We start from the raw sequence: 45,816 nt of genomic DNA on the forward strand, positions 1-45,816 counted from the left end.
GGCGATAGGCGATAGGCGATAGGCGATAGGCGATAGGCGATAGGCGATAGGCGATAGGCGATAGGCGATAGGCGATAGGCGATAGGCGATAGGCGATAGGCGAACCAGATGTTTGCAAGAACCTGACCCTGTCAAGCTCCTGCTCTTGCTGTAGCTATTTTCTTTGACCTTCGCCAATGGCCCTACTGTTATTTTCTTCCTTTAGCCTCTAGCCGCTTTTCCACTAATCCCTAGCCAGTTTTCCTTAACCATGCTTCTTTGCTCTTCCTTTAGCCTATGGCCTATGGCCGTTTTAGCCCTTCGCCTTTAGCTGTTCCTGCCAAACAAAAACGGAGCCTACCGGCTCCGTTTTTAGATACAGTTCTATCGCTTCGCCTTACGGCATAGCATCAAACTCTTCACCTTCTTTGTCCACTTGCGGCGGCATTAGGTGCTCACGGGCAATACCCAGTTTCAGCGCCAGTGCCGAAGCCACGTAGATAGACGAATACGTACCAACGGTGATACCGATCAGCAAGGCTGCGGCAAAACCGTGGATCATACTGCCGCCCTTCAAGAACAGGGCAATAACTACGAACAGTGTCGTTGCCGAGGTGATCAGGGTACGGCTTAGCGTTTGGGTGATAGAATTGTTCATTACCTCTACCGCTTCGCCTTTACGCATCTTACGGAAGTTTTCACGGATACGGTCGAAGACCACGATGGTATCGTTGAGTGAGTAACCGACAACGGTCAGCAGGGCTGCCACGATAGTCAGGTCAATCTCAATCTGGGTAAACGAGAAGATACCGATAGTGATGATAACGTCGTGGGCCAGTGCCAGTACCGCACCGGCAGCCAGGCGCCATTCGAATCGCATTGAAACGTACAGCAAGATACAGATCAGTGAGACCAAGATAGCCAAGCCACCCGCTTCTGCCAGTTCGTCACCTACATTCGGGCCAACGAACTCGATACGGCGCATTTCAACATCCTGGCCAGTACCCGCTCTTAGTGCATCGATGATCTGGTTACCCAGTTTCTCACCCTGCGCATCTTCACGCGGCTGAAGGCGAACCATGACGTCACGTGCCGTGCCAAAGTTCTGTACGATGGCATCACCAAAGCCCGCACCTTCCAACGACTCGCGGATAAGTACCAGATCAGCCGGCTGCTCAAAGCCAACCTCAATCAGGGTACCGCCGGTAAAGTCCAGACCCCAGTTCAGTTTCTGGGTCGTCACGGTACCGATTGCAGCGATAATCATAATAATCGAAAGGACAAATGCGCCTTTCGACCAGCGCATAAAGTCGATCGCCTTATCCGCTTTCATTATCTGAAACATGTCAGCGTCTCCTTAGATCGACAGTTTATCGACGCGCTTACCGCCGTAAACCAAGTTAACCAGTGCACGGGTACCGATGATAGCCGTGAACATGGAAGTCAAAATACCAATTGATAGCGTAACCGCGAAGCCTTTAATCGCACCCGTACCTACTGCAAACAGGATGATTGCGGTGATAAGGGTAGTGATGTTGGCATCGGCAATGGTGCTAAATGCATTGGCGTAGCCTTGCTGAATCGCATGCTGCGGGCTGCGGCCCTCGCGAAGCTCTTCACGGATACGTTCGAAGATAAGTACGTTGGCATCAACTGCCATACCTACCGTTAGAACGATACCGGCAATACCCGGCAGGGTCATAGTCGCCCCCGGGATCATCGACATCACACCGATAATCAAGACTAGGTTCATTAGCAGGGCCATGTTGGCAAACAAGCCAAAGCGGCGGTAGTAAAGCAGCGTAAACAGCATAACTGCGACCATACCCCAAATCATCGCCTGGATACCCATGTCGATGTTCTGCTGACCCATAGATGGACCAATGGTACGCTCTTCCACAATTGAGATAGGTGCAATCAGGGCACCGGCACGCAATAGCAGCGCTAGGTTGTGGGCTTCTGCCTGCGAATCAATACCGGTAATACGGAAGTTACGGCCAAGCGCAGTCTGGATAGTCGCCTGGTTAATCACTTCTTCGTGTTTTTCCAGGATAACTTTTCCGCTCTCATCACGATCGCCGCTGTCTTTGTACTCGGTAAAGACAGTTGCCATCAGCTTGCCCACGTTATTACGTGAGAAGGCTGTCATCTTGCTACCACCTTCGCTATCAAGCGAGATGTTTACCTGAGGGCGGCCATATTCATCAGCACTCGAGCTTGCATCGGTAATGTGAGAGCCTGATAGGATCACACGCTTCTTCAGCACAACAGGGCGATTATCACGGGTGAATTTCACTTCGCTACCCGCTGGTACACGGCCAGATGCCGCTGCCGCTAGGTCAGCTGAGTTATCCACTTCACGGAACTCAAGAGTTGCCGTTGCGCCAAGGATTTCCTTAGCACGCGCAGTATCTTGCACACCTGGTAACTGAACCACGATACGATTGGCACCCTGGCGCTGGACCAAAGGCTCGGCAACACCTAGTTCGTTAACACGGTTACGCAAAATGGTAATGTTTTGGTCAACTGCGTAGTTACGGATTTCCTGAAGGCGGGCATCTGTAAATGTCGCGGTTAGCAGGAAGCCGCTAGTCGTGTCGACAAACTGCATATCCGGGTGAAGGCGCTGTAGCTCACGCTTGGCTTCATCAAGTTGCTCTGCATTACGCAGGCGAACTTCCACCGCTTCATCGGTCTTGCTGATCGCGCGGTAACGGATCTTCGCTTCACGCAATTCAGTACGGAACGTTTCTTCTTGCTGGCCGAGCAATTTATCCATTGCTGCGTCCATGTCTACTTCCATCAAGAAATGCACACCGCCGCGCAGGTCAAGACCCAGTTTCATAGGGTTCGCGCCGATGGATTCAAGCCAAGCTGGAGTAGAAGGTGCAAGGTTAAGGGCTACGATGAAATCATCGCCAAGCTGGTCGTTAAGAATATCGCGAGCACTAATTTGAGTATTAGTGTCGTTAAAGCGGACCAGGACAGTACCGTTTTCGAAAGCGACTGATTTATAAGAGATTTGATTTTGTTTTAAATCTTCGGTGACGGCATCCAGCGTGGACATATCTGCCGAGGCGCCACGCGCCCCGGAGATTTGAATTGCTGGATCTTCGCCGTAAACATTGGGAAGCGCATAAAGCAAACCGATAAGTAGCGCGAACACTACCATCAGGTTCTTCCACAAGGGATAACGGTTTAGCACTGCTATGATCCTTTAAGCAAATTTTATAGAGACTTCATTGTGCCTTTTGGCAGAACGGCAGTAACGAAGTCTTTCTTGATAGTCACTTCAGTTGTGTCGTTCAGCCCGATAACAATGTAGTCATTTTCTTCAGAAACCTTAGAGATTTTACCTACAAGGCCACCGCTGGTAAGCACTTCGTCACCTTTGCCCATAGAAGACATAAGGTTCTTGTGCTCTTTCACACGTTTTGCCTGTGGGCGGTAAATCATGAAGTAGAAGATTACGGCAAAAAGGCCAAGCATGATAAATAGTTGCATACCGCCGCCCTGTGGGGCACCTTCCGCTGCTGCGTGTGCTTGAGAAATCAGACTCATTTACTAACGTCCTCGATTATTTGTTGTCATTTAAAGGTGGAACTTCACGGTTACGACGTGCATAGAATTCCTCTACAAACACATCGAAACGATCTTCTTCAATCGCCTTGCGGATACTTTCCATCAAACGCTGGTAGTAACGCAAGTTGTGGATTGTGTTAAGGCGCGCACCCAGAATCTCATTACATTTATCCAGGTGGTACAGATACGCCTTCGAGTAATTGCGACAAGTGTAACAGTCACAGTGCGGATCGAGAGGGGTTGTATCCGTTTTATGTTTCGCATTACGGATCTTGATCACACCTCCGGTCACAAACAGGTGGCCATTTCGGGCATTTCGAGTAGGCATTACGCAGTCGAACATGTCGATACCACGGCGAACACCCTCAACCAAGTCCTCAGGTTTACCCACACCCATTAGGTAACGCGGCTTGTCTTCAGGCAGTTGAGGACAGGTGTGCTCAAGTACGCGGTGCATATCTTCTTTCGGCTCACCGACAGCAAGACCACCAACCGCATAACCGTCAAAGCCGATTTTAGTCAGGCCTTCAACAGAAACATCGCGCAAGTCTTCATATACACTACCTTGGACGATACCAAACAGCGCATTTTTGTTACCAAGTTTGTCAAAGTGGTTGCGGCTGCGCTGTGCCCAGCGTAGTGACATCTCCATCGACTTCTTCGCTTCATCGTGTGTCGCTGGGTACGGCGTACACTCGTCGAAGATCATCACTACGTCAGAACCCAAGTCTTTCTGGATTTCCATCGACTTCTCAGCGTCCATGAAAATCTTGTCACCGTTCACAGGGTTACGGAAGTGAACACCTTCTTCAGTGATCTTACGGATATCACCCAAGCTAAATACCTGGAAACCGCCTGAATCGGTCAGGATAGGACCCTGCCACTGCATAAAGTCATGCAGATCGCCGTGCATCTTCATGACTTCCTGGCCTGGGCGTAGCCACAGGTGGAAAGTGTTACCCAGTAGGATTTGCGCACCGGTTTCTTTAACTTCTTCCGGTGTCATGCCTTTAACCGTACCGTAAGTACCAACTGGCATGAAAGCAGGGGTTTCTACCGTGCCACGCTCAAACTGCAGACGGCCACGACGGGCACGTCCCTGGGTTTTATCTAATTCAAATTTCACAAAGCCTCCAACAGCCAGAGAAACAATCTGACATCAACACCCCCCACCCTGCTAAGGTCAGGGGCATAACAATGGCACCAGCAGGCAAAATGCCCACCATGCCCAATATCACCTGCCAAAGTATTAGCAGGCTTTCCACTCCGCCCTAAAGCCTAGTGGATGAATTTGCCATCGTCTGAACTTAATTATCCAGAGATGAAAAAATACAAAGGCCGCATTTTAGCAAATGCAGCCTTAAGTGACACTGACTTCGTCAATGAATCGTGTAATTACACAGTTTTACGGGTAATAAACATCGAATCGCCGTAGCTAAAGAAACGGTATTTGTTTTCAACAGCTTGCTTGTAAGCGTTCATCGTATGCTCATAACCGGCAAACGCACTGACCAACATGATCAGGGTTGATTCCGGTAAATGGAAGTTAGTGATCAATACATCAATCAACTGGTATTCATAACCAGGGTAAATAAAGATTTCTGTATCGCCGAAAAACGGCTTTAGCTCCGTGCCTTTCTGTTTGGCATCCTGAGCAGCACTTTCCAGTGAACGTACGGATGTCGTACCCACCGCAACCACACGCTTACCATTGGCTTTGGTCTCGTTAATTGCCTTAACGACGTCCTCTGGTACTTCAACATACTCGGCGTGCATATGGTGGTCGTTGATATTATCCACACGAACCGGCTGGAAGGTACCGGCACCCACATGGAGAGTAACGAAAGCAAAGTTCACACCTTTTGCTTTCAGCGCCGCCATTAGCTCATCATCAAAGTGCAAGCCTGCCGTTGGTGCAGCAACAGCACCCGGCTTGGCGTTATATACCGTCTGGTAACGCTCTTTGTCGGCATCTTCATCTGGGCGGTCAATGTAAGGAGGGAGCGGCATATGGCCCACTTCTTCCAGAATTTCCAGTACTGTCTTGTCACTGTTGAAGCGGATTTCAAACAACGCATCATGACGAGCGACCATTTCAGCCTGGTACTCATCATTATCGCCAAGGAACAGTTCATTACCCGGCTTCGGTGATTTTGACGCACGTACGTGGGCAAGGATACTCTTGTCATCCAGCATACGTTCAACCAGCACTTCTAGCTTACCGCCTGACGCCTTGCGACCAAACAAACGCGCTGGGATAACACGGGTATTGTTGAACACCAACAAATCACCCGGTTCAACCAAATCAAGGACATCCTTAAAGCCTTTGTGCGCCAGCTCACCCGTATTACCGGTAAGCTGCAGCAAACGACTAGCAGTACGCTGAGGTTGTGGGTAACGAGCGATCAGCTCATCAGGAAGGTCAAAGTCAAAATCAGAAACTTGCATCATTAGGGCCCTAAATTACAGCAGGCAGCTAGTATATGCCGCCTCACTGCAATATCAAGCAAAGATCACCTACTGCTATACCATGCCCCAGCGACGGAACCACATCACCATTATTAGCATCAGCACACCGGCTATTCCGATACTACCTCCGCTGCTGCCACTGCTACCACCTCCACCCGCGACAGATTGGCCTCCCTCTACCGCAGCACCCACTCCATCGTAGTTAGCAAGAAAAGGATCGACCGAGAACTCCGGTGTTGCCTGAGACAAGAACGCCGGGCCTATCTGCCCTTCTATCCAGCTAATTTGGCTGGCAACTTCCGAGTAAACACCTGGCAGCCGCCCTGCACATCCTTCACCAAAGCTGACCAAGCCAACCAGACGCAAACCGAAATCACTATCCGATGCCCGTAAAGGATCCTGCCAAACCAATGGGCCACCCGAATCACCAAAGCAGCTGTCTCTGCCTAGTGTCGGCGACACCGAGCCTGCGCACAAATAGATAGCGTAATCGCTGCTGTTGATATTGCTTCCCCACATAGAGTCGCAGATATTGTCTGGCACACCTGATAACAATGTCTGCTGCAACCGGGTCGCCCCAGAACTGGAATCACTGGCATCGGTACTGCCCCAGCCTGATACCAACAAGTTAGGCTGTCGCTCGCCGTCTGATACCCAGCCATTAGCAAAAGCTTCATCGGCGCGTTGCTGCTCTCCTATAGTGGCAAGGCGGATTGGAAGCGCATCATCCGGTAACGTACTGGATAATTTGAGGATGGCTATATCATTGGCAAAGCGGGATGAGTTGTAATTAGGATGAAGCACAATTTCACTGACTGCCACAGAGTTGAGTGAACCCGCACTGAAAATGCTGGTGATGCCTGCCCACACCCGAACATTTTCAGGTCTGACGGTTTCGGAGCCATTACGCATACAATGGGCTGCTGTCAGGACAGCATCTTCACTGATGACCACCCCGCCACAAATGAAAGTCCTTTCCTGGGAGCCCTCAACAAATGTCATATTAAGGTAAGCCTGCCAAGGTATTTCATTGGTCCCTGATTCAATACCACCAATAATTTTGGGTTGGGGAACGGGATCATCACTATATGCATAGAATGGTAACCACATCGCCCAAGACAGCAAAATAAACAGCAGCTTACGCATTGACTCATCCCTCTACGGCATCATTTCAATGAGTATACGACACATTCTTAAAGTTAACTTATGAGAAACATATGAGACACAGTTAAATAACTTGAACGTTCTTTGACTGGCGTCATAGGTCGTGCAGTTAAGATTGGCTACATTCATATAAGGAGTAGAAAAAACACACTGAGAAGCCCGAATTAATGGGCAATAACAACAAATAACTCACCGTTATTGAGGAGGCTTTATGTTTACCGTTGCCGATATGATGACGCCCCACCCCCATACCTTGACCGCATCCCATACGTTGGCTGATGCCAAACGACTCATGGCCAAGCATCATATTCACCATGTCCCTATCACCGACAAAGACAACCATTTAGTTGGCCTCGTCAGCCAACGGGATATCCTGTCAGCCCAAGAATCAAGTCTTGAGCAGATCTCCAAGAGCACTTTTATCTCCGCTTTGGATATTCCCCTCGAGCAAACCATGCACCGCAACTTAATGAGTGTTGATCCGACAGCAGGGCTCAAAGAAGCGGCACTGTATATGCAAAAACATCAGATTGGCTGTTTGCCTATTGTCGACCACAATAGATTAGTGGGTATCATCACAGATACGGATTTCGTTTCTATCGCCATTAATTTATTAGAGCTACAAGAAGAGGTCGAACCGCTTGAAAACGATGCTCAATCAGCTTACTGAAATTTACCTCAAGCCTGCGCCAGAAAGCACAGCCGACTATGTTAGCGCATGAACTTTCTGGCCCACCTCCATCTCGCCCAGCAATGCAACAGCCACCTCGCAGGCAACCTTGTTGCCGATTTCGTCAGAGGCGATCCCTACCGGCAATTTGATAAAGACATCGCTGACGGGATCAAGCTCCACCGCTTCGTCGACAGTTACATTGATGCCATGCCGGAAGTTAGGCAATGCAGGCAATTGTTTGGGACGGATACCCGAAGAGTCAGCGGTATTGCTCTCGATATGGTTTGGGATCACTTCCTCGCCCGCCACTGGCAGCAATTTCACCCCCATTCGCTGAATGAGTTTATCAACACAGCCCGAACCGAGGTTGAGCCATATCAGCACAACATGCCTGAAGCCTACCTGCTGATGATGAACCGGATGTGGCAGCAAAACTGGTTGTTGCAATACCAGTACCCCAAAACATTGGAGACGGCTCTGGTTAGGATGGCCAGTCGTCGGCCAAGACTCCACCAGCTCGCGCTTACCCCCGCTGTCCTGATGGCTAACTACGACCAACTTGAACAACAATTTTTCTTGATTTACCCGCAAGTCGAAACAGCGGCCAAAAGTTATCAACCTAGCCCGTCCCCCCACGTGCGCAGATAAAAAAAGAGCGCCATAAAGGCGCTCAAAAATCAAAATAGGTTATAACAATTAACAATTACTAGGAGGTTTGGGTTTATGGGTTATTTGAACTGATCTTCCTCGGTCGACCCTGTCAGTGCTGTGACCGACGAGTTGCCCCCCTGGATCGTATTGGTCATCTTGTCGAAGTAACCGGTACCGACTTCCTGCTGGTGAGCCACGAAGGTGTAGCCTTTCTCGGCAGCTTCGAACTCTGGACGCTGAACCTTCTCAACATAGTGACGCATACCTTCACCCTGAGCATAAGAGTGAGCCAGTTCGAACATGTTGAACCACATGTTATGGATACCCGCTAGGGTAATGAACTGATACTTGTAGCCCATATCCGACAGTTCTTGCTGGAACTTGGCAATAGTTTCGGCATCCAGGTTCTTCTCCCAGTTGAACGATGGCGAGCAGTTGTAGGCCAACAGCTGATCCGGGTATTGGGCATGGATGGCTTCTGCGAACTTACGCGCCTCTTCCAAACATGGTGTTGCCGTTTCACACCAAATCAAATCAGCGTATGGAGCATAAGCAAGGCCACGGGCAATTGCCTGGTCAATACCGGCACGCACGCGGTAGAAACCTTCCTGGGTACGGTCACCGATAATGAAGTCTTTATCGTATGGATCGCAGTCTGAAGTCAGTAGGTCAGCCGCATTGGCATCGGTACGGGCGATCACCAAGGTCGTCGTGCCTGCCACATCCGCCGCCAGGCGAGCCGCTACCAGCTTCTGCACCGCTTCCTGGGTAGGCACCAACACTTTACCGCCCATGTGACCACACTTCTTGACCGACGCTAGCTGGTCTTCAAAGTGCACACCTGCTGCACCGGCATCAATCATATTGCGCATCAGCTCATAGGCATTTAGCACCCCGCCAAAACCTGCTTCCGCATCGGCAACGATTGGCAGGAAGTAATCAATGCCTTCTTCCGGAGAGCTGCCGGTTGACCACTGGATTTGGTCAGCTCGGCGGAATGAGTTATTGATACGTTTAACCACAGCAGGTACTGAATCTACTGGGTAAAGTGACTGGTCTGGGTACATGCTCGAGGCTGTGTTGTTATCAGCGGCAACCTGCCAACCAGAAAGATAAATGGCTTCAATACCCGCTTTGGCTTGCTGTACCGCCTGACCGCCAGTCAGTGCGCCCAAACAATTGACGTAGCCTTTTTTGGCACTGCCGTTGACCAAATCCCACAGCTTATCGGCTCCTCGCTGGGCGATAGTATTTGCCGGGGCAAACGAGCCGCGTAGGTTAATGACCTCTTCTGCGGTATAGGTACGCTTTACATGCTTCCAACGTGGGTTTTCCGCCCAATCCTTTTCCAATGCTTCGATTTGTTGCTGGCGAGTCAATGTCATAATGATGTCCCTCGTTTCATTTGGCGATAATCCGCATCACATTTTGTTATTGGTAAACTGACTTTTATATCGGCCCGATAGGCTTAAGCATCCGGGCCCTTTCTCGTTATTGGCTTTGTTGGTGTTGCTAATTCTATTGATCTTCCGACTTAGTGCTTAAGGCAGATACTCGTAGCCCGGCAGTGTCAGGAAGTTGACCAGCTCATCACTGGTGGTCAATTGTGACATCAGCACTGCGGCCTCGTTATACCTACCCTGCTGGAAGTGCTCACTGCCAAGCTCTTGCTCTAGCACCTCCATTTCCTCTTTAAGCATCTGCTCGAACAAGGCTTTGGTTACCACATCGCCGTTGCTCAGTGTCTTACCGTGTTTGATCCATTGCCAGATAGATGCACGTGAAATTTCTGCCGTCGCTGCATCTTCCATCAAGCCGTAGATTGGCACGCAGCCGTTACCGGAGATCCATGCTTCGATATACTGCACCGCTACGCGGATATTGTGGCGCATCCCCTCTTCGGTCCTGTCCCCTTCACAAGGCTCAAGCAGCATGTCGGCGGTAATAGGTGCGTCGTCGCTGCGTGAAATATCAAGCTGGTTCTTTCGCTCACCAAGCACTTCGTTAAAGACGGCCTTGGCTGTACTGGCCAGTCCTGGGTGGGCAACCCAAGTGCCGTCATGACCATTGTTGGCCTCTAAGGACTTATCGGTTTGGATTTTGTTGAGCACCCATTCATTCCGCTCAGGATCTTTCGACGGTATGAAGGCTGCCATCCCGCCCATTGCAAAGGCACCTCGGCGGTGACAAGTTTTCACCAACAGGCGTGAATAGGCGTTGAGGAAAGGTTTTTCCATTGTCACTACTTGGCGATCCGGCAGGATACGGTCTGGGTGGTTTCTCAACGTCTTGATATAACTGAAGATGTAATCCCATCGACCACAGTTAAGGCCAACGATATGTTCTTTGAGGCTGTAGAGGATCTCTTCCATCTCAAATACTGCTGGCAAAGTTTCAATCAGTACTGTGGCTTTGATGGTACCTCTCGGTAACTCGAACGTGTCTTCGGTAAAACTGAATACCTCACTCCACCACGCTGCTTCCTGATAAGCCTGTAGTTTAGGGATATAAAAGTAAGGGCCACTGCCTTTTTCCAGCAGTGCCTTATGGTTGTGATAAAAGTAGAGAGCGAAATCAAGCAAACATCCAGGGATTGGCTCACCCTGCCAAAGCAAATGCTTTTCCGGCAAATGCAGGCCGCGCACCCTACAGATCAATACTGCGGGATCCTCATTGAGTTGGTAATGCTTGCCTGATGCGGGGTTGGTATAGGAAATCGTACCGTTGACCGCATCTTTCAGGTTTTGCTGGCCGGCCAGCACTTCTCCCCATGCCGGCGCAAAAGAATCTTCGAAGTCAGCCATAAAGACTTTTACATCGGCATTGAGCGCGTTGATCACCATCTTGCGCTCTACCGGGCCAGTAATTTCCACCCGGCGATCTTGCAAGTCTTGCGGGATATTCTGGATCTTCCATTCACTGTTTCGGATTTCAGCAGTGTCAGGCAGGAAGTCAGGTAGGCTACCCGCATCAATAGCAAGTTGACGGTGCTCCCGGGTAGCAAGAAGCTCAGGGACACGTCCGGCAAAACGCTGCACTAGGCGCTCCAAGAAAGCTAAAGCCTCATCATTTAGGATATCTGCTTGCTCTGCCGTTAGCGGCGTTTGTAGTGAAAGCTTCACTTCATGGTTAGTAGACATGTCGTTTTCCATTTTTAACGCTCCCTTACGAATGTAACTTAATCACCACCCCAGCCAAGTCCACTTTTATCTTCACTCAAAACAAACCTGGCCTTAACGCCCTATTTACGTTGCCGCAACATACGCCCAATTGCAAGGACAGGTAATTTAACCGAGGAGTAAACACCACAACCAAACCCATAAAAAACAATCACTTAAAAAAAGTAGAGCAATAACTCAAAACACTAAATTGAAACAAATTTCAGGTAAAAACTCGGTTTTATTGCCAATAACTTTTTTCCCGCCATTTCGTAACCACTTACGTAATTAAATTACATAAAATTCAAATTCAAACACTTGTCCTGATCTGCGTTTCAAACAGGAAGGTTATTTTTTAGAAGCAGTAATGCGCTTAAAAAACAACCATTAGAGACACCTGTTTGGTCGTTTTTTATACACAAAAAGCATAGACCCTTAATCAACCGGTTTCATTTATTTTTAATGCGAAACATAATAAACCTACAAATTGAAGCCAGTTTCTTTCGGCAGGGTAATTGCGATATACCAGAAAGGGGTTAGCATTCAGAACATTATGCTGAGATGGGCGGTTTTTCCTCAGCACTTAATTTACGGAAGGGAAATAAAGCAAAGTAGCCGCTAAATTAGCGGCTACAAAAGAAAAATTGAGAGAGTGAAGTGCTTACAGCAACTCTTCAACAATATCGGCAAGACGTTCGAAAGTGCGGGTGCGGCTGGAGGTTGGTCGCCAGACCAGGCCAATTTTACGGTATGCCTCCTGACCTGGTGGATCAACCACCACAAGGTTTTGGTTATGTAGCAAACCGTGGTCAATCGCCATTTGCGGAATGAAGGTTGTCCCGAGGCCGTTAGCTACCATCTGTACCAGAGTATGGAGGCTCGTTGCAGTAAACGGGTTTATCTTCTCTTTGGTCGTTAGCTTACAGGCTGACACCGCATGATCGGTAAGGCAGTGCTCTTTTTCCAGTAAGAACACCGATTCATCCGGCAGATCGGCGTAACGTAAAGGCGTAGTGACTTGCTCGGCTTGGTTACGGCTGATCACCATCTTGAATGCATCCCGCCCCACAACCCGGCTGTGCATACCATTAATCTCTACCGGCAATGCCAAGATCAGGACATCCATCTCGCCATTACGCAATGCAGCCAACAGGTTGGTGGTTGTGTCTTCTCTCAGCAACAGATTAAGGTTTGGATGAAGGCGATTCACTTCCTGAACCAGATCACACAACAAGAATGGCGCGATAGTCGGGATACAGCCCACCCGCAACTGCCCTTCCATACCATCGCCGGTACAATTGGACAGCTCCATCAAATCTTGGCTTCTCGCCAGTAACTCGCGGCTACGTGCGACAACATCTTCGCCTGTTGAAGTGAAAACGAGGGATTTGTTATCTCTTTCGATAAGTTGGCAGCCAATCAGTTCTTCAAGGTTCTGTACCCCGGAGCTCAATGTCGACTGACTGACAAAGCAGCGCTTGGCGGCTTCGCCAAAATGGCGGGTTTCAAATAAGGTAACTATATAGTGCAACTGTTTTAGAGAAGGAAACTTATTCATCGTAATTTTCGATTACATCAATCTATTTATTCCGCTTTTTTGAATTTACCAGTTTCGTTATAGTTTGTCTCGTCCAAACAGAGAGCCGACCGGAAAGGTAGGCGACAAACACAATATTTAGGAGCACCAACATGGTACTAGTAGGTCGTCAAGCACCAGATTTTACTGCTGCAGCTGTTCTAGGTAACGGCGAAATCGTTGATAACTTCAACTTTGCAGAATTCACTAAAGGTAAGAAAGCAGTAGTATTCTTCTACCCACTTGACTTCACTTTCGTATGTCCTTCTGAGCTAATCGCTTTCGACAAGCGTTTCGAAGACTTCCAAGCGAAAGGCGTAGAAGTAATCGGTGTTTCTATCGACTCTCAGTTCTCTCACAACGCATGGCGTAACACTGCTGTTGAGAACGGCGGTATCGGTCAGGTTAAGTACCCACTAATTGCTGACGTTAAGCACGAAATCTGTAAAGCTTACGACGTTGAGCACCCAGAAGCAGGCGTTGCTTTCCGTGGTTCTTTCCTAATCGACGAAGAAGGCGTTGTTCGCCACCAGGTAGTAAACGACCTACCACTAGGCCGTAACATCGACGAAATGCTACGTATGGTTGATGCTCTAAACTTCCACCAGAAGAACGGTGAAGTTTGCCCAGCGCAGTGGGAAGAAGGTAAAGCAGGTATGGACGCATCTCCAAAAGGTGTTGCTGACTACCTATCTGAGCACACTGCAGACCTAGCTAAGTAATTTAGCACTCACACCACGCTCAACGGTGTGAAGGTAAAAACGCAAAAGCGTAAAGCCAATTGTCAGCCAAAGACAAAATAATGAGGCCCGGACACACCGGGCCCTTTTTGTATCTGGGGTTTGTCCCAACCACTCATCGCCCATCGCCCATCGCCCATCGCCCATCGCCCATTAGAATATTGATCTATTCAATCGTCTCTCTACCCAATATCGTCTACACTGCTTGTCACCTCAACCCACTCTCTAGCTGTTGCTATGACCATTGATCATATTGAAGTTTGTATCGATAACATCGAATCCCTACACCTTGCTCAGCAAGGCGGAGCAACCCGTATCGAGCTTTGTTCCTCTCTTGCCCTTGGCGGCCTAACTCCCAATGCCGGTTTGATGCAATTAGCCGCCAAACACGCCAAGGTTCCAGTTTATGCCATGATCCGGCCTCGTCAGGGGGACTTCCTATTCTCCAGCCAGGATAAAGAAATCATGCTGGCAGATGCCCACCAGGCAAAACTAGCAGGGCTCGATGGCATAGTGATTGGTGCACTGAACAATGACAGCACAGTTGATAAAGAGTTTTTGACCGACCTCTGCCGGGTTGCAGATGGGATGGGCCTGACATTCCACCGAGCTATCGACCAATGCTTAGAACCGATGGCTGCTCTGGATATCATTATGCAGCACAACTGCGAGCGTGTACTTACTTCTGGCCTCAAGGCCAATGCCTTTGATGGCATCCCAATGCTCAAACAAATGGTGGAATACTGCGGGGATCGCCTTGCAATTATGGCCGGTGCGGGAGTCAATGCAGGCAATGTTGCCCAAATTGTCCAGCAGACGGGTGTCAAAGAAGTACACCTGTCAGGCAAATCGACGCGTACTTCCCTAATGCAAAACTATGCCAACTCGGCCCATATGGGTAATGCCGATATCGATGATTTCGCGATTCCCGTCACTGCCCCCGAAAAAATAGCCGCTGTTCGCAATGCCCTAGCAAAAGCTTAAGCATCAGATATTCCCGCCATGATTAGGGGCAGCTTGCCCCTAAAAAACTGCTAGCCAGCTCAACCATTTATTACTCCCATTCGTCAAAGCTCACTTTCAGGTTTACTCTTTTGTTATCAAACTAAAACAAAGAAGAGACCCCTATGCCTTTCGTCCCCCCGAAGAAAAAACTCAAAAAAAGCGACTATGAAGCTGAACTGGAGCGCCTGCAGATTGAATTGGTTAAGATGCAGGAGTGGATAAAACAAGAGGGACTGAAGGTAGTAGTGGTTTTCGAAGGCCGCGATGCTGCCGGTAAGGGTGGCGTCATTAAGCGGATCACCGAAAAGCTCAACCCACGTGTTTGCCGCATTGTCGCACTGGCAAAGCCCACCGAGCGGGAACGCACCCAGTGGTATTTCCAACGCTATGTGGCCCATTTGCCAGCAGAAGGTGAGATGGTGCTATTTGACCGCAGCTGGTATAACCGGGCTGGTGTTGAACACGTGATGGGATTCTGCAGTGACGATGAGTACGAGGAATTCCTTCGCTCCTGCCCTGAGTTCGAACGGATGTTAAAGCGCTCTGGTATTATTCTTCTTAAGTACTGGTTCTCCGTATCCGACGAAGAGCAGGAAAAGCGCTTCATGGAACGCATCAACACCCCGATCAAACGTTGGAAATTCAGCCCGATGGACTTGGAATCCCGCAGCCGCTGGGCTGCCTATTCCGCAGCAAAAGACCGGATGTTTGCCTATACAGATACCAAGCAGTGCCCATGGTGGGTGGTCGATGCCGATACCAAAAAGAAAGCCCGGATCAACTGTATCTCCCACCTGCTGAGCCAGATCCCTTATCAGGATATTGATTACCCAGATATCGAATTACCCGAGGTCAACAAGGAAGGCTATATCCGAGTACCAGAAGAGAACCAAACCTTTGTGCCTGACTTGTTTAACGGCGATTAAGCTTGGTTAAATAAAATAATGTTTTATTAAATACCAAAGACAAGGAATGGCATGGCCAAAGATCTCTATGCGAGCCTCGACCTCAATCTGCTGCGTACTTTTGTGATCCTTTCGCAAGAGCTCAATATGCGTAAAGCCTCGGAGCGATTGTTCGTCAGCCAACCGGCCATTAGCCAAGCACTGCAGAAGCTACGCAGCCACTTTGACGATGAACTGTTCGTTAAGACCCGCCACGGCTTAAAGCCTACTGCGTTGGGTATCGAGCTCGCCGAAAATATCAGCCCGTTGCTCGATGAATTATCTAGCACCCTCAATGCGGGCAATACTTTCTCACCGTCCCAACTTGAGGGCACACTGAAACTCGCACTGACTCCCAACATTTTAACTTACTTATCTACCCCGCTATATTTAAAAATCCGTCAGGCTGCGCCAAACGTCAACCTACACCTCCATAACTGGTCGCCGACATCACTCGAAGAAATCAACAATGGTGAGATAAGCCTGGGCGTGAACTTTGAAATCCACCATGCGCCGAAAGAGCTGATCCAAAAAAAGATCTGTGACGATAAATTCACAGTGTATGTCCGTAAAGATCACCCTCTTAGCAAAACAACTATCACCCCCAAGGATCTCGATGGCTTAGAGGCCGCCAGCATTATTATTTCTGACTGGAACTCAAATATTCCCGTTGCTGAGAAAGTGATGCGCTCTCATGGTTTTACTATTAGAACGGCTTTTCGTTCAGAGTTGCCCATGGCTATCTTAGATATCATTAAGCACACAGATATGTTCTTTCCGGCCTCCTCTTTTCTTCCGAAAGAAGAAAGGGATCAACTGCGTGGCCTAAAACTAAAAATAAACAACCAAGACTTAAAAATCCCCCTGATGGCGTATTACCACCAGCGTAACCGCCGAAGTCCACTCATAACCTGGCTGTTAGGCTTAATTGAGGAGTCACTGCAAGAATATACAGCAGGAAAGCAATAACTCCCTCAGCCCTCCTATCTTGCCCGCACTTCTCTGGTGGGCTTCCGCTTGGCCCTGCTCATAAGCAATGCTTAATCTCTTTATAAGCAACCATAATTAATAACTTTCACTTAATGGCTAAATAACAACCTCTGATTAGAGCTCATCATGTTGGGTGTTTATTATTCACCCCGTCAACACGGCAGCATGGCAAACATCGCTTCCATGGCATCTCATTTATTAAAAATAACTGCCCTATAGCCAACACCTTTGCTATCTCGTTCTGCTAACGGGCAAATGACAACACGTTCTAATTAAGAGTATCCAATGAAAATTAAACTGATTGCTTCATTAGTGGCTACAACAATTCTAACTGGCTGTTCATCATCGTCTGGTTCGAAAAACGATACGGTTGATCCTGAGTTTGATAACCCGCGTGCTGGCATTGAAAACCCGATTGAAAAAGAAAAGCCGAACGATGGCCTAATTTACGATAATAACGGCAATGTGATTGGTATTGATGGCACTGACAATGGCTGGGGTTTACTCCCTCCTGAAGATCACCCTATTGAAAGGCCTGGTATTGATGCTCCAATACAAGATGCAACTGGCAATATTCAAGGTGGAAGTCAGTTTAACCCTGAAACCGAACGAGGCGTAATCTCTGCTGATTCAGGTGAATCCATTGTCGTACTTGCTTCTGGTCACCTGATCCTGCGCGATGAGTCTGGGGCTCCAATCGGAGTCGTAAAGGTCGATGAACAAGGCAATATCACCAGTGCCCGTACCGACCACCACTTCGGCAATATCACTCAAAACGGTGATAACCAATACATCCTGAGCACTGGAAAGGACGGTGAATACATTGTTATCAACACTGATGGTAATGGCCGCTGGGAGATTGAAGATAGTGGCGGTACAGGTGGTCTATCACCAGATTTTGGCGATACACCGGATTGGGGCACAGGAATTAGTGATGGGAAAGAAACAGGCCACGGTGATATCGAGGTTGAGGCAGGAAATGCCGGAAAAGTCATTACTGTCACGGGTAACAATGGCAACCAAATCGTAGTTAACACTGAGAATGGCTCCGTCGATATTAATGGCCAAAGCAGCCCTGTTTACGTCGATGATAACGGTTTCATCCGCTCCGTAGACAATGGGCTAATTATTGCCAAAGTCGATAACTCAGCTATCGAAAAAGGCTATGTCACCATTACTGGGTGGCAGGGTAACTCACTTATTCTCCAGAATGATAACGGACGACTAATGGTATCGGTCGATAAGTCAGGGCAAAACCGACCAACACTGAAGCAACGCCCGAACCTATCTAGTGAGCAAAAGTCCCAGCTCCGAGCTAAGTCTCGTGACCTGCGCGACGCTATCAAGGCCAAGGTAGAGCGCTCATAAGCAAACTACAGTAAACCAAGCCGCCTTATGGGGCGGCTTTCTTCTCTTATGGTAAACCTTATGACACGCTTCTTTTACACTTTAGTCGTCTGGCTCTCTCTTGCAGCTAGTCACATTGCAATCGCCAATGAAGCTCAATTAGGCGCCCAAGTTTCCAAAACAGGTAATAACTGGATTGGCACTGTCACAGGCAGCTTGCAAGCCACAGAGCAAATCAATGTGAGTGCTGAGATCGATTCTACGGGGTATCTGGAGATCGGAACGGGTTACGGCTTGATGCTGGGGCAATTTTACACCGAGGCTTTTGCCAGTTATGGACGAGCTGACAGTATCGATATTTACGATGCTGGGGTGTTTTCAGGCACGGCTCTAACAGAAACCGTCATGCTTTACGCCAGCACATCACATGAATGGCGAAAAACCAAGACGATGCTCGATCTTGATTGGTTTGACCAAAGGGAATGGAAAACCACATTAGGTGTTAGCTACAGCCCGGTCTCTTGGCTAAACACCAGCTACAGTTTCAACCATGATAGGCTGCTGTCTGGTGATCGCTTCTCGCAAGACATCATCAATGACAACATCAACAGCCACGACGTGACCATCACGTTTAAACCCAAATGGGTTGAGCCATATATCAAATACACCTACGGGGAATATCGGGTTCGTCCAGGTGAACAAGTGACATCAGACAGTACGATAGAGGCTGGCATTAACTTTCGTTTCAAGTAACAAAATAAACATCAATACTTGACCATTTGGTACTCGCCCCTGTTTCTCTTCTTCAGGGGTCTTTTTGCCATTTCAGCCTTAAGCCGATACTTGCCACCTACAAGCTGTGATATCTTGATTGATGGGTAAACAAATCAGGAATGCGCAATGGCCAAAGATCTCTCAGCCAATCTCGATCTCAACCTACTAAAAACCTTGCTGGTTATCTACCAAGAACAAAACCTGCGCAAGGCATCGGAGCGCCTGTTCGTTACCCAACCGGCAGTCAGCCATGCGCTGCAAAAACTTCGCCTGCACTTTGGTGATGACTTGTTTACCAAAACCCGTACCGGTTTGACCCCGACGCCCTATGCCGATCAACTGTGCCTAGAGTTGGCCCCTGCTCTCGATAACCTGTTCACTGCGGTCAATACTAACCAGGAATTCAACCCTGCAGAGATAACGGGCAAATTGCGAATTGCCTTGGCACCACAATATATCTATGCCTTTGGCAGCAAGTTATATTTATTGATCGAGCAGCAAGCACCAAACTGCCAAGTAGAAGTGATTAACTGGAGTGCGACAACCTTTCCAGAGCTATTAAATGGTAATATCCAAATTGCCCTGAACTACGATATCGACAGCACCAGCAAGGAGCTCTATCGCCAGACTATTCCAGGTGATAAGGCAGTAGTGATAGTTCGCAGGGATCACCCCTTTACTAACTCTTCAATAACTATTCCCGAAGCCAAAGAGGCAAAATTCGCCTGCCTCATCGTCCCAGAGCGCAATGAGCAAGTGGCTGATATAGAACAATACTTTGCCCACTACGACTTAATCCCTAATATCGGTTTTCGCTCCACATCACCGGAAGCCGTTCTTCAAGTAGTCAAGCAAAGCGACCATTTATTTCCGTCAATTGATATTATGGTTGCAGATGATGACCCGGATTTTCGAAAAATCGAAGCCATCGTCAATGGGCCAATAGTGGGGTTTTCTTCAGTATGCTTCTACCACCAATCAAAACACAAAGACCCACTGACCCAGTGGCTGTTTGGGCTTATCAAACAATTACACATGGAGCTTCAATAGCCAAAACCATAGCAATAAACAGCATGAATAACACTGTTCAGATTTAGTAATTAGATAAATAACAAAGCAAAATTTAGTATTTACCTCGCTGGCAAGGAAAGCCCGGCATCACAAAGTCAGATTCTTTGCAGCAGGTAAATAATGAAAAAAACACTACTCACTCTATCGCTCGTTGCCCTGTTTTCGTCTCCAGCATTCGCTAGCAAGCAAGGTGCTTATATCGGGGCGGATATTGGTGCTAACTATGTCGGCTCCTATTACCTAGACAGCAACATTGGATTAGTCGCAGGCTATGACTTCCAACTGTCACCTAAGGTGGTCGTTGGCATCGAGGGCGAATACCGCAATTTGGGCAGCGACAGTGCCTTTGATGGCACATCCGGTATCAATGTAGGTGCCGATGTCAGCGCCTCTTCCTATGGTATCAATATCAAACCTAAGTATTACTTCACCGACAGTTTTTACGGTGCCGTCATGGTAGGCATGCATCGTATCACTTACGAAGAGAAGCTTACTATCGGCAACGACACACTGGGTGGCAAAGACACTGCCAATGGCTTTGCCTCTGGCATCGAAGGCGGCTACGAGTTTGACAACAATATCAGTATCCGTGGGGGCATTAAGTATGCCAGAGCCGATCTTCTTGGCTACGATACCGAGTTTGGCACCTTCTACGCCGGTGTGAACTACAAGTTCAACTGAGCCTAATACACTCACAAACCGATAAAAACACCGTGCAATAAGCTTTGTTTATCACTCATATCAATCGAACTAATTAGATTGTGTACGGTGTTCAATTTAATATTTCTCGCATCGGAAGAGATAACGTTCAACCTGTGCGAACCAACACTTATTAGAGAATTTAGAGATCATTATTATGAAAAAGACCATTTTTGCTCTGACTATCGCTTCACTACTTTCAGCTCCAGCTTTGGCTTCAAAGGAAGGCTTTTATATTGGTGCTGATATTGCTTCAAACAGCCTAGATGGTGACTCATTTGACTCTGGCATTGGCTTGGTAGCCGGTTATGACTTCCAGGTTACTCCTGAAATCGTTATCGGTGTAGAAGGTGAATACCGTAATTTAGGTGAAGATGGAGATTCTTACATGGGTGATTCAGCTAAGCTGAAAGCTTACTCTTACGGCATCAACGTTAAACCAAAATACTACTTCAATGACAACTTCTACGCTGGCGCCCAATTAGGCCTGCACAACCTTGAAGAAGAGTTTAAGCTAAGCTTCAATGGCGATAGCGAGAAAATATCTGACAGCAATACTGTACTCTCTGTAGGCGTTGAGGCTGGTTATGATTTCAACCGCAATGTATCAGTCAAAGGCGGATACAAGTCACTAGATTCAGACTACGGTACCTTCTACATCGGCGCCAACTACAATTTCTAACCCCCTCCCATACCGAAAATGAAAAGCACCTGACGGTAACTTGCCGTCAGGTTTCACTTCCTACTTTTCAAAGCAGAAACTACTCACAATGAAATCACGTATTGCATTGCTATTAGCTACCTTGCTCTCGACCAGTGCTTTTGCCAATTCCGTAGAGGGCCCATATGTAGGGTTAAAGCTGGGCTTTACTGACTACACTAAGACAACACTGACCGTCCAGTATGGTCTTACAGCTGGTTATACTTATTCCATTGCGCCAAAATACTCAATAGATATCGAATTCAATGCGACAGAGTTGGGAGATAGTGTTTTCTTCGAAGGGTTCAGGAATACTTATTACACCACCTATAACTACAGTGGCTTATTAAAGCCCAAATACCACTTTCTGTCGTTCGATAACCAACCAGCCTATGTTGCAGCTATTTTGGGTGTAAGCCGAATCGAGGAAAGTAGAAGGTATCATGTTGGTGGCGGTGAATATCAAAAAGATCGCGATCATGACACAACGGCTATCTATGGGTTTGAAACGGGCCGTGAAATAACGCTAAATCTCAAAAGTGTTGCTTATTTCAATTACCAAAAAGCCAATATGTTCGGTGAAAGTAACTACTATGCCAGTTTTGGAATCGGTGTGAATTACCAGTTCTAACTACACAAGCAATTCGCCCCTGCATTTGCAGGGGCGAATTGCTTTACTCGGCTGTTGATTAATCGCTACTTCAAGATATTTTCTAGCTCTTCCTGGCTAGTGTGGCGGATATCCTTACCTTTCACGAAGTAGATAATGTATTCGCAGATATTCTGGCAACGATCTCCAACCCGCTCAATCGAGCGTGCCGACCACATCACCTGCAATACATTCGGGATCGAACGCGGATCTTCCATCATATAAGTCATCAACTGGCGGATAATCGCCTCGTACTCGCGGTCAATCCGGTCATCTTCCTGATACACCTCAATCGCCGCTTTGACATCCATCCGGGCAAAGGCATCCAATACCTCGTGCAGCATACGAACGGCACTCTGGCCCAATGCTTCCAATGATACCAACAGGTTGTATTGCTTGTTGGTGAAGTTTTCCAGTGCGACCTTGGCAATACTTTCTGCCACATCACCGATGCGCTCAAGGTCGGTAATGGTCTTGATAATCGCAATCACCAGACGCAAATCACTCGCTGTCGGCTGGCGCTTGGCAATAATGCGGGTACAGGCTTCGTCAATGGCCACTTCCATTGCGTTAACCTTGTGGTCATCCTTGATGACGCGGCGTGCCAACTCAATATCCTGCTTGTGCATCGCTTTTAGGGCGTCAGCCAGCTGCTGCTCGACCAAACCGCCCATGGCCAATACATGGGTACGGATACTTTCCAGCTCGGCGTTAAACTGGCCGGAAATATGACGGCCAAGGCTCAAATTATCTAACATTACTTACTCCTTAACCGTATCGACCCGTAATGTAATCTTCGGTGCGTCTCTCTTTCGGGGTGGTAAAAATATCGTTGGTACTGGTGTACTCCACCAGCTCCCCCATATGCATGAAGGCGGTGTTATCAGACACGCGTGCTGCCTGTTGCATGTTGTGGGTAACAATAATCACCGTATATTTGGTTTTCAGATCGTTAATCAACTCTTCGATGGTCAGGGTCGAGATTGGATCCAGTGCCGAGGTCGGCTCATCAAGCAACAAGACTTCCGGCTCAATCGCAATAGCCCTGGCAATCACCAAACGCTGCTGCTGACCGCCGGACAGACCGAAGGCATTCTCGTGCAGGCGGTCTTTGACCTCATCCCACAAAGCGGCACCTCGGAGCGAGCTTTCTACCGCATCATCAAGGACCCGGCGATCTTTGATTCCCTGCAGCCTCAAGCCATAAACCACGTTTTCGTAGATAGACTTAGGGAAAGGATTCGGGCGCTGGAAAACCATACCGACACGGCGACGAAGCGAAGCCACATCCACTTTATTATCGTAGATATTCTGGCCATGGAGCATCACCTTGCCATCGACCTTACAACCTTCCACTAGCTCATTCATCCGGTTGATGCAGCGCAACAAGGTCGACTTGCCACAGCCCGACGGGCCAATAAATGCCGTCACCTGCCCTTTGGCAATGCGCATGTTGATGTCATAAAGTGCCTGATGGGAGCCATAGTGCAGATCCAACCCCTCGATTGACAGCGCCGTCTTCTCTTCTGGCAACGCTGACAAATCAACAGGCTCAAACAGGCCAATTGGGGAATTAATTGAAAACATACTTTTTCCTGAATCTCACTATTGCTCCAAGGAGCGGAATTTCTCACGCAAATGGTTACGGATACCAATGGCCGTCAGGTTCAAACCGACAATCACAGTTACCAACAAAAATGATGTGGCGTAGACGAGCGGTCTGGCCGCTTCCACATTCGGGCTTTGAAAACCCACATCATATATATGATAACCGAGATGCATAAATTTTCGATCCAAATGCAGGAAAGGGAATTGCCCGTCTATCGGCAATGACGGCGCCATCTTCACGACCCCCACTAACATTAATGGAGCTACTTCACCTGCTGCACGGGCTACCGCCAAGATAAGCCCAGTCATGATAGCGGGGCTTGCCATCGGCAATACCGTCCGCCACAGGGTTTCAGCCTGCGTGGCACCCAGTGCCAACGAACCATGACGGATCGAGTTTGGGATCCTTGCCAAGCCTTCTTCGGTCGACACAATCACTACTGGCAAAGTCAAAATAGCCAGAGTCAATGCCGACCACAAAATACCCGGTGTCCCGAACGTCGGGGCAGGAAGTTGATCGGCAAAGAACACATCATCAATCTGTGCCCCGACAATATAGACAAAGAACCCCAAGCCAAAGACGCCGTATACGATCGATGGCACACCGGCCAAGTTAATGACCGCAACACGGATTAATTTGGTAAACGTGCTCTTGCCTGCATACTCATGAAGGTAGACGGCCGCCAAAACACCCAGCGGGGTCACTATCACACTCATCAACAGAACCATAAACACAGTACCGAAAATGGCCGGGAATACCCCACCTTCAGTATTGGCTTCACGGGGATCATCACTGACAAAATGGCCCAACTGGCTCGCCCAATGACCCAGCTTTCCTGCCGTGGTTAAATCGTTGGGATACCAGATATCCAATATCTGCTCGATAGGCAACTCTATCTCTTGCCCTGTCATTTCACGGACAATGACACTATCACGATTAAGTTGCTGATGAAGGGTCAACAGCTGTTGCTCAATTTGGGCAAAACGCTGCTCCAGCAGTTGCCGCTCGCCAATGAACTGTTCGGCATCACCTTGCTGCCGGACTTTGGCGTTGAGATGCTCAAACTGCCGGTTGAGCTCTGCCAAATCCGTCTGTTCAATTTGATGAATTAAATCACGGACGATCTCAGCTTGCTCCAAGCTAGACTCAAGCTCTTGCAAAGGGATCGCAACGCCATCATCCGTTAAACCAACAGGGAAACCATAGAACCGGCCATTCTTGAGCCGCTCAATAACCGCCACGCCCTTAGCTGGCTCTTGGCTGATGATATGTGGCTCAAGGACAGTGACAAAGTCACTACCAAGCACATCACGGTTACCGGTTTTGATCACATACCGGGAGGTTTTCTCCCCCTCAAAACCAGAGGTATCAATACCAGCTTCGGCCAGTTGCTTAACAGGCACCGTCTTGCGCTCATATAGCTCACCGATGACTGTGCTTTGATAGCCATTTTGCTCGATTTCAAACTGGTACACTGGCGCCGGCCAGAAGTATCCCAGCCCTTTCCAGCCAATCAATAGCAGTAAGCCAAGTACCACGATCAAGCTAACACTAACCGCACCTGCGGTCAGCCATACCCAAGGCGCGCCAGATTTCAGCCACCTATACATTTAAAGCACTACTCATTAAAACCGTTACTCATTGATTTCGCTTTTCATTAAGTTTATGACTTCCAAAAGCGGCTCTATGCCTTGTGAGGCCACTAGAGCGAGCTGTATTTTTCCCGCAAGCGCTGACGGACGAGCTCAGCGACGGTATTGAACAAGAAGGTAAAGACAAACAGGACAAAAGCGGCCAGGAACATCACCCGGTAATGGGAGCTCCCCACTTCGCTTTCCGGCATCTCAATGGCAATGGTCGCCGACAAGGTCCGCATCCCTTCAAGGATATTCCAATCCATGATCGGTGTGTTGCCCGTGGCCATCAGTACAATCATTGTTTCACCGACTGCACGCCCAAGCCCCATCATGATCGCCGAGAAGATACCCGGGCTAGCAGTTAGCAGTACTACCCGCGTCAGAGTTTGCCAATGGGTAGCCCCCAGCGCCAGTGAACCACTGGTCAAGTGGCCCGGAACCGAGAAAATGGCATCTTCCGCAATAGAGAATATGGTCGGCACCACGGCGATCCCCATCGCGATCCCTACTACCAAGGCATTGCGCTGATCGTAACCTATCCCCCACTCATCACTGAGGTATGTCCTGACATCACCAGCAAACCAAGTTTGTTCAAGCCATGGGCTCAAGCTAAAACAGGCATAGGCAATCAGGACAATGGCAGGCATCAACAATAGGACATGGAAACCACTTGGGATCCGGCTGCGCCAATTGCCCGGAAGCAAAGACCAACCAATACCCGCCAATAACATCCCCAGCGGGAACATCACGACCAAGGCCACCATGCCAACCAAGTGGGATTCAACAATCGGCGCCAGCCAAATACCGGCAAGGAAACCAAGGATAACGGTCGGCAGCGCTTCCATCAGTTCAATGGTCGGTTTTACAATGCCACGCATCCGTGAAGACATAAAATACGCAGTATAGATAGCACCCGCCAATGCCAACGGCACCGCAAACACCAAGCCATAGAGGGCTGCTTTCAAGGTACCGAAAACTAAAGGTACCAAGCTCAGCTTGGGTTCGAACTCATCACTGGCTGACGTCGACTGCCAGACATAATCTGGCTCTGGGTAGCCCTCATACCAAATTTTCTGCCACAACGAGGCAAAACCAATCTCAGGATGGGGGTTTTTGACATTGTAGACTTGCCAGTCATTGCCATTGAGTGTGACCAGACGATCGGCGTGTGGTGAAATCACGATTTGCTGCGGCAACTGGCTGTCAAAAACCGATTCGCGATAGATCGCCCCTTTTACCGTGGTATAGAAAGCCGATAGCTGCCCATCCTGCTGAAGGGCAAAAAAGCCTTTACGGGTATATTCAGGGATCAAATTGCTGACCGGGCTTTCACCGATAGCAAAGTCGCGGGTCCGTACCATAGTCCGTTTGCCGTCCTTGCGGATCTCAAACCACTGGGAAAGCGTTTGATCACTGTGGCTAATGAGCAAGGAGTTTGCGCCAGATAACAACGCCAATCGCTGGGCCTTGCTGCCCGGCTCTTCAACCGCGACCACCTCGCGTACCCAGCCCGAGCGACTACCGAACGCCACCACATACAGCTTGTCCCCAGCAAGGACATAAGCGGTACGCGCATCGGGCGTCACCGCAATATCATCGACCACCTCAGGCAAACCGCTAACGGCAAAGGTAGATGACTGCCAGTCATTGCCATTGCCGCCAAGCACATTGCTGTTTTCGGAAAACAGTGCCGCTCTGGCCCTACCGTCAGCAGTAAACCCCATGACGATAGCCTGCTGGCCACGAACTGAGGCTGCCAAGTTCACAATAGGCAGACCTTTAGGATCAAGCTGAAGTGGCTCCTGACTCAACGGGAAATCTAGCGAGAGTGTATTCTCTCCACGAAACGTTGATAGCGAAGGCTTGGCAATCACGACCTCACCTTGCATTCCGCCTAATGCGTATAACCTGTCCGCAGGCAGGGTGCGCCCTACACTGGCAACATCACCAAGCAAGTCTGCCGTACCGAGGATCTCCCCCGCACGGGAGGGGATAAGGCTAATTGCGCTTAGCGAGCCATCTTCAGCAAGCCTAAACAGGTAATTGTTATTGTCAGTGACACGGATATCCGCCGTATGATTATCAAACGAGGTAGTGAATTGCTGCTGGGGGGTCACCTTGACCGATGAGAAGATCGGCAGGATCACATACAAGAGGTAGAAAAAGATCAGAATGAGGGTAACAAGGACAAAGATACCACCGGCAGTTACGCCATATCGGGCCAGCTTATCTTTTACCTTACGGCCAGGACTCTCTCCCATCAAAATCGCACCGGCCTTTGCCATCATTACCTCAATAAATTTACACGTTTACTAATAATATTTCCCCAATATGACAATTATATGACAAGACTACCCTCTCAGTCATGTCGGACTCACTTATCCCAAAAGTGTAGAAAACAACACGATCCAGATTTGGATCATTGCGATGGATTGGCTGCGCCTTAGTCATAAATGACATAAAAGTGAAATGAAATTTAATTATTATTCTGTTATGTGATTTCGTAAAAAATTCAATACCTTGATCGGTCTATAAGCCTAGACAGGCCGTGTTGATGCTCACATAATAACCTATACAGAATAGGCAATGACGCCTCACGGTATAAGGACATCGTTATGAAGCATTTGATCATCACTGTCATCGGCCAAGATCGCCCAGGCCTAGTAGAAACCCTGTCTGACACGGTTTACCAGAACCAAGGAAACTGGCTCTCAAGTAGTCTAAGCAAGTTAGCAGGTCAATTTACCGGTATCCTGCAAGTTGAAGTCGCCGACCAATATGTCGGGGTACTCAGCAGCGCACTCTCACAACTTGATGACCTTCAAGTCCAGATAGTTGAAGAAGAAAGCAAAACCCTGCCAACTTCTGTCGTTCACCACCTGCTAGTCACAGGTAATGATCGCTCAGGTATTGTCAAAGACGTCACCACCAAGCTCAACCAGCTTGGGATAAATATTCACAAACTCAAAACTCATTCCGACAGCGCACCTAACTGGGGCTATCCGATTTTCTCTGCCCGTTTCCAGTTGGAGCTGCCAGGTGATTTGAGTATTGAGTATGTCCAAGAAGAGCTAGAGAAGATCGCAGACGATCTCACCATCGACATCGACGATAACTGATCCCTCTTAAGCATCATTAGTAAGTAGGATGACAATGAGCGCAGAACCCCTTTACACCGACAAAGAACTAAGTTGGCTATCATTTAACGAGCGCGTACTGCAGGAAGCTGCCGACAAATCTGTTCCGCTGATTGAACGGGTCCGCTTTCTCGGTATCTACTCGAGCAATACCGATGAGTTCTATAAAGTACGCTTTGCGGATGTCAAACGCCGTATCCTGATCAATGAAGAGCAAGGGGGCAATGATCGGGCCAAGGAGCTATTGAGCAAAATCCAAAGCCGGGTGCTCAAGCTCAACCAGGATTTCGATACCCTATACAATGAAATCCTATTAGAGATGGCACGGCGCCATATCTTTCTGGTCAATGAGCAGCAGCTTGATGACCACCAGCAAGTCTGGCTGAGAAAGCACTTCCGCAATCGTATTCTGCCTCACGTCACGCCTATCTTACTGACTGACGATATCGATCTGCTGCAATTCCTCAAGGATGAATATTCGTACCTTGCCGTGGAGATGCGCCAAGGCGTTAACAAGCGTTACGCCCTGATCGAGATCCCAACCGATCAGCTACCACGCTTCATCCAATTGCCAGAGGCCAAAGGGAAGCGCCGCAAAACCCTTATTTTTCTGGATAACATCATCCGCTTCTGTCTTGATGACATCTTCAGTGGCCTGTTCGAATACGATGAGTTGTCTGCCTATGCGATGAAGATGACCCGTGATGCCGAATACGACTTGAGCCAGGAAGTAGAACACAGCCTGCTCGAGCAGATGTCAGAGGGTTTGGACCAACGCCTGACCGCCATGCCGGTCCGGTTCGTCTACCAGCGTGATATGCCCGGTGATATGGTTGATGTCCTGTGTGGCCTGCTCAAAGTTTCCAGCTACGACAGTATCATTCCGGGTGGCCGCTACCATAATTTCAAGGACTTCATCGGCTTCCCGAATGTTGGCCGTGATTACTTGGAAAATAAACCACTGCCGCCGCTCGAGAGCGCCCAGTTTGTTAATGGCCGCAATGCGTTCGATGCCATTAAGAAACAGGATATCCTGCTGTACTACCCGTACCATACCTTTGGCCACATGACGGAGTTGGTTCGCCAGGCGGCCTATGATCCGAAGGTGCGCAGCATTAAGATCAACATCTACCGCGTAGCCAAGAACTCGCAGATCATCGAGTCGATGATCGATGCCGCCAACAACGGCAAGCAGGTAACGGTGGTAGTCGAGCTGCAAGCCCGCTTCGACGAGGAGGCCAATATCGAATGGGCCCGTCGCCTGACCGAAGCAGGGGTGCAAGTTCTGTTCGGTGTGCCTGGGCTAAAGATTCACTCCAAACTTTGCCTGATTACCCGAAAGGAAGGCGATGAGTTGGTACGTTATGCCCACCTTGGGACCGGCAACTTCCACGAGAAAACAGCGCGTATCTACACCGACTTCTCGCTGATGACCTGCCGCACCGAAATCACCGACGAGGTAAGGATGGTGTTCAACTACATCCAAAACCCTTACCGCCCGGTGAAATTCAAGCACCTGATTGTATCGCCGCGTAACTCCCGCTCGCGCCTGTATGACCTGATTGACCGGGAGATTGCACACGCCAAGCAAAACTTACCATCCGGTATTACACTAAAGGTGAATAACCTAGTCGATAAGGGCCTGATTAACCTGCTTTACCAAGCAAGTAGCGCCGGTGTGAAGATCAAGCTGATTATCCGCGGTATGTGTGCATTGATCCCGGGCATTAAAGGGATCAGCGAAAACATCACGGCTATCAGTATCATCGACCGTTTCCTCGAGCACCCGCGTGTAGTGGTATTTGAGAATAACGGTGAGCCTGATGTTTACATATCTTCTGCTGACTGGATGACCCGGAATATCGACAACCGTATCGAAGTCGGCTGCCCGATTTTTGATCCGGAGCTGAAAACGAAGATTATCGACATACTCAATATCCAGCTTTCTGATACCGTGAAGGCACGTATTATTGATAAAGAAATGTCCAATAAATACGTACCTCGAGGCAACAGACGTAAGATCCGCTCACAAATTGCGATTTACGACTACCTCAAACAGTCAGAAAAGCAGCTGAAGAAAAAATTAAAGAGCGATTCCAATACATGACAGAACCTGTACGCCCAAGAGAAGTCGCTGCGATAGATATTGGCTCGAACAGTTTCCATATGGTGGTTGCCCGCATCGTCGGGCAAAGCCTGCAAATCATCAGCCGTCACAAACAACGTGTTCACCTGGCCTCAGGGCTCGATGAACATCAAAACCTCGATCAGGCCGCCATCCAGCGCGGCTTGAATTGCTTGGCCATGTTTGCTGAACGCCTGCAGGGCTTTGAACCGGAAAATGTCCGTATTGCTGCAACCTACACGTTACGGCAGGCAAACAACGCCCATGTCTTTCTCAAACGCGCAGAAACCCTGATCCCTTACCCGATTGAAATAATTCCTGGCACCGAAGAGGCCCGTCTAATCTACCTAGGTGTTGCCCATACCCAGCCAGACAATGGCCAAAAGCTGATTGTCGATATCGGGGGTGGTAGTACCGAACTGGTGATCGGTGATGGCTTCACCCCGCAACTGGCTTACAGCAAACATATGGGGTGTGTTAGTTACAACAAGAACTACTTTGCCAAAGGTAAGATCAGTAGCAAAAACATGGCAACGGCCCAACTAGCCGCGCAACAAAAACTCGAGAGTATCGCCAGCAAGTACACCCGTATGGGCTGGCAGACCGCGATCGGTTCATCCGGCACCATCAAAGCAATCCGCGAAGTATTAATCGGGCAAGGCCATAGCGATGGGGTGATCACCGCCAAGCGCCTGCAACAGCTATATGATGCTATCCTCAAGGTCAAACACTCCGATGACCTCGACTTTGCTGGCCTCAGCGATGACCGAAAACCTGTCTTCGCTGCGGGTGTCGCGATCCTCAGTGCCGTGTTCAAGTCTTTGGACATTAAAGAGATGATCTTCTCGGACGGGGCACTGCGTGAAGGATTGCTCTATGAAATGGAAGAGCGTTTCCGCCACAGCGATATCCGGGTCAGAACCGCCAGTTCCATGGCTAAGCAGTACAATGTGGATATTGCCCAGGCCAACCGGGTCAAGGCAACTGCCGAACAGCTTTACAACCAAATCGAGCCGCAACCCGGCCTGACTAAAATTGAACTGGCAACCCTGCTTAGCTGGGGCGCCCTACTCCATGAAGTCGGTTTGAGTATCAGCTACCCGGGCTTCCACCGCCATTCCGCCTACCTGCTGCGCCATAGCACCATGCCAGGTTTTAATCTCGAGCAACAAACCGTACTCGCCACCTTGGTGCGTTTCCAGCGTAAGAGCTTGAAACTTGAAGAAATGCCGGAATTGAGTATTTACAAGCGCAAGCACCTCTACCCGCTGATCCGCACCTTAAGGTTAGCTGTTGCCCTTAACGGCCAGCGTAGTGATGATCCTCTACCGGCAATTACTGTCGATGCCGACAAGGAAAAGTGGCAACTAACGCTGACTGAAGACTGGGAAGAGAGTAACCGCTTGTTAGCCGCCGATTTACGCCAAGAGCAAGAATATTGGCGCAAGGCCGGTTGGGAGTTAGCGCTCACACCTGAGAGCGACTAATCACTGACTCGACAGTAACAGATACAGCCAATGGCAAATAAAAAAGCCGGAGCGATGTCAATCACTCCGACTTTGTCGTTTAGATGGCTTGTTACTCAAGACCTAGTGCCAGCAAGGTTTGCTTCACAGCTTCTGCGGGAAGCGGCACATACCCATCTTTCTTCACCAAATCCTGCCCTTGGTCAGACAAAATAAAGCGGATAAATTCACTTTCGAGCGGCGGCAGTGGCCTATCTGGGTGCTTGTTCACATAAACGTAGAGGTAACGAGCCAATGGATATCGACCGCTCGCGGCATTCTCAATCGTCGGCGCGACATAGTCACTGCCTTTACGAGCAATCGGCAGAGCCCTAATCCCCGTAGTTTGGTAGCCCACACCAGAGTAGCCAATCGAGTTGAGGGACGTTGAAACCGACTGTACCACAGAGGCCGAGCCCGGCTGCTCGTTAACGTTATTACGGAAGTCCCCCTGACACAGGGCCTTCTGCTTGAAATAACCATAAGTACCGGAAACAGAGTTACGACCGAACAACTGGATACTGCGCTTTTCCCAACTGCCAGTCAGCCCCAACTGCCCCCAGCGAGTGATCGCTTGGTTCCCACCGCAACGCAGCGTCTGGGAAAAGATAGCGTCCAACTGGGTAAAATCGAGCCCCTGCAGTGGGTTATCCTCGTTGACGAATACCGCCAAGGCATCGATTGCGACCCGGATCTCTGTCGGCTTGTAACCGTATTCTTGCTCGAATGCCGCAATTTCCCTGGCCTTCATCCGCCGGCTCATCGGTCCAAACTGGGCGGTCGCTTCGATCAAGGCCGTGGGCGCGGTTGACGAGCCTGCGGCCTGGACCTGGATATTCACACTTGGATAGGTTCGCTTGAATTCTTCCGACCAGTAGGTCATTAGATTGGCAAACGTATCGGAGCCGACCGATGATAAGTTACCGGAGATCCCTTTGACCTTGACGTAATGAGGCAACGGGCTGTGATCTGCCTGCGCCGGACCAGTTGTGGCCAAGATAGACATTGGCAATACAAGGTACAAGGTAATTTTCTGCCATCGGGCCATGGCCTGCCTGATCCGGTTTATCATTCGACTTTTATGACTCCTCAAAACAACAAAAGCGGCCTTTAGGCCGCTCAATACTTTAGCATATTTTTAGCACTTCGCTTTATGCTGCGTTAGCAATCAAACGCTGTGGCAGGGTAAAGGCAAACGTACTGCCGACACCTACTTCACTCTCTATCTCGAGGTGTGAGTCATGGTGGCTCAATGCATGCTTAACAATCGCTAGCCCCAAACCACTACCGCCAGTTTCACGCGAGCGGGCTTTGTCGACCCGGTAGAAACGCTCGGTCAGTCGATGAATATGCTGCGGCTCGATGCCCTGCCCTTGGTCGGTCACTTCCAACCTTGGGCCAGCAGAGGTCAGGTACCAGCGTACCTTCACCTCGGCATCTGCCGGGGTATGCTTGACCGCATTGTAAACCAAGTTGGAGATCGCACTGCGAAGCTGGTCTTCATCCCCCAGCACCTTGAGCGACTTATCTACCTCGAAGGTAAACAGCTGCTCTTCACCGCCACTGAGTGAAATCGCTTCTTTCTCCAAAACATCAAGCATCGCCGGGACATCAATCGTCTCTTCCAGTTCGATATTCGGTGCCGCCTCGATTTTCGACAGGGTCAGCAACTGCTCGACCAGGGAGTTCATCCGGGTCAGCTGTTCGGTCATGACCCCGTGGGCTTTATCCCACATCGGCCCCACCAGCATCTCGGGATCTTTCGACATCTCCAAGTAACCCTGCAACACCGTCATTGGCGTACGAAGTTCATGGGAGACGTTGGCAAAGAAGTTGCGTCGCATACCTTCAAGCTGCTTAACCTGCGACACATCACGCACCACCATCAGGTATTCCCCCTCGGTGTAATGCATGATCCGCAGTTCGAGTGTGCGGTCATAGTTAAGCGGAGAAGTGATTTCGAGCGGGGTCTCAAACGACTGCTTGCTCAGGTAACGGACAAAGTCCGGGCTACGGAGCAAGTTGCTGATCGGCTGGCCGGCATCATCCGGCCAACGGAAACCAAGCAAATGCTGGGCAAGCTTGTTACACCACACGATGTTCCCTTCGCTGCGAAAGACAACAACAGCATCAGGAAGGGACTCCGCACCGTTTCTGAAACGGCGGATCAAGGTTGCCAGCTCTTTGCGACGACGTCGGTTACGTTGCTGTAAACGGTAAATCCCATTGAAAAGAGGCTCCCAACTGCCCGATCCCGAAGGGGGGGTTAGGCTTCGCTCTTTCCATAACCAGTTGGACATCTTCAATAAATTATGAAAATGCCAGATTAACTGGATCCAAGTTGCGACCAGCAAGAACCAGGGCATATAACCAAATACCCACCCTAGTGCGATCCAAGGCAAGTAGAAAAAGAGTAGTTCCCAGACTAACTTCTTCCACGACAGCCGTTCTACCATTTATTACTCCGTCACCGCGTTACCCGCCGTGCGCCTGCTTAATTGTTACTACTATACTCGGGTCGAGAAACGGTAACCCGCTCCGCGCACCGTCTGAACCAATTTATCGTGACCGCCGGTTTCCAACGCTTTTCGTAGACGACGGATATGAACATCAACAGTTCGGTCTTCAACATACACGTTGGTACCCCAAACGTTATTCAGCAGCTGTTCGCGGCTATATACACGCTCTTGGTGGGTCATGAAGAAGTGAAGCATCTTGAACTCAGTTGGCCCCATATCCAGCGGTTGTTCATTGGATGTCACGCGGTGCGATACTGGGTCAAGCTTGAGGCCCTGAACGTCAATCACGTCATCCAAAGAAGTCGGGGATACACGGCGCATGACCGCCTTCAGGCGTGCCATCAGCTCTTTTGGCGAGAACGGTTTGGTGATGTAATCATCCGCACCCACTTCCAAGCCACGTACTTTATCCTCTTCCTCACCACGGGCAGTCAACATCACTACTGGGATCTGGCGGGTCATTTCGTCACGCTTCAAGTGCTTGATAAGATTAATTCCTGAGCCACCTGGTAGCATCCAGTCGAGCAAAATCAGCTCTGGATACGGTTCGCACAGTTTCTCCAGTGCCATGTCATAATCTTCGGCTTCAATCGCCTGATATCCCTTCTGCTCAAGAACGAAGCAAAGCATCTCGCGGATTGGAGCTTCATCCTCTACAACAAGAATCCGTCTTACCATCGTAATCAATACCTATTAATTGCTGTCTTTCGAGCGCCATTATGTGTGTTAAGTATGACACTTTTGTGACTTTCACGGAGAAATACGTAACTGAACGTATATCATACTGTCATATAGCATCATGTAGCATTTAAATGCAACATATTGATAAAGAAGATAATTAGCGATGGCCTGCTCTTTCCAAGCAGGCCAACCACCTTATCCTCTCACCCTGATCTGGCTACGGCCGCCCCCTTGGGCTTCAACCGCAACCTGTACCCCAATACGCTCAACCAGCGTTCCGACATGGGAAATCACCCCGATTTGGCGGCCATCAGCCTGCAATGCATCAAGACAAGCCAATGCCATCTCCAAGCTGTCCGGATCCAGCGTACCGAAGCCCTCATCAATAAACAGCGAGCCTAACTGGCGGGTATCTGCAGCCAGCGAGGCCAATGCCAACGCTAGTGCTAGCGACACCAAGAAGCTTTCACCGCCGGACAATGACTCCACACTACGGACCTCATCGCCCATATCATGGTCGACCACCTGAAGGGCCAATGGGCTATTCGGCACCGGCTGCAGCGCATAGCGCGGAGCAAGGTCATGTAGGTGCTCGTTGGCCAGCATCACCAATTGCTGAAGAGTCAAGCCCTGTGCCAAAGTGCGGAACTTATTCCCGGTTGCCGAACCGATCAGCTCGCTCATCTGCAGCCACAACTCAGTTTGCTTCTGCTGGGCTGCCATTTTATCGGTCAGTTCACCAGCCTGCTGCAAGGCCTGCTCGGCCATGGTCAGTCGCTGGCGCAGCTGGAAGATCTGCTCATCACAAGAGAGCTTTTCGCTGTTCCAGCCCTCACGCAACTGGCGCACAGCGGTGTCATCTTCAGCCAGTATTTCGGTATTGATATCATGGCCGGCAAACCACTGCTCGGCCTGCTCAGCCAAATCCTTATGCTGCTCAATCGCACGGGCACGCTCATGGACCCGTGTTGCCACTTCGGTACGGGTATCCTCCAGTGCCTTTAGCGCGTTCTGCTCTTGCTCAAGCCAGTCCTCGTCCTTACTTAGCAGTTGCATAAGCTGATGCTCGTTGAGCGCCAGTTTTTCCTGCCAGCCCAGCCAGTTATGAACCACCTGACGGTGCTCTGCAGAGAGTTCTTTGTCCTGCTGCTCAAGGCCTGCCAAAGCGGCAGAGGCAGCAGCCATAGTTTCACCCGCCTGGCGCTGGGCCTGCTCAGATTGTTCATGCTGCCGCTGGGCTTCTGATACGGCAGTTTTAGCCTGCTGCTCAATCGCATCCGCCGCCTGCTCACCAAATAAACTTACCCGCTGCTGCCACAAGGATTGAACCTGCTGCTGCAGCTGCTCAGCCTTTTGCTGCTTTTCCAGCGCCTGTTTATAGCTGGCTGCCATATTCGCTTCCAGCTCTGCAAGTTGCGGAGCTAACTCATTAAGCTCACGCTCGACCTCTTGCTGGGCCTTATGGCTGGACAGGTACTGCTCCACTTGGTGTTTTAACTGCTGGATATACTGCTCGGCACCGTGCTGGCGCAACATATCCAGCCACTGACTGTTACCGTATTGCTCGTTCAGGGCCTCGCCACGGGATGACAGGATTTCCTGTTGGGTCTGGCTCTGCTGATCAATCGACTGCAACCGCTCTGTGCGCTGGGTATTGGCTTGCGTTTGCTGGTGAACATGCTCTTTGATTTCGGCTTCTGCCTGTTGCAACTGCTGGCGCTGGTACTGTAACTGTCGGCCTTGCTGTAACTGTTGCTGGGCCGATTCCATACCCTGCTGCAAAGTCCTGATCTCACCATAAGCCTGCTCGGCTTGCTGCTGCCACTGTACCAATTGATCGTTGAGGTGGCGGCTTTCAGCATCTGCCGTCAATGGGGTCGAAAGTTCAACCTGCTCAAGCATCACCAATAGTTGGCTGACAATTTGGTCGCTGTAGGCACGGTAGCGAGCCAGTTCGTTATCGATCACAGCCAGACGTTGTTGGCACTGCGGCAACTGCTGTTGCAGGTGGCGTCTTTCGCCCTCACCGTTTTGCAATAGCTGCTGCAATTCACGTAAGCGTTGCTGCTGGCTGTGCAGCAAGCCTTCAACAACCGGGTGTTGTTCAGCATATGGATGCTCAAGCGAACCACACAATGGACAAGGCGAGTCAGGTTGCAGGTGACTGCGGTACTCACTGAGGTTCACCACCGCCATGCTTTGCTGTAGTTGCTGTTCGGCCTCTTGGTAGCGGGCCATGAGCTGTTCCATTTCCGGCGATAGCGCCTCCAGCCTGGCTTCTGCCTGCTGCTTGAGCTGACTCAGCTCTTGATGCTCGACCTTGAGCTTCTCCATCTGCTCGAGCAAGGTTGACCATTCTTTGGTGCCCGACATTGCCTGACGCAAGGTATCAAGTTCTGCTTGCTTGCTGGCAAACTGTTTCTGGCTATCGGCTATCGCCTGCTCTTGCTGCTCAATCTTAAGCTCCTCAAGCACCTTGGTCACCGCGTCAAGCTGGCCGGTAACCTCTTTCTGCTGCGCCTCCAACATTGCAGCATTGCGATCGTGGGACTGCTGCTCAAGTTGCAGTTGCTGCTTCTCTCGCGACAATGTTGCCAAGGTGCGGTGGGCAGACAAATACTGATCTAAGTTGTCCAGTACCGGCTGGTACTGCTCAGCAACGCCAGCTAGCTCGCGGTTTTGCTCAAGCACTATAGCCAACTGGTGGTGGCGTTGCTGCAATTGCTGGCGCTGGTGTTTTTTCTGCTCAGCAGCCTGCTGCTGCTCATTGAATAACTTGAGCTGTTGCTGGTAGTCCGTATCAAGCTCAGCCAGCTGGCGCTGACCTGCTGCCAATTGCTCGTCGAGCAAAGCAACCTGCTTGAGCTTGGGCTCCAACTCATCCCAGTGCAGCTTGGCCTTCGCCAGTGCCTGCTTGGTACCCTGCACCCGATTATCCGCCTCAAGCAAGCCCTGCTTGTGCCGAGACAACTCATCTGTGGCCTTGGCAATAGATGCCTGCAATTTGCTCAGCTGAAGCTGGGTTTGCTGTAGCAAAGTAAAATCGCTACGGGCCGGCTGGACCTTGGCAATCTGTTTGAGCTGCTCTTGGCGCGGAGCGGCCTCTTTAAGCTGCTCTTCGGCTTGAGCCAATGCCAGATCGGCTTCCTGTTGCTGTTGCTGCAGCCGGGTTTGGGTTTGCAGTGCCTGCTGGTGCTGGATCAACGCCGCTAAAGAAGCTTCCCACTGACCCAACTGAACTTTGAGGGCATCAAGCTGGCTGGTTAGCTGGGCTTTTTGCTCGTCATCAAGCAGTTCAATATCACCTAGCTGGCCCTGCAAGGCCTCAAGCTTTTGTTTTTCCTCACGAGCCCGCTCATAGGCGGCCATCGATAGGCGGCCGTAGATCTCACCGCCGGTCATGCGCTCAAGCAAAGCGGCGCGCTCATCGGCACCGGCTTTCAGGAAAGCGGCAAATTCGCCCTGTGGCAGCATGACTGCACGACGGAACTGCTCGAACGACAGTCCCACCAGGCGCTCAACTTCTGACTGCAACTCTGCTTTCTTACCGGCAAAACGTTGGCCGGTTTCCAAACTTTCCAGCCATTGCTCCGAAGCCTGAATACGGCCATCGGCACGCCCCCTGGCTCGGCGAACATGCCAATGGGCCCGCCAGTGACTGCCGTCATTGGCAACAAAGTCGACTTCGGCAAAACCTTCTGCTTTACCGCGCGACAAAATACTGCGGACATCATTGGCTTTGATCCTGCCGTTGTCGCCATCCCGGCCAATTTCCGCATCGTTTTTCTTGTTGGATTGCAGGCGGGGAATGCGGTCGTACAACGCAAGGCAAATCGCATCAAGCAAAGTCGACTTACCGGCACCGGTTTTTCCAGTAATAGCAAACAAACCCGCATCACCCAACCGGCCGCCAGCAAAATCAATCTCAAATGGCTGCTGCAAGCTAGCCAGGTTTTCACCACGTAGCGCTAAGATTTTCATTGTTGTTCTCTTTCTTGTTCTGGCTTACGACTCGACAGCATCGCTGTCTTCCACGGCAATCAACAGGCTCTCGAAAGCAGCAGCCATGGCTTCATCCGGCTCGCCTTGGTATTTCTGGCTCCAGCTCAAGCTAAAGACCTGCTGGGGCGTGACATCTGACAGACGACGCTGACCCAAACCATTTTGAGCTTGTTGTTGCTGATAATGCGGGGTGATTTTGGCCAACCTTACAGCCTTGCCTTCAAGCGCTTCGAGCACTTTTTCACGCAACAGGGCTTGTGGTTTATCCAGTTGGATATGCACTTCCAAAAATGGTTGCTGCTCCCGAGGACGCTCATCGACATCCAACGCTTTGAGCTCTTCAAGCACTTGCTCCAGCGGGCCCGGTGATGATGGCACCTTGAGCATATCAACAGCCCTTGGCACAGTAACCGATTCGATGCCGGTAAGTGTGGCACCATCTAGTTCAACCATGACAACCTGGTGGTTGTAGCCACGCTCGGACATCGACAGCGGCAGCGGGGAGCCGCTGTAGCGAACCTGTTCTTTCTTTGCCACACGCTGGGCCAGGTGCAGGTGGCCTAGCGCCACATAGGCCATATCATCGGCAAAAATAGAGGCTGGCAACGCGTGCTGGTTACCTCCGAGTACCCGGCGCTCTGACATTTCCGACAGTTTGCCCGATGCCATGTAGGCGTGGCCCATGCCGATCAAGGCCTGATCCGGCGTCTGGATCTGGCGCGCAGCCTCAGTCACCTCACCGTAAAGGGTCTCAACTCCTTTGATCAATCGATCGTCTTCTTCATCGAGATCTTCGGTACGCAAATCAGCACTGCGCAGGAAAGGGACAGCCAACACCCATGCCGTTGGCTCACCGGTTTTATTTGTCAACGGGACCAACATCCGCTCAGTGTCCAACTCGCCATCGGCCTGGCGGTGGATACCACCGACGATATGCAAATCAAACGCCCTTAGCAGTTCGTGCGGCGCATCAAGCTTGCTCGGCGAATCATGGTTACCACCAATCATCACTACATTGAGCTCCGGCATACTTTTCGCCATCCTTGCCAGGAAGCGATATAGCATCCGCCAGGCACTGGCCGGCGGATTGGCGGTATCAAAAATATCCCCCGCTACCAGCAGGGCATCGACCTGCTCTTGCTCAAGGGTCTGTGCTAGCCAGTCAAGAAATGCCTGGTGCTCGAAATCGCGGTTATAGCCGTGCAACTGGTGGCCCAGATGCCAATCGGAAGTATGGAGGATCTTCATTGCGGTCGATATGCCGTTATGGAAACACTTGTTTGGATTGTACCGCACTTTATGTTTTGCCCAAGCAGCAGAGCACGAAAACTTAAGACAAAAGCTAACCAATGCAATAAGATTGACAGCCAAATGCACAACCAAGGATTTGTAACAGCCATGATGTGGTTTAAAAACGTACTTACCTATCGCTTCAGCCGCGAGATCGACCTCAATCCTGATCAACTTGAGAAGCAACTTGAAGAGTTCCGCTTTACCCCGTGTGGCAGCCAAGATCAGCAGAAATTTGGTTGGGTCCATGCACTGGGTAAGCACGGCGACATGTTTACCCATGTAATTGGTGACAACATCCTGATTTGTGCACGCAAAGAAGAAAAAATGCTGCCAGCGTCAGTGATCAAAGAGACACTGAACGAGAAAGTTGAAGCCCAGGAAGCCGAGCAAGGCCGTAAGCTGAAGAAAAGCGAAAAGGACACCATCAAAGATGAAATCGTGATGGACCTGCTACCGCGAGCCTTCAGCCGCAAAAGCCAGACCTACGCTCTGATCATGCCAAAAGAAGGCTATGTACTGGTTGATGCAGGCAGCTTCAAGAAAGCCGAAGATCTGCTGGCACTGCTGCGCAAGTCTATCGGCAGCCTGCCTGTTATCCCGGTAACACCAGAAAAACCAGCCGAGCTGACCATGACCGAATGGGTACGTTCAAACACTTCGCCTAACGGTTTCACCATTGGCGAAGAGGCCGAGCTAAAAGCTATCTTGGAAGATGGTGGCGTGATCCGCTGTAAGCAGCAGGACCTATCCAGCGATGAAATCATGGCTCACATCGAAGCCGACAAGCTAGTGACCAAGCTATCTATCAACTGGCAGGACCGTATCGATTTCGTACTGGCAGACGATCTGTCTATCAAGCGCCTGAAGTTCTCTGATGAGCTAAAAGAACAGAATGACGATATCGACCGCGACGAGATGGCCCAGCGTATCGATGCTGACCTATCGCTGATGGCTGGCGAATTCTCTGCTTTCTTGCCGAACCTGTTCGAAGTACTCGGCGGCCTTGAAGCCAAAGCCTAACCGGCAACCTTATCTGTTGTGGCACCTCGCTTTGGGTGCCACTTTTCCTCCCTATCGGCACCCTCGCATTACAAACAAAACCCACTGTTACTCCCTATAATGAAAACTGCCTTATCAGCCGTTTACACTCACCAGCGACGAAAGTTTGCCTAATTCGGCAATAACATTGCTATTGAGGGGTAGATCACAGTAAAATCCCGCCTCAACTCCGTATCCCCCTGCGATGCGGCCTGATTTGCAATCAGACACTGGAATATAAGAGCTATGTTTAAACCTGAATTGTTATCGCCTGCGGGCAGCCTGAAAAACATGCGCTACGCGTTTGCCTACGGTGCAGATGCTGTGTACGCCGGCCAACCACGTTACAGCCTTCGTGTACGTAACAACGAGTTCAACCACGAAAACCTGAAAATCGGTATCGACGAAGCGCATGCCCAAGGCAAGAAGCTTTACGTGGTATGTAACATTCAGCCACATAACTCTAAACTGAAAACCTTCATCCGCGATCTGAAGCCTGTTGTGGAAATGGGCCCGGATGCACTGATCATGTCTGACCCAGGTCTTATCATGATGGTGCGCGAGAACTTCCCTGAAATGCCGATCCACCTATCCGTTCAGGCGAACGCCGTGAACTGGGCTACCGTGAAGTTCTGGGCTGCAAACGGCGTTGAGCGTGTGATCGTTTCTCGTGAACTTTCTCTAGAAGAAATCGAAGAGATCCGCGAGCACTGCCCTGAGACCGAGCTGGAAGTTTTCGTCCACGGTGCACTTTGCATGGCTTACTCTGGCCGCTGCCTGCTATCTGGCTACATCAACAAACGTGACCCTAACCAGGGTACCTGCACCAATGCCTGCCGCTGGGAATACAAAGTGGAAAAAGGCACTGAAAACGACGCAGGTCAGATTGTTGAAGAATTCAACCCAAGCGATGCCCAAGCTATTGAAGTACAGGACGAGCGTCCTGAGACCACTATCGGCCGCGGTAAGCCAACCGATGAAGTCGTACTGCTAAGCGAAGCGCACCGTCCAGAAGAGAAGATGGCAGCGTTCGAAGACGAACACGGCACCTACATCATGAACTCGAAAGATCTTCGTGCTATCCAGCACGTAGACCGTCTGACCAAGATGGGCGTTCACTCGCTGAAAATCGAAGGTCGTACCAAGTCGTTCTACTACTGTGCCCGTACCGCACAGGTCTATCGTAAAGCGATTGATGACGCTGTTGCTGGCAAGCCATTCGACGAAAGCTTGATGGGTACTCTGGAGAGCCTAGCGCACCGTGGCTACACCGAAGGCTTCCTGCGCCGCCACACCCATGATGCTTACCAGAACTACGACTACGGCTACTCAATCTCTGACAGCCAGCAGTTCGTCGGTGAGTTCACCGGCAAACGCCGTGGTGATCTGGCTGAAGTTGAAGTGAAGAACAAGTTTGTTGTTGGTGACAGCCTTGAGCTAATGACACCACAGGGCAACGTTATCTTCACCCTTGAAGCAATGGAAAACCGCAAGTCTGAAGTAGTGACAGACGCCAAGGGTAACGGCCACTTCGTATTTATCCCAGTACCGGAAGATATGGATCTGGAATACGGCCTGCTGATGCGTAATCTAAACTCAGGTGAGAACACCCGTAACCCACACGCACCAAAAGACGGTAAGTAATCACCATGGCACTGCTTATTACCACTAAGTGCATTAACTGCGACATGTGTGATCCCGAGTGTCCGAACGAGGCGATCACCATGGGGGCCGAAATCTACGAGATCGACCCTGACAAATGCACCGAGTGTAAGGGACACTACGACAAGCCGACGTGCCAGTCGGTGTGTCCGATCACCAACTGTATCATTACCGATCCCGACAACGTCGAAACAGATGAAGCCCTGTTCGAAAAGTTTGTCACCCTTCAAGGATTGGCATAAAAGAAAAGCGCCGAAAGGCGCTTTTTTGTATCTGCATTTTAGGCTTACAGTGGCATCACCCTGTGGCTGGTGTGCGCAACAACAACATGCACTGCGCTGGCGGTAGCGGTTTTTGTTTAGGCTTTTTATTCACCTTGGCGACCTTTTCTTTCTTTGCTTTAGGCTTGGGTTGCGGTTTCCAAGATGTTAGCTCCGCCCCACAACCATCGCCTGGTGGCGGTGCCTTTTGTGGCTTACAACTACTGTCGCCTTCAGGGCAATGTAACCTGACATGGAAATGGTAGTAATGCCCCCACCACGGCCTGACTTTCTGGAGCCAATCTCTATCTTTCCACTCCCGCTGGCACAGTTGCTCTTTAATTACCGGATGGACAAAGATCCTCGCAACACGCTCATCTGCAGCGGCTAACTGGATCATCAGGGCCTGCTTGTCGCCCCAGTTTTTCTTGTTAATCTTGTATTGCTTGATGTGGACCATCGGTAAGGGCTGAACGTCGATCAGCTCATCCTCACTGAGTGGGCCATCACTCAATTTGAGCCAAATATCTGCATCGAGTCCGGTCTGATGGCTCTTATGGCCCGATGAGAATCGTCCGCCCCGAGGCATTGCAATATCACCAACCAATAGCTGGCCTAATTCTAATTTGTTGACGCTTTTAGATAAATCATGGAGAAAACGGATCATCGATTCGTGGCCGTAATAACGCCCGCGCTGCGATCGCATCACCTGATAACCTTCCCCCTCCAAAGGCAAAGGCTCAGCCCCTGCCAAACAACCGTTATTGTAGGTACCAATCGACTCAGACTGGCCCTCTGACGGCGCTTTTACCTTTTCCCATGGGCTAGCCGCTGCAGGCAACCCTATCGCAATCCCTAACAGAAGGGCAAAAAAGTACCTCATGCCTACCCGATCCTTTTGTCACTTTTTTATCCGCATACTTTTGAGCATAGCAAGCAACAAAAAAGCTGCCCGTAGGCAGCTTGATCATTTTGGATCTAATATCCGACTCCCGATCGTTACTTCATCTGCTGATCGAGGTTCAAAATAGTCAGGGCATTGCTCACACTGGTCGCCAGCACATCAACCACACCGGAGCGTAGTGCGCCCAGCAATGCCAATGCTTTACTGTTCTCGGCAGCGGTAACAACCACTGTTGGAATATGCCTGAGCTCTTCCATGCTAAGTCCAATAACCCGATCGCTCATCATGGTATCGGCACGTCGACCCTGGCTGTCAAAAAAGTCATAGCCCGCAATATCCCCAACCACACCTTTTCGGATCCGCGCCTCGACAATCTCCTGAGGCGTAAACCAACCAAGTTTAACCATATGGCTGTTTTCATTCATATCCCCCACTCCCACCAGAGCGACATCTGCGCGCCTTGCGCGATCAAGAGTCTCCTTGACCGTGCCGTTCTTCATAAAGGCTTCTTTAACCTTGATATCCTCGACGTAGGCTGGCGCATAAAGCGTTTCACTAATGCCATCATATTTCTTGGCGAGCAGACGGCAAACATGGTCGGCATTGATGGCATTACCCGAACGGTGGGTGCCGCCAATACCCGATACAAATCGGCAGTTACGGTGGGGAACGACACCAACATGGCTAGCGATCGAGGCAATATTTCTTCCCTGACCAACAGTCACTACCATGTCATCGGTCAAGATCGATGACAGGTAGCTCGACACTAAGCTGGCAACCTGCTGGCGCTGGCTCTCGTCATCAGGCTGATCCAAGGCAATTAAGGCACGCTTCAAGTTAAAGCGCTCGACCAGCTGCTGCTCCAACTTCTCACTGAACACAGGGTGGTATTTCACGGTGATTTCCACCACCCCTTCATCCCTTGCCCGGCGGAGCAAGCGACCGACTTTGGCCCGAGACATCCCGAACATCTTGGAGATTTCTTCCTGGGTCGCCCCATCTTGGTAATAGGCAATGGCAATCTCGGTAAGCTGATCGCTGTCTACATGGGTAGTGTCATTCTGGGGCGCTGTCATAGCCATACCTTTGATATAAATAGGGTTACGAATAAGGTTTAATCTGAAAGGTATTTTAGCGGGTAATGGGGGGGAAGGAAAAGCGGTTCTGGGTCCTAGGTCCTGGGTCCTGGGTCCTGGGTTGATATGACCCCCGTAAAGTAGACACGGGGGTTAATTTCTCAGTTCGTACATCATGGGACTCAGTCCACCATTAG

At 50.0% G+C, this 45,816-nt stretch carries 38 protein-coding genes; 18 read left to right on the forward strand and 20 right to left on the reverse strand.

Annotation, left to right across the window (positions count from 1 at the left end; genetic code table 11):
- Positions 1–376: 376 nt before the first annotated feature.
- The 6 genes from secF to BIZ37_RS10760 form a co-directional block, all read right to left on the reverse strand.
- Complete coding sequence (gene secF / locus BIZ37_RS10735) at positions 377–1,324, reverse strand: protein translocase subunit SecF (RefSeq protein ID WP_187461504.1); 948 nt, start codon at positions 1,322–1,324, stop codon at positions 377–379.
- A 12-nt stretch (positions 1,325–1,336) separates the two neighbouring features.
- Positions 1,337–3,184 (reverse strand): protein translocase subunit SecD, encoded by a 1,848-nt coding sequence (gene secD, locus BIZ37_RS10740; RefSeq protein ID WP_107301097.1) that lies wholly within the window; start codon positions 3,182–3,184, stop codon positions 1,337–1,339.
- A 23-nt stretch (positions 3,185–3,207) separates the two neighbouring features.
- Positions 3,208–3,540, reverse strand: a complete 333-nt coding sequence (gene yajC / locus BIZ37_RS10745; RefSeq protein WP_107301096.1) for a preprotein translocase subunit YajC — start codon at positions 3,538–3,540, stop codon at positions 3,208–3,210.
- Between the two features lie 16 nt (positions 3,541–3,556).
- On the reverse strand, positions 3,557–4,687 hold the full coding sequence (tgt, locus tag BIZ37_RS10750) for a tRNA guanosine(34) transglycosylase Tgt (protein WP_039469158.1): 1,131 nt from the start codon (positions 4,685–4,687) through the stop codon (positions 3,557–3,559).
- A 269-nt stretch (positions 4,688–4,956) separates the two neighbouring features.
- A complete protein-coding gene (gene queA, locus BIZ37_RS10755) occupies positions 4,957–6,009 on the reverse strand; it encodes a tRNA preQ1(34) S-adenosylmethionine ribosyltransferase-isomerase QueA (protein WP_107301095.1) in 1,053 nt (350 codons plus the stop codon).
- A gap of 75 nt (positions 6,010–6,084) precedes the next feature.
- A complete protein-coding gene (locus tag BIZ37_RS10760) occupies positions 6,085–7,176 on the reverse strand; it encodes a trypsin-like serine protease (RefSeq protein ID WP_187461505.1) in 1,092 nt (363 codons plus the stop codon).
- Positions 7,177–7,405: 229 nt separating this feature from the next.
- Between BIZ37_RS10760 and BIZ37_RS10765 the strand changes: the two genes are divergently transcribed.
- Both BIZ37_RS10765 and BIZ37_RS30440 read left to right on the forward strand, forming a co-directional pair.
- A complete protein-coding gene (locus tag BIZ37_RS10765; protein ID WP_187461506.1) occupies positions 7,406–7,864 on the forward strand; it encodes a CBS domain-containing protein in 459 nt (152 codons plus the stop codon).
- A gap of 282 nt (positions 7,865–8,146) precedes the next feature.
- Positions 8,147–8,515, forward strand: a complete 369-nt coding sequence (locus tag BIZ37_RS30440) for an acyl carrier protein phosphodiesterase (protein ID WP_255526734.1) — start codon at positions 8,147–8,149, stop codon at positions 8,513–8,515.
- A gap of 80 nt (positions 8,516–8,595) precedes the next feature.
- Here BIZ37_RS30440 and aceA read toward each other — a convergent pair whose 3' ends face one another.
- The 3 genes from aceA to BIZ37_RS10785 form a co-directional block, all read right to left on the reverse strand.
- Positions 8,596–9,903, reverse strand: a complete 1,308-nt coding sequence (aceA, locus tag BIZ37_RS10775; protein WP_187461508.1) for an isocitrate lyase — start codon at positions 9,901–9,903, stop codon at positions 8,596–8,598.
- A 156-nt stretch (positions 9,904–10,059) separates the two neighbouring features.
- Positions 10,060–11,658, reverse strand: a complete 1,599-nt coding sequence (gene aceB, locus BIZ37_RS10780) for a malate synthase A (RefSeq protein ID WP_187461509.1) — start codon at positions 11,656–11,658, stop codon at positions 10,060–10,062.
- A gap of 679 nt (positions 11,659–12,337) precedes the next feature.
- Positions 12,338–13,234, reverse strand: a complete 897-nt coding sequence (locus BIZ37_RS10785; RefSeq protein WP_187461510.1) for a hydrogen peroxide-inducible genes activator — start codon at positions 13,232–13,234, stop codon at positions 12,338–12,340.
- 131 nt (positions 13,235–13,365) lie between these two features.
- Here BIZ37_RS10785 and BIZ37_RS10790 point away from each other — a divergent pair, with 131 nt between their 5' ends.
- The 10 genes from BIZ37_RS10790 (at position 13,366) to BIZ37_RS10835 (ending at position 22,153) form a co-directional block, all read left to right on the forward strand.
- Positions 13,366–13,974 (forward strand): peroxiredoxin C, encoded by a 609-nt coding sequence (locus BIZ37_RS10790; protein ID WP_107301089.1) that lies wholly within the window; start codon positions 13,366–13,368, stop codon positions 13,972–13,974.
- Between the two features lie 255 nt (positions 13,975–14,229).
- Entirely contained in the window at positions 14,230–14,976 is a 747-nt protein-coding gene (locus BIZ37_RS10795) for a copper homeostasis protein CutC (protein ID WP_187461511.1), read from the forward strand.
- 143 nt (positions 14,977–15,119) lie between these two features.
- Positions 15,120–15,923: a polyphosphate kinase 2 gene (ppk2, locus tag BIZ37_RS10800; RefSeq protein WP_187461512.1), complete on the forward strand. Its 804-nt coding sequence runs from the start codon at positions 15,120–15,122 to the stop codon at positions 15,921–15,923.
- Between the two features lie 51 nt (positions 15,924–15,974).
- The gene (locus tag BIZ37_RS10805) at positions 15,975–16,910 is read left to right on the forward strand and encodes a LysR family transcriptional regulator (RefSeq protein ID WP_187461513.1); all 936 of its coding nucleotides are present in this window, start codon (positions 15,975–15,977) and stop codon (positions 16,908–16,910) included.
- A gap of 306 nt (positions 16,911–17,216) precedes the next feature.
- On the forward strand, positions 17,217–18,299 hold the full coding sequence (locus tag BIZ37_RS10810) for a hypothetical protein (RefSeq protein WP_187461514.1): 1,083 nt from the start codon (positions 17,217–17,219) through the stop codon (positions 18,297–18,299).
- Positions 18,300–18,359: 60 nt separating this feature from the next.
- Entirely contained in the window at positions 18,360–19,031 is a 672-nt protein-coding gene (locus BIZ37_RS10815; RefSeq protein ID WP_187461515.1) for a hypothetical protein, read from the forward strand.
- 147 nt (positions 19,032–19,178) lie between these two features.
- The gene (locus BIZ37_RS10820; RefSeq protein WP_187461516.1) at positions 19,179–20,102 is read left to right on the forward strand and encodes a LysR family transcriptional regulator; all 924 of its coding nucleotides are present in this window, start codon (positions 19,179–19,181) and stop codon (positions 20,100–20,102) included.
- A 141-nt stretch (positions 20,103–20,243) separates the two neighbouring features.
- Positions 20,244–20,804 carry an outer membrane beta-barrel protein gene (locus BIZ37_RS10825; RefSeq protein WP_187461517.1) on the forward strand — a complete coding sequence of 187 codons (561 nt, stop codon included), beginning with the start codon at positions 20,244–20,246 and terminating at the stop codon, positions 20,802–20,804.
- A gap of 175 nt (positions 20,805–20,979) precedes the next feature.
- Entirely contained in the window at positions 20,980–21,504 is a 525-nt protein-coding gene (locus BIZ37_RS10830) for a porin family protein (protein WP_187461518.1), read from the forward strand.
- 88 nt (positions 21,505–21,592) lie between these two features.
- The gene (locus tag BIZ37_RS10835) at positions 21,593–22,153 is read left to right on the forward strand and encodes an outer membrane beta-barrel protein (RefSeq protein WP_187461519.1); all 561 of its coding nucleotides are present in this window, start codon (positions 21,593–21,595) and stop codon (positions 22,151–22,153) included.
- A gap of 65 nt (positions 22,154–22,218) precedes the next feature.
- On the opposite strand, the gene phoU is transcribed toward BIZ37_RS10835, so the two are convergent.
- From phoU to BIZ37_RS10855, 4 genes are all read right to left on the reverse strand, one after another.
- Complete coding sequence (gene phoU, locus BIZ37_RS10840) at positions 22,219–22,929, reverse strand: phosphate signaling complex protein PhoU (RefSeq protein ID WP_039469132.1); 711 nt, start codon at positions 22,927–22,929, stop codon at positions 22,219–22,221.
- A gap of 10 nt (positions 22,930–22,939) precedes the next feature.
- The gene (gene pstB, locus BIZ37_RS10845; protein ID WP_107301079.1) at positions 22,940–23,758 is read right to left on the reverse strand and encodes a phosphate ABC transporter ATP-binding protein PstB; all 819 of its coding nucleotides are present in this window, start codon (positions 23,756–23,758) and stop codon (positions 22,940–22,942) included.
- 18 nt (positions 23,759–23,776) lie between these two features.
- Positions 23,777–25,390 carry a phosphate ABC transporter permease PstA gene (gene pstA / locus BIZ37_RS10850; RefSeq protein WP_187461520.1) on the reverse strand — a complete coding sequence of 538 codons (1,614 nt, stop codon included), beginning with the start codon at positions 25,388–25,390 and terminating at the stop codon, positions 23,777–23,779.
- 92 nt (positions 25,391–25,482) lie between these two features.
- Positions 25,483–27,705, reverse strand: a complete 2,223-nt coding sequence (locus BIZ37_RS10855; RefSeq protein WP_187461521.1) for an ABC transporter permease subunit — start codon at positions 27,703–27,705, stop codon at positions 25,483–25,485.
- A 327-nt stretch (positions 27,706–28,032) separates the two neighbouring features.
- On the opposite strand from BIZ37_RS10855, the gene BIZ37_RS10860 reads away from it, so the two are divergent.
- From BIZ37_RS10860 to ppx, 3 genes are read left to right on the forward strand one after another with little or no spacing between them, the layout of a single operon-like run.
- Positions 28,033–28,536 carry a glycine cleavage system protein R gene (locus tag BIZ37_RS10860; protein ID WP_187461522.1) on the forward strand — a complete coding sequence of 168 codons (504 nt, stop codon included), beginning with the start codon at positions 28,033–28,035 and terminating at the stop codon, positions 28,534–28,536.
- Between the two features lie 34 nt (positions 28,537–28,570).
- Positions 28,571–30,661, forward strand: coding sequence for a polyphosphate kinase 1 (ppk1, locus tag BIZ37_RS10865; protein ID WP_107301075.1), 2,091 nt, complete (start codon positions 28,571–28,573; stop codon positions 30,659–30,661).
- Positions 30,658–32,166, forward strand: a complete 1,509-nt coding sequence (ppx, locus tag BIZ37_RS10870) for an exopolyphosphatase (RefSeq protein WP_187461523.1) — start codon at positions 30,658–30,660, stop codon at positions 32,164–32,166. The genes ppk1 and ppx overlap by 4 nt, the downstream gene beginning before the upstream one ends.
- A gap of 91 nt (positions 32,167–32,257) precedes the next feature.
- On the opposite strand, the gene BIZ37_RS10875 is transcribed toward ppx, so the two are convergent.
- The 5 genes from BIZ37_RS10875 to BIZ37_RS10895 form a co-directional block, all read right to left on the reverse strand.
- Positions 32,258–33,256 carry a PstS family phosphate ABC transporter substrate-binding protein gene (locus BIZ37_RS10875; protein WP_370577334.1) on the reverse strand — a complete coding sequence of 333 codons (999 nt, stop codon included), beginning with the start codon at positions 33,254–33,256 and terminating at the stop codon, positions 32,258–32,260.
- 79 nt (positions 33,257–33,335) lie between these two features.
- Entirely contained in the window at positions 33,336–34,640 is a 1,305-nt protein-coding gene (gene phoR, locus BIZ37_RS10880; protein ID WP_187461524.1) for a phosphate regulon sensor histidine kinase PhoR, read from the reverse strand.
- A 51-nt stretch (positions 34,641–34,691) separates the two neighbouring features.
- Positions 34,692–35,381: a phosphate regulon transcriptional regulator PhoB gene (gene phoB, locus BIZ37_RS10885; RefSeq protein WP_039469114.1), complete on the reverse strand. Its 690-nt coding sequence runs from the start codon at positions 35,379–35,381 to the stop codon at positions 34,692–34,694.
- A gap of 198 nt (positions 35,382–35,579) precedes the next feature.
- A complete protein-coding gene (locus tag BIZ37_RS10890) occupies positions 35,580–39,365 on the reverse strand; it encodes an SbcC/MukB-like Walker B domain-containing protein (RefSeq protein WP_187461525.1) in 3,786 nt (1,261 codons plus the stop codon).
- 24 nt (positions 39,366–39,389) lie between these two features.
- Positions 39,390–40,634 (reverse strand): exonuclease SbcCD subunit D C-terminal domain-containing protein, encoded by a 1,245-nt coding sequence (locus BIZ37_RS10895; protein ID WP_187461526.1) that lies wholly within the window; start codon positions 40,632–40,634, stop codon positions 39,390–39,392.
- A 153-nt stretch (positions 40,635–40,787) separates the two neighbouring features.
- Here BIZ37_RS10895 and rdgC point away from each other — a divergent pair, with 153 nt between their 5' ends.
- The 3 genes from rdgC (at position 40,788) to BIZ37_RS10910 (ending at position 43,621) form a co-directional block, all read left to right on the forward strand.
- Positions 40,788–41,699 carry a recombination-associated protein RdgC gene (gene rdgC, locus BIZ37_RS10900; protein ID WP_187461530.1) on the forward strand — a complete coding sequence of 304 codons (912 nt, stop codon included), beginning with the start codon at positions 40,788–40,790 and terminating at the stop codon, positions 41,697–41,699.
- Between the two features lie 264 nt (positions 41,700–41,963).
- Positions 41,964–43,361: a tRNA 5-hydroxyuridine modification protein YegQ gene (yegQ, locus tag BIZ37_RS10905; RefSeq protein ID WP_107301070.1), complete on the forward strand. Its 1,398-nt coding sequence runs from the start codon at positions 41,964–41,966 to the stop codon at positions 43,359–43,361.
- Between the two features lie 5 nt (positions 43,362–43,366).
- Entirely contained in the window at positions 43,367–43,621 is a 255-nt protein-coding gene (locus tag BIZ37_RS10910) for a YfhL family 4Fe-4S dicluster ferredoxin (RefSeq protein ID WP_107301069.1), read from the forward strand.
- A gap of 55 nt (positions 43,622–43,676) precedes the next feature.
- Here the strand turns inward: BIZ37_RS10910 and mepA are convergent, their stop codons facing one another.
- Both mepA and BIZ37_RS10920 read right to left on the reverse strand, forming a co-directional pair.
- Positions 43,677–44,522, reverse strand: coding sequence for a penicillin-insensitive murein endopeptidase (gene mepA / locus BIZ37_RS10915; protein WP_187461527.1), 846 nt, complete (start codon positions 44,520–44,522; stop codon positions 43,677–43,679).
- A gap of 116 nt (positions 44,523–44,638) precedes the next feature.
- The gene (locus BIZ37_RS10920; protein WP_187461528.1) at positions 44,639–45,619 is read right to left on the reverse strand and encodes a sugar-binding transcriptional regulator; all 981 of its coding nucleotides are present in this window, start codon (positions 45,617–45,619) and stop codon (positions 44,639–44,641) included.
- Between the last annotated feature and the right edge of the window lie 197 nt (positions 45,620–45,816).

Origin of the sequence: Photobacterium sp. BZF1, from assembly GCF_014349205.1 — a bacterium.
Taxonomy (GTDB): Bacteria; Pseudomonadota; Gammaproteobacteria; order Enterobacterales; family Vibrionaceae; genus Photobacterium.

Bases quoted from the DNA above. Each gene is read 5' to 3' on its own strand.
- BIZ37_RS10815 (WP_187461515.1), top strand. From the start codon at position 18,360: ATGACACGCTTCTTTTACACTTTAGTCGTCTGGCTCTCTCTTGCAGCT.
- BIZ37_RS10835 (WP_187461519.1), top strand. From the start codon at position 21,593: ATGAAATCACGTATTGCATTGCTATTAGCTACCTTGCTCTCGACCAGT.
- aceA (WP_187461508.1), bottom strand. From the start codon at position 9,903: ATGACATTGACTCGCCAGCAACAAATCGAAGCATTGGAAAAGGATTGG.
- yegQ (WP_107301070.1), top strand. From the start codon at position 41,964: ATGTTTAAACCTGAATTGTTATCGCCTGCGGGCAGCCTGAAAAACATG.
- pstB (WP_107301079.1), bottom strand. From the start codon at position 23,758: ATGTTTTCAATTAATTCCCCAATTGGCCTGTTTGAGCCTGTTGATTTG.
- ppk1 (WP_107301075.1), top strand. From the start codon at position 28,571: ATGAGCGCAGAACCCCTTTACACCGACAAAGAACTAAGTTGGCTATCA.
- BIZ37_RS30440 (WP_255526734.1), top strand. From the start codon at position 8,147: ATGGTTTGGGATCACTTCCTCGCCCGCCACTGGCAGCAATTTCACCCC.
- BIZ37_RS10875 (WP_370577334.1), bottom strand. From the start codon at position 33,256: ATGATAAACCGGATCAGGCAGGCCATGGCCCGATGGCAGAAAATTACC.
- mepA (WP_187461527.1), bottom strand. From the start codon at position 44,522: ATGAGGTACTTTTTTGCCCTTCTGTTAGGGATTGCGATAGGGTTGCCT.
- BIZ37_RS10785 (WP_187461510.1), bottom strand. From the start codon at position 13,234: ATGAATAAGTTTCCTTCTCTAAAACAGTTGCACTATATAGTTACCTTA.
- BIZ37_RS10830 (WP_187461518.1), top strand. From the start codon at position 20,980: ATGAAAAAGACCATTTTTGCTCTGACTATCGCTTCACTACTTTCAGCT.
- BIZ37_RS10805 (WP_187461513.1), top strand. From the start codon at position 15,975: ATGGCCAAAGATCTCTATGCGAGCCTCGACCTCAATCTGCTGCGTACT.
- yajC (WP_107301096.1), bottom strand. From the start codon at position 3,540: ATGAGTCTGATTTCTCAAGCACACGCAGCAGCGGAAGGTGCCCCACAG.
- BIZ37_RS10795 (WP_187461511.1), top strand. From the start codon at position 14,230: ATGACCATTGATCATATTGAAGTTTGTATCGATAACATCGAATCCCTA.
- BIZ37_RS10760 (WP_187461505.1), bottom strand. From the start codon at position 7,176: ATGCGTAAGCTGCTGTTTATTTTGCTGTCTTGGGCGATGTGGTTACCA.
- BIZ37_RS10765 (WP_187461506.1), top strand. From the start codon at position 7,406: ATGTTTACCGTTGCCGATATGATGACGCCCCACCCCCATACCTTGACC.
- BIZ37_RS10855 (WP_187461521.1), bottom strand. From the start codon at position 27,705: ATGATGGCAAAGGCCGGTGCGATTTTGATGGGAGAGAGTCCTGGCCGT.
- ppx (WP_187461523.1), top strand. From the start codon at position 30,658: ATGACAGAACCTGTACGCCCAAGAGAAGTCGCTGCGATAGATATTGGC.
- secF (WP_187461504.1), bottom strand. From the start codon at position 1,324: ATGTTTCAGATAATGAAAGCGGATAAGGCGATCGACTTTATGCGCTGG.
- BIZ37_RS10910 (WP_107301069.1), top strand. From the start codon at position 43,367: ATGGCACTGCTTATTACCACTAAGTGCATTAACTGCGACATGTGTGAT.
- pstA (WP_187461520.1), bottom strand. From the start codon at position 25,390: ATGTATAGGTGGCTGAAATCTGGCGCGCCTTGGGTATGGCTGACCGCA.
- BIZ37_RS10895 (WP_187461526.1), bottom strand. From the start codon at position 40,634: ATGAAGATCCTCCATACTTCCGATTGGCATCTGGGCCACCAGTTGCAC.
- BIZ37_RS10860 (WP_187461522.1), top strand. From the start codon at position 28,033: ATGAAGCATTTGATCATCACTGTCATCGGCCAAGATCGCCCAGGCCTA.
- BIZ37_RS10790 (WP_107301089.1), top strand. From the start codon at position 13,366: ATGGTACTAGTAGGTCGTCAAGCACCAGATTTTACTGCTGCAGCTGTT.
- BIZ37_RS10825 (WP_187461517.1), top strand. From the start codon at position 20,244: ATGAAAAAAACACTACTCACTCTATCGCTCGTTGCCCTGTTTTCGTCT.
- phoU (WP_039469132.1), bottom strand. From the start codon at position 22,929: ATGTTAGATAATTTGAGCCTTGGCCGTCATATTTCCGGCCAGTTTAAC.
- phoR (WP_187461524.1), bottom strand. From the start codon at position 34,640: ATGGTAGAACGGCTGTCGTGGAAGAAGTTAGTCTGGGAACTACTCTTT.
- ppk2 (WP_187461512.1), top strand. From the start codon at position 15,120: ATGCCTTTCGTCCCCCCGAAGAAAAAACTCAAAAAAAGCGACTATGAA.
- BIZ37_RS10820 (WP_187461516.1), top strand. From the start codon at position 19,179: ATGGCCAAAGATCTCTCAGCCAATCTCGATCTCAACCTACTAAAAACC.
- phoB (WP_039469114.1), bottom strand. From the start codon at position 35,381: ATGGTAAGACGGATTCTTGTTGTAGAGGATGAAGCTCCAATCCGCGAG.
- queA (WP_107301095.1), bottom strand. From the start codon at position 6,009: ATGCAAGTTTCTGATTTTGACTTTGACCTTCCTGATGAGCTGATCGCT.
- BIZ37_RS10810 (WP_187461514.1), top strand. From the start codon at position 17,217: ATGAAAATTAAACTGATTGCTTCATTAGTGGCTACAACAATTCTAACT.
- BIZ37_RS10890 (WP_187461525.1), bottom strand. From the start codon at position 39,365: ATGAAAATCTTAGCGCTACGTGGTGAAAACCTGGCTAGCTTGCAGCAG.
- aceB (WP_187461509.1), bottom strand. From the start codon at position 11,658: ATGTCTACTAACCATGAAGTGAAGCTTTCACTACAAACGCCGCTAACG.
- rdgC (WP_187461530.1), top strand. From the start codon at position 40,788: ATGTGGTTTAAAAACGTACTTACCTATCGCTTCAGCCGCGAGATCGAC.
- BIZ37_RS10920 (WP_187461528.1), bottom strand. From the start codon at position 45,619: ATGACAGCGCCCCAGAATGACACTACCCATGTAGACAGCGATCAGCTT.